The organism is Gordonia sp. p3-SID1431, from assembly GCF_025143765.1.
In the GTDB taxonomy this organism is placed as follows: domain Bacteria; phylum Actinomycetota; class Actinomycetes; order Mycobacteriales; family Mycobacteriaceae; genus Gordonia; species Gordonia hongkongensis.
Map to the genome: position 1 here is coordinate 1 of NZ_JAMBDT010000038.1, position 43,866 is coordinate 43,866.

Annotated in this window: 46 protein-coding genes and 1 pseudogene; 12 read left to right on the forward strand and 35 right to left on the reverse strand. The window is 68.1% G+C overall.

What is annotated here, in order from left to right:
* Both secA and hpf read right to left on the reverse strand, forming a co-directional pair.
* The gene (gene secA / locus M4D77_RS11630) at nucleotides 1-2,829 is read right to left on the reverse strand and encodes a preprotein translocase subunit SecA (protein ID WP_259936255.1); all 2,829 of its coding nucleotides are present in this window, start codon (nucleotides 2,827-2,829) and stop codon (nucleotides 1-3) included.
* A 152-nt stretch (nucleotides 2,830-2,981) separates the two neighbouring features.
* Nucleotides 2,982-3,803 carry a ribosome hibernation-promoting factor, HPF/YfiA family gene (gene hpf, locus M4D77_RS11635; RefSeq protein ID WP_058251942.1) on the reverse strand — a complete coding sequence of 274 codons (822 nt, stop codon included), beginning with the start codon at nucleotides 3,801-3,803 and terminating at the stop codon, nucleotides 2,982-2,984.
* 395 nt (nucleotides 3,804-4,198) lie between these two features.
* Between hpf and M4D77_RS11640 the strand changes: the two genes are divergently transcribed.
* Nucleotides 4,199-4,828, forward strand: coding sequence for a ComF family protein (locus M4D77_RS11640; RefSeq protein WP_259936268.1), 630 nt, complete (start codon nucleotides 4,199-4,201; stop codon nucleotides 4,826-4,828).
* A gap of 17 nt (nucleotides 4,829-4,845) precedes the next feature.
* Here M4D77_RS11640 and lpqB read toward each other — a convergent pair whose 3' ends face one another.
* Genes lpqB through mtrA form a run of 3 tightly spaced genes read right to left on the reverse strand, consistent with a single transcriptional unit; the run spans nucleotide 4,846 to nucleotide 8,947 of the window.
* Nucleotides 4,846-6,594, reverse strand: a complete 1,749-nt coding sequence (gene lpqB, locus M4D77_RS11645; RefSeq protein WP_259936256.1) for an MtrAB system accessory lipoprotein LpqB — start codon at nucleotides 6,592-6,594, stop codon at nucleotides 4,846-4,848.
* A complete protein-coding gene (mtrB, locus tag M4D77_RS11650; protein WP_058251944.1) occupies nucleotides 6,591-8,264 on the reverse strand; it encodes an MtrAB system histidine kinase MtrB in 1,674 nt (557 codons plus the stop codon). Before mtrB ends, lpqB begins: the two co-directional genes overlap by 4 nt.
* Nucleotides 8,261-8,947 carry an MtrAB system response regulator MtrA gene (gene mtrA, locus M4D77_RS11655; RefSeq protein ID WP_091344371.1) on the reverse strand — a complete coding sequence of 229 codons (687 nt, stop codon included), beginning with the start codon at nucleotides 8,945-8,947 and terminating at the stop codon, nucleotides 8,261-8,263. Before mtrA ends, mtrB begins: the two co-directional genes overlap by 4 nt.
* Before the next feature lie 88 nt (nucleotides 8,948-9,035).
* Between mtrA and M4D77_RS11660 the strand changes: the two genes are divergently transcribed.
* Nucleotides 9,036-9,689: a dTMP kinase gene (locus tag M4D77_RS11660; protein WP_065631845.1), complete on the forward strand. Its 654-nt coding sequence runs from the start codon at nucleotides 9,036-9,038 to the stop codon at nucleotides 9,687-9,689.
* Between the two features lie 379 nt (nucleotides 9,690-10,068).
* Nucleotides 10,069-10,584 carry a hypothetical protein gene (locus tag M4D77_RS11665; RefSeq protein WP_139104678.1) on the forward strand — a complete coding sequence of 172 codons (516 nt, stop codon included), beginning with the start codon at nucleotides 10,069-10,071 and terminating at the stop codon, nucleotides 10,582-10,584.
* Between the two features lie 29 nt (nucleotides 10,585-10,613).
* Here M4D77_RS11665 and ahcY read toward each other — a convergent pair whose 3' ends face one another.
* The 12 genes from ahcY to M4D77_RS11725 all read right to left on the reverse strand — a co-directional run bounded on the left by ahcY (nucleotide 10,614) and on the right by M4D77_RS11725 (nucleotide 19,592).
* Nucleotides 10,614-12,083, reverse strand: a complete 1,470-nt coding sequence (gene ahcY / locus M4D77_RS11670) for an adenosylhomocysteinase (RefSeq protein ID WP_159371312.1) — start codon at nucleotides 12,081-12,083, stop codon at nucleotides 10,614-10,616.
* Between the two features lie 109 nt (nucleotides 12,084-12,192).
* On the reverse strand, nucleotides 12,193-12,372 hold the full coding sequence (locus tag M4D77_RS11675) for a methionine/alanine import family NSS transporter small subunit (protein WP_065631842.1): 180 nt from the start codon (nucleotides 12,370-12,372) through the stop codon (nucleotides 12,193-12,195).
* Complete coding sequence (locus M4D77_RS11680; RefSeq protein ID WP_065631841.1) at nucleotides 12,369-13,946, reverse strand: sodium-dependent transporter; 1,578 nt, start codon at nucleotides 13,944-13,946, stop codon at nucleotides 12,369-12,371. Before M4D77_RS11680 ends, M4D77_RS11675 begins: the two co-directional genes overlap by 4 nt.
* A 188-nt stretch (nucleotides 13,947-14,134) precedes the next feature.
* Nucleotides 14,135-14,437: a WXG100 family type VII secretion target gene (locus M4D77_RS11685; protein ID WP_058251950.1), complete on the reverse strand. Its 303-nt coding sequence runs from the start codon at nucleotides 14,435-14,437 to the stop codon at nucleotides 14,135-14,137.
* Between the two features lie 46 nt (nucleotides 14,438-14,483).
* Nucleotides 14,484-14,807, reverse strand: a complete 324-nt coding sequence (locus tag M4D77_RS11690; RefSeq protein ID WP_259936257.1) for a WXG100 family type VII secretion target — start codon at nucleotides 14,805-14,807, stop codon at nucleotides 14,484-14,486.
* A gap of 118 nt (nucleotides 14,808-14,925) precedes the next feature.
* A complete protein-coding gene (locus M4D77_RS11695) occupies nucleotides 14,926-15,747 on the reverse strand; it encodes an ESX secretion-associated protein EspG (protein ID WP_259936258.1) in 822 nt (273 codons plus the stop codon).
* Nucleotides 15,744-16,799, reverse strand: coding sequence for a PPE domain-containing protein (locus M4D77_RS11700; RefSeq protein ID WP_065631838.1), 1,056 nt, complete (start codon nucleotides 16,797-16,799; stop codon nucleotides 15,744-15,746). The genes M4D77_RS11695 and M4D77_RS11700 overlap by 4 nt, the downstream gene beginning before the upstream one ends.
* A gap of 77 nt (nucleotides 16,800-16,876) precedes the next feature.
* Nucleotides 16,877-17,188, reverse strand: a complete 312-nt coding sequence (locus M4D77_RS11705) for a PE family protein (protein ID WP_065631837.1) — start codon at nucleotides 17,186-17,188, stop codon at nucleotides 16,877-16,879.
* The gene (locus M4D77_RS11710) at nucleotides 17,185-18,477 is read right to left on the reverse strand and encodes a hypothetical protein (RefSeq protein WP_254661297.1); all 1,293 of its coding nucleotides are present in this window, start codon (nucleotides 18,475-18,477) and stop codon (nucleotides 17,185-17,187) included. Before M4D77_RS11710 ends, M4D77_RS11705 begins: the two co-directional genes overlap by 4 nt.
* A 47-nt stretch (nucleotides 18,478-18,524) precedes the next feature.
* On the reverse strand, nucleotides 18,525-18,833 hold the full coding sequence (locus M4D77_RS11715) for a type VII secretion target (protein ID WP_058251955.1): 309 nt from the start codon (nucleotides 18,831-18,833) through the stop codon (nucleotides 18,525-18,527).
* Nucleotides 18,834-18,891: 58 nt separating this feature from the next.
* Entirely contained in the window at nucleotides 18,892-19,203 is a 312-nt protein-coding gene (locus M4D77_RS11720) for a YbaB/EbfC family nucleoid-associated protein (protein ID WP_078113319.1), read from the reverse strand.
* A gap of 8 nt (nucleotides 19,204-19,211) precedes the next feature.
* Nucleotides 19,212-19,592, reverse strand: a complete 381-nt coding sequence (locus M4D77_RS11725; RefSeq protein ID WP_065631835.1) for a hypothetical protein — start codon at nucleotides 19,590-19,592, stop codon at nucleotides 19,212-19,214.
* A 373-nt stretch (nucleotides 19,593-19,965) separates the two neighbouring features.
* Between M4D77_RS11725 and M4D77_RS11730 the strand changes: the two genes are divergently transcribed.
* On the forward strand, nucleotides 19,966-21,612 hold the full coding sequence (locus M4D77_RS11730; protein ID WP_259936259.1) for a MinD/ParA family protein: 1,647 nt from the start codon (nucleotides 19,966-19,968) through the stop codon (nucleotides 21,610-21,612).
* Between the two features lie 321 nt (nucleotides 21,613-21,933).
* On the opposite strand, the gene M4D77_RS11735 is transcribed toward M4D77_RS11730, so the two are convergent.
* Complete coding sequence (locus M4D77_RS11735; RefSeq protein ID WP_065631897.1) at nucleotides 21,934-22,560, reverse strand: DedA family protein; 627 nt, start codon at nucleotides 22,558-22,560, stop codon at nucleotides 21,934-21,936.
* Nucleotides 22,561-22,801: 241 nt separating this feature from the next.
* On the opposite strand from M4D77_RS11735, the gene M4D77_RS11740 reads away from it, so the two are divergent.
* The 3 genes from M4D77_RS11740 to M4D77_RS11750 are packed head-to-tail and all read left to right on the forward strand — an operon-like array spanning nucleotide 22,802 to nucleotide 25,162.
* Complete coding sequence (locus M4D77_RS11740; protein ID WP_065631833.1) at nucleotides 22,802-23,878, forward strand: alpha/beta fold hydrolase; 1,077 nt, start codon at nucleotides 22,802-22,804, stop codon at nucleotides 23,876-23,878.
* Nucleotides 23,879-23,912: 34 nt separating this feature from the next.
* Nucleotides 23,913-24,437 (forward strand): hypothetical protein, encoded by a 525-nt coding sequence (locus M4D77_RS11745; RefSeq protein WP_065631832.1) that lies wholly within the window; start codon nucleotides 23,913-23,915, stop codon nucleotides 24,435-24,437.
* Nucleotides 24,438-24,496: 59 nt separating this feature from the next.
* Nucleotides 24,497-25,162 carry a TM2 domain-containing protein gene (locus M4D77_RS11750; protein WP_259936261.1) on the forward strand — a complete coding sequence of 222 codons (666 nt, stop codon included), beginning with the start codon at nucleotides 24,497-24,499 and terminating at the stop codon, nucleotides 25,160-25,162.
* 89 nt (nucleotides 25,163-25,251) lie between these two features.
* Here the strand turns inward: M4D77_RS11750 and truA are convergent, their stop codons facing one another.
* The 8 genes from truA to infA form a co-directional block, all read right to left on the reverse strand.
* Entirely contained in the window at nucleotides 25,252-26,190 is a 939-nt protein-coding gene (gene truA / locus M4D77_RS11755) for a tRNA pseudouridine(38-40) synthase TruA (RefSeq protein ID WP_083207441.1), read from the reverse strand.
* Nucleotides 26,147-26,767: a 50S ribosomal protein L17 gene (gene rplQ, locus M4D77_RS11760; RefSeq protein ID WP_065631830.1), complete on the reverse strand. Its 621-nt coding sequence runs from the start codon at nucleotides 26,765-26,767 to the stop codon at nucleotides 26,147-26,149. The genes truA and rplQ overlap by 44 nt, the downstream gene beginning before the upstream one ends.
* An 81-nt stretch (nucleotides 26,768-26,848) precedes the next feature.
* Nucleotides 26,849-27,901 carry a DNA-directed RNA polymerase subunit alpha gene (locus tag M4D77_RS11765; RefSeq protein WP_058251963.1) on the reverse strand — a complete coding sequence of 351 codons (1,053 nt, stop codon included), beginning with the start codon at nucleotides 27,899-27,901 and terminating at the stop codon, nucleotides 26,849-26,851.
* A 79-nt stretch (nucleotides 27,902-27,980) separates the two neighbouring features.
* Complete coding sequence (gene rpsD, locus M4D77_RS11770) at nucleotides 27,981-28,586, reverse strand: 30S ribosomal protein S4 (RefSeq protein WP_058251964.1); 606 nt, start codon at nucleotides 28,584-28,586, stop codon at nucleotides 27,981-27,983.
* A 24-nt stretch (nucleotides 28,587-28,610) separates the two neighbouring features.
* On the reverse strand, nucleotides 28,611-29,018 hold the full coding sequence (rpsK, locus tag M4D77_RS11775; protein WP_004023536.1) for a 30S ribosomal protein S11: 408 nt from the start codon (nucleotides 29,016-29,018) through the stop codon (nucleotides 28,611-28,613).
* On the reverse strand, nucleotides 29,018-29,386 hold the full coding sequence (gene rpsM, locus M4D77_RS11780) for a 30S ribosomal protein S13 (protein ID WP_004023537.1): 369 nt from the start codon (nucleotides 29,384-29,386) through the stop codon (nucleotides 29,018-29,020). The genes rpsK and rpsM overlap by 1 nt, the downstream gene beginning before the upstream one ends.
* Before the next feature lie 210 nt (nucleotides 29,387-29,596).
* The gene (gene rpmJ / locus M4D77_RS11785) at nucleotides 29,597-29,710 is read right to left on the reverse strand and encodes a 50S ribosomal protein L36 (RefSeq protein ID WP_005207978.1); all 114 of its coding nucleotides are present in this window, start codon (nucleotides 29,708-29,710) and stop codon (nucleotides 29,597-29,599) included.
* Nucleotides 29,711-29,827: 117 nt separating this feature from the next.
* Nucleotides 29,828-30,049 carry a translation initiation factor IF-1 gene (gene infA / locus M4D77_RS11790; protein WP_004023539.1) on the reverse strand — a complete coding sequence of 74 codons (222 nt, stop codon included), beginning with the start codon at nucleotides 30,047-30,049 and terminating at the stop codon, nucleotides 29,828-29,830.
* 184 nt (nucleotides 30,050-30,233) lie between these two features.
* Between infA and M4D77_RS11795 the strand changes: the two genes are divergently transcribed.
* Genes M4D77_RS11795 through fdhD form a run of 5 tightly spaced genes read left to right on the forward strand, consistent with a single transcriptional unit; the run spans nucleotide 30,234 to nucleotide 33,204 of the window.
* Entirely contained in the window at nucleotides 30,234-30,641 is a 408-nt protein-coding gene (locus M4D77_RS11795; RefSeq protein ID WP_259936263.1) for an iron chaperone, read from the forward strand.
* 27 nt (nucleotides 30,642-30,668) lie between these two features.
* Nucleotides 30,669-31,061 carry a phage holin family protein gene (locus M4D77_RS11800; RefSeq protein WP_058251965.1) on the forward strand — a complete coding sequence of 131 codons (393 nt, stop codon included), beginning with the start codon at nucleotides 30,669-30,671 and terminating at the stop codon, nucleotides 31,059-31,061.
* Entirely contained in the window at nucleotides 31,058-31,807 is a 750-nt protein-coding gene (locus M4D77_RS11805; protein ID WP_259936264.1) for an SIMPL domain-containing protein, read from the forward strand. The genes M4D77_RS11800 and M4D77_RS11805 overlap by 4 nt, the downstream gene beginning before the upstream one ends.
* A 40-nt stretch (nucleotides 31,808-31,847) precedes the next feature.
* Nucleotides 31,848-32,297 (forward strand): D-aminoacyl-tRNA deacylase, encoded by a 450-nt coding sequence (dtd, locus tag M4D77_RS11810; protein ID WP_065631828.1) that lies wholly within the window; start codon nucleotides 31,848-31,850, stop codon nucleotides 32,295-32,297.
* A 40-nt stretch (nucleotides 32,298-32,337) separates the two neighbouring features.
* Nucleotides 32,338-33,204 carry a formate dehydrogenase accessory sulfurtransferase FdhD gene (fdhD, locus tag M4D77_RS11815; protein WP_065631895.1) on the forward strand — a complete coding sequence of 289 codons (867 nt, stop codon included), beginning with the start codon at nucleotides 32,338-32,340 and terminating at the stop codon, nucleotides 33,202-33,204.
* Here the strand turns inward: fdhD and M4D77_RS11820 are convergent.
* The 9 genes and pseudogenes from M4D77_RS11820 to M4D77_RS11860 all read right to left on the reverse strand — a co-directional run.
* Nucleotides 33,176-34,306 (reverse strand): ABC transporter ATP-binding protein, encoded by a 1,131-nt coding sequence (locus tag M4D77_RS11820; protein WP_259936265.1) that lies wholly within the window; start codon nucleotides 34,304-34,306, stop codon nucleotides 33,176-33,178. The genes fdhD and M4D77_RS11820 overlap by 29 nt on opposite strands.
* Before the next feature lie 49 nt (nucleotides 34,307-34,355).
* Entirely contained in the window at nucleotides 34,356-35,669 is a 1,314-nt protein-coding gene (locus M4D77_RS11825) for an ABC transporter substrate-binding protein (protein WP_259936266.1), read from the reverse strand.
* A gap of 105 nt (nucleotides 35,670-35,774) precedes the next feature.
* Nucleotides 35,775-36,611 (reverse strand): carbohydrate ABC transporter permease, encoded by an 837-nt coding sequence (locus M4D77_RS11830; RefSeq protein ID WP_068969967.1) that lies wholly within the window; start codon nucleotides 36,609-36,611, stop codon nucleotides 35,775-35,777.
* Between the two features lie 116 nt (nucleotides 36,612-36,727).
* A complete protein-coding gene (locus tag M4D77_RS11835; protein ID WP_189340023.1) occupies nucleotides 36,728-37,642 on the reverse strand; it encodes a carbohydrate ABC transporter permease in 915 nt (304 codons plus the stop codon).
* Nucleotides 37,643-37,730: 88 nt separating this feature from the next.
* Complete coding sequence (locus M4D77_RS11840) at nucleotides 37,731-39,818, reverse strand: bifunctional lysylphosphatidylglycerol flippase/synthetase MprF (RefSeq protein ID WP_259936267.1); 2,088 nt, start codon at nucleotides 39,816-39,818, stop codon at nucleotides 37,731-37,733.
* A 136-nt stretch (nucleotides 39,819-39,954) separates the two neighbouring features.
* Nucleotides 39,955-40,752 carry a type I methionyl aminopeptidase gene (gene map / locus M4D77_RS11845; protein WP_068969970.1) on the reverse strand — a complete coding sequence of 266 codons (798 nt, stop codon included), beginning with the start codon at nucleotides 40,750-40,752 and terminating at the stop codon, nucleotides 39,955-39,957.
* A 53-nt stretch (nucleotides 40,753-40,805) separates the two neighbouring features.
* Nucleotides 40,806-41,360 (reverse strand): adenylate kinase, encoded by a 555-nt coding sequence (locus M4D77_RS11850; protein ID WP_004023564.1) that lies wholly within the window; start codon nucleotides 41,358-41,360, stop codon nucleotides 40,806-40,808.
* A complete protein-coding gene (gene secY, locus M4D77_RS11855; protein WP_058251974.1) occupies nucleotides 41,357-42,685 on the reverse strand; it encodes a preprotein translocase subunit SecY in 1,329 nt (442 codons plus the stop codon). The genes M4D77_RS11850 and secY overlap by 4 nt, the downstream gene beginning before the upstream one ends.
* A 221-nt stretch (nucleotides 42,686-42,906) precedes the next feature.
* Nucleotides 42,907-43,866: pseudogene (locus M4D77_RS11860) on the reverse strand (hypothetical protein); the annotation flags it as partial.

A 43,866-nucleotide genomic window follows, 5' to 3' on the forward strand; every position in this document is an offset into this window, starting at 1 on the left:
TCAGCGGCGCTGCTTCTTGGCCTTCGGCGGCTTCGGCCGGGACCCCTTGGTGATGGCGCGGGCCGCGGCGCGGCGCTCGCGACGGCTGGCGGATTCCGCGGCGCCCGAGAGCTCCTCCTCCTCGGAGTGCACGACCGTACCGCCGCCCTCGCCCGGGCCCGAGTACGTGACCGCCGCGTCCGCCGACTGAGTCGGGGCCCGCAGGGCGGCCGGGGCCTGAGCACCGGAGTCGGCGGCCGGAGCGGGAGCGGGCACCGGTGCCGGGGCACCCGCGCCCACGGCCGCGCGCAGGTCGGCAGCACTCGGGAGCGGTTGCTCGGCCGCCGGCTGCTGTGTCTGCACCTGCGCGTTGAACAGGATGCTCAGCGTCTCTTCCTTCAAGCCCTCGAGCATGCCGTGGAACATGTCGAAGCCCTCGCGCTGGTACTCGACGACCGGGTCACGCTGTGCCATCGAACGCAGGTGGATGCCCTCGCGCAGGTAGTCCATCTCGTACAGGTGGTCGCGCCACTTGCGGTCGAGCACGCTCAGCAACACGCTCCGTTCGAGCTGTCGCATCGCGCCCTCGCCGGCGATCGCGTCGATCTGCTTCTCACGGGTGTCGTACGCGGCGCGCGCGTCGGCGACGAGCTTCTCGCGCAGCTCGTCGGCCGAGATGTCATCGCGCTCACCGTATTCGGACTCACCGACGACATCCTTCGGATCGAGCTCGATCGGGTACAGCGCACGCAGTGCGGTCCACAGCTCGTCGAGATCCCAGTCCTCGGCGTAACCCTCGGCGGTCGCACCGTCGACGTAGGCCCCGACGACGTCGTCGACCATCTGCTTGACCTGCTCGTGGTGATCCTCGCCCTCGAGGATGGTGCGGCGCTCGGCGTAGATGACCTTGCGCTGCTCGTTCATCACCTCGTCGTACTTGAGCACGTTCTTGCGCATCTCGAAGTTCTGCTGCTCGACCTGCGTCTGCGCGCTGCGGATCGCCTTGGTCACCATCTTCGCCTCGATGGGGACGTCGTCGGGCAGCCGGTTCATGATCGCCTCGAGCGCACCGCCGTTGAATCGACGCATGAGCTCGTCGGCGACCGACAGGTAGAACCGCGACTCACCCGGGTCGCCCTGGCGGCCGGAACGGCCGCGCAGCTGGTTGTCGATACGGCGTGACTCGTGGCGTTCGGTGCCCAGCACGTACAGACCGCCGGCCGCGCGGACCTCCTCGGCCTCCTTCGCGGCGTCGGTGCGGGCGACCTCGATGGCCTCGTCCCACGCGGCCTCGTACTCGTCGGGGGTCTGCACCGGGTCGAGACCGGCCTTGCGAAGCCGGGTGTCGGCGATGATGTCGGGGTTGCCGCCGAGCACGACGTCGGTACCGCGACCGGCCATGTTGGTGGCCACGGTGACCGCGCCGAGCCGACCCGCCTCGGCGATGATCTGCGCTTCCTGCTCGTGGAACTTCGCGTTCAGGACGCTGTGCGGGATCTCGCGCTTCTTGAGCTGGCGGGAGAGGTATTCCGAACGCTCGACGCTGGTCGTACCGATCAGGACAGGCTGACCCGTCGCATGGCGCTCGGTGACGTCGTCGACGACCGCGGCGAACTTCGCCTCCTCGGTCTTGTAGATCAGGTCACCCTGGTCCTTGCGGATCATCGGCTTGTTGGTCGGGATCGGCAGCACCCCGAGCTTGTAGATCTGGTCGAACTCGGCGGCCTCGGTCTCGGCGGTACCGGTCATCCCGGACAGCTTCTCGTAGAGGCGGAAGTAGTTCTGCAGCGTGATCGTGGCGAGCGTTTGGTTCTCGGCCTTGATCTCGACGCCCTCTTTCGCCTCGATGGCCTGGTGCAGGCCCTCGTTGAAGCGACGCCCGTCGAGCACGCGGCCGGTGAACTCGTCGACGATCATGACGTTGCCGTTGCGGACGATGTAGTCCTTGTCGCGCTGGAACAGCTCCTTGACCTTGATCGCGTTGTTCAGGTAGCTGACCAGGGGCGAGTTGGCGGCCTCGTAGAGGTTGTCGATGCCGAGGCGGTCCTCGACGAACTCGACGCCGGCCTCGTGGACACCGACGGTCTTCTTCTTGATGTCGACCTCGTAGTGCACGTCGCGCTCGAGCAGCGGGGCGATCCGCGCGAACTCGGTGTACCACTTGCTCGACCCCTCGGCGGGGCCGGAGATGATCAACGGGGTACGGGCCTCGTCGACGAGGATCGAGTCGACCTCGTCGACGATCGCGTACGAGTGGCCGCGCTGGACGAGGTCCTCGAGCGAGTGCGCCATGTTGTCGCGCAGGTAGTCGAAGCCGAATTCGTTGTTCGTGCCGTAGGTGATGTCGGCGGCGTAGGCCTCGCGCCGCGCGGCCGAGCTCATGCCGGTGAGGATGACGGCGGTGTCGAGACCGAGGAACCGGTGCACGCGGCCCATCCACTCGGAGTCGCGCTTGGCCAGGTAGTCGTTGACGGTGACCACGTGCACGCCGTCGCCGGAGAGCGCGTTGAGGTAGGCCGGGAGCACACAGGTGAGCGTCTTGCCCTCACCGGTCTTCATCTCGGCGATGTTCCCGTAGTGCAGCGCCGCCCCGCCCATGATCTGCACGTGGAAGTGCTTCTGGTCGAGCACTCGCCACGCCGCCTCGCGGGCAACCGCGAAGGCCTCGGGCAGCAGCTCGTCGAGCGACGCCCCGTCGGCGATGCGCTCTTTGAACTCGTCTGTCTTGGCACGCAACTCGGCGTCGGTCAACGCCTCGACGTCATCGGACAGCGTCTCGACGTGCGATGCGATCGCATCGAGTCGCTTGACCATGCGGCCTTCGCCGACACGCAACAGCTTGTTCAGCACCGTGGATCGAGTCCCTCACCTGTAGAAAACACACGGAATCCGGCCCGCGCGAACGCACAGACCGGATCCCATGGTACCGAGGTGAGCTGAGCAGACCCTGATCGGATCGTCGGACATCGACCGGATGACCGCCTGCGGGGCCCGCTCGGGCGTCAGGTCAACCTGATGAGCCCGTAGTCGAAGGCGTGCCGGCGATAGACGACGGACGCCTTGTCGGTCTCCTTGTCGTGGAACAGGAAGAAGTCGTGGCCGACCAGTTCCATCTCGTAGAGCGCGTCGTCGACGGTCATCGGCACGGCCGTGTGCTCCTTCACGCGGACGATCTGACCGGGTGTGTATTCCTCCACGCCGTCGTCCCACTGTTCGGCGGAGTCGGCCGCCGTCGAGTTCGGATCACCGACGAAACCGTCCACGGAGAGCTGGTTGTCGCGGAGGGGCGGCGCACCGATCTCGGTGGCTTCGGCGACCGAGAGCGGCCGACGGTTGCCGTGATGGACACGGCGGCGGTCCTTGACGCGGCGCAGCCGGGACTCGACCTTGTCGAGCGCGTGTTCGAGGGCGGCGTAGAAGTTCTCGCCGCAGGCCTGCGCCCGGACGATCGGCCCCTTGCCCGTCGCGGTGATCTCCACCTGTTGACAGACCTTGGACTGTCTCCGGTTGCGCTCGTGGTTCAGCTCGACGTCGAATCGGTAGATGGTCGGATCGAATCGCTCGAGACGAGCGAGTTTGTCGCCGACGTAGATGCGGTAGTGGTCGGGGATCTCGACGTTGCGGCCGCTGAACACGACCTTCGCGGTGGGTTCGGCCGGCTCGTCGGCGTCCACCGTTCCCGGTGGGCGGACAAAGGCGAACTCCGGATCGTAGGAATCGTTCTCGGTTGATCGGCGGTCGGGCGCGGGACCCTCCTCCACGGTCGGCCGTGGGTCGGCGGTCTTCGGTTCGCGCTGGCCTTTGCGGTGGATGACTGTGGACATTCAACTACCTCCTGAATTGTCCCGAAGCCGGTTGAATCGCCGTGATCTGTCGTCGCACTGGCGATTCGAACGGCACCGAGGATGTGTCCATGTCAGCTGACAGCTGACACTCAAAGACAGGGGCATCACCTCCCGGCAAAAGCGGTCGTGGCCGGCACACCTCGACGGCCTCCGGCAACCTGCTGTACCCCCGACCGTAGCCGCAAGTTCCGGTGTCGGCCACGTTTTGCGGCGCGGCGTCGGCATGTCGGGACGAACGGGCACGAGATCCTCCCGCGAGCACCCGTGCCCCGGTTGTGCACACCCTCGCCCACCGCCCCGCACACCTGTGCGAGGTGCACTACCGTCGGCGCGTGACGTGGCGCCGGGAGGTCTTCGAGGCGGGAGCCGATCTGATGTTCCCGATGGTCTGCGGCGGGTGCGGTCGCCCAGGTACCCGGTGGTGCCGACGGTGCGAGCGCGCGTTGTCCGACGCCCCGATCGCGGCCCACCCTCGGGTCGCGCCCGGCGTCCCGGTCTGGGCGCTGGGCCGGTACCGCGGTCCGCATCGGCAGGCGATCATCGCGCTCAAGGAACACGACCGTCGCGATCTTGCCGGGCCCCTCGGCACCGCTCTCGCGCTCGGTGTCCGCGTCCTGGCCCGGTGGGGTGAGCTCCCCGACGCCGAACGGATGCTGCTGATCCCGGCACCGACCCGCCGGATGACGGCGCGGCGACGCGGCGGGGACCCCGTCACGGCGGTGGCGGCGAACGCGGCGCCCGCACTGGGCCGACGGGTACGGGTCGCACCGCTGCTGGTGACCTCGGCGACGGCACGGGACTCTGCCGGACTCGACGCCCGGGCCCGCGCCCGGAATCTGCGCGGGGCCGTCCGGCTGCGCTCCGGCGCCGTCCCGACCCCCGGGGCGAGCGCGATCCTGGTCGACGACGTGCTGACGACCGGCGCGACCGTGACCGAATCAGTGCGCGTGCTGGCCGAGAACGGCGTCGACGTCGCGGCGGTCGTCGTGCTCTCGGCTGCCTGACGGTAGCGGCTCGGATTTCAGGGCAGGACCGGGATCGCGCCCTCGATCATCGCCGGCTCGACCTCGGTCCAGTACTGGTCGGGTTGGCCGTTGCTGCTGCCGAGTCGCAGCACACCGCGCTGATCGCCCACGTAGATCGTCGAGGCGTTGGCGACGACCGCCCGCACCGGCGGTGACACGTTGCCGCTCAGCAGGCCAACCGCCGGGGTGCCGTCGATCGACAGTTGCACGACCGGCGACTCGGGTGCCTCGCGCGCGATCATCAGCGTCGTCGGCGACGCCCAGTCCACCGAGACCGCGCGGTTGCCGATGTTGTAGGCCGCGATCCGCGGGCTGGTCAGCGAGACCTGGCCCTCGGTGTTGGTCGACAGCACCGCGAAGACGATCTGTCCGCCGACGACCAGTGCGGTGCGCACACCGTCCGGGGCCACCTGCATCTCGGTGATCGCGCCTCGCGCGACCGTCGGGATCGCCGAAGCCTCGACGGGCACGGTGGCGGTACCGTCGTCGTCGCGTTGCCATTGGATCGGTTTGCCGTCGACGACGACCCACACGGTGTTCTCGTCGGAGCCGAACGACGGCCGGGTGATCGACGACCCGCCGACGATCGGTCCGACGTCCCCGCCGTAGTCGCCGATCGCCAGTTCGAGCCTGCGCTCGGGTCCGGACAGACTCCGGACCGCGGCCACCCGCGCCCCGTTGTCGGAGATGGTCGCCGACCGCAGATCGCGCGCCGACCCGAGCGGCCCCTGCACCGGCACGGTCGCGGTGTCGGTCACCGCCCGCAACGCGCCGCCCGTGACGATGTTGAGCCCGACATCGGTGGTCGGCACAGAGTTCGGATCGAAGGCCCGCACGTCGGTGGTCTGCCATCCGGAGGCGCGTTCGGCCGCCAGCGGCGCGCCGTCGGCGTCGATGACGTAGGGCCCGGATATGTCGGCGCCGTCGAGCGTCCAGATGATCTGCGCCGCCAGCAGATTGCGATCCCGCGCGGGGGCGCTCCCGATGCCGTCGAGATCCACACGTACGCCGCCCCCGGCGAGGCCGACGACCGGACCCCGCAGTGCGGCTCCGTTGGGGAAGCCGCTGTCCACTGCCGCCGCGAGGTCCGACGCGGGTCCCGCGATCAACCGGTTCACCAGCACGGTCGGGTCGGTCGCCTGTCCCGCGTAGAGCCAGCGCGGGTCGGGGACGAGCCGGCGCCCGGTGCGGTCGCTGTAGTACAGCGAGACCGGCCGGTAGGTGCTGTCGAACTGGTCCCGGTCGATCATCGTGCCGTTCGGCAGGGGCCCGTCGATGCGCCACTGGTCTCCCGAGCGGGTGAGGCTGATGCTGGTCTCGACCCGTCCCGAGGCCGGCAGCAGCTGACCGTCGGACTTGAGGGTCCCGACGTTGTCGCCGATGAGCCGCATCCGCACCGAGTCCTCGTTGCGTTGGTCGACGAAGGTGTTGATCTCGTCGACGATCAGCGCGTCGCCGCGGTCGTCCCACTGCTGCGAGGCGACCGAGGTCAGGAAGGCGCGCGCCGACCGATGCGCCGAGTCGGGATCGACGGTGGACTTCAGGAAGGCCCGCACCAGGGCCTCGGGATCCATGTCGGCCTGGGGCACCGGGACGGCGTTGGTCGCGCCCTCCCGTTCGAACGATTTGATCGGCTGGGGAGACGAGTCGTTGGGGATCGCCCCGCACGCGGTGACCAGCAGCAGCGCCGCGATGCCGAGCGCCAGCGCCAGGACGGCGCGGCCGGACCGGGATGACCGCATCATTCGGCACCCGCTCCCGGGCCCGCGGCGCGCCCACCCGTCCTGGGCGCGGATGTGCGCTGCAGGGTGCCCACCGACTTCAGGGGCAGCGGCGAACCGAGGACCTTGTGCCCGCGCACGAGCGGCAACGTCAACCGGAAGCACGCGCCCTTGCCCGGTTCACCCCACGCCTCGAGGCGCCCCTGGTGCAGGCGGGCGTCCTCGATGCTGATGGCCAGGCCGAGGCCGGTACCGCCCGAGCGCCGGAATCGCGACGGGTCGGATCGCCAGAACCGGTTGAACACCAGCTTCTCCTCCCCCGGCCGCAGTCCGATGCCCTGATCGCGCACGGTGATGGCCACCGCGTCACCATCCGAACGCATGGTGAGCGTCACCGGTTTCCGTTCGCCGTGATCGATGGCGTTGGCGAGCAGGTTCCGCAGGATGCGTTCGACGCGACGCGGATCGATCTCGGCCAGGACGGGTTCGGCCGGGAGATCGAGGACGAGCTCGGTGCCGGTCTCCTCCGCGAGGTGACCGACGGTGGCCAGGGCACCGTCGATCGGGATGGCCATGTCCATCCGCTCGGCGGCCAGCTCGGCCATGCCGGCGTCGTGACGCGAGATCTCCAGGAGCTCGTTGAGCAACGTCTCGAAGCGGTCGAGTTCCTTGTCCAGCAGTTCCACCGACCGCTTGCGGACCGGGTCGAGATCCTCGCGGCCCTCGTAGAGCACGTCGGAGGCCATCCGCACGGTGGTCAGCGGTGTACGCAGTTCGTGGCTGACGTCGGAGGTGAACTGCCGCTGCAGTCCGCCGAACTCCTCGAGATGGGTGATCTGCTTGGACAGGCTCTCGGCCATGTCGTTGAAGGACATCGCGAGCCGGGCCATGTCGTCCTCACCGCGGACCGGCATTCGCTCCTTCAGTCGGCCGTCGGCGAACCGCACCGCGATCCGCGACGCCGACCGCACCGGGATGACGACCTGACGCGACACGAGCCACGCGATCGCGGCCAGCAGACCGAGTAGCACGATGCTGCCCGTCAGCAGCGTGCCGCGGACGAGGTCGAGCGTGTTCTGTTCCGCGGTCAACGGGAACACCAGGTACAACTCGAGGCCGGGCACCGAGGCGTTCGTGGGACTGCCGACGATCAGCGCCGGCGCCCGACCCCCCGTCCCGTCGGGGACCTGGGTGTACTGGTAGGCCACCTGACCGCCGCGGACCATGTCCCGCAGGTTCGACGGCACCTCGGCCGTCGGCCCGACGCCGCTCGCGACCCCGTTGTCGGAGCCGCCCGGTACCAGCAGGACGGTGTCGAAGGCACCGACGGCACCCGACGCCTGCCCGGTGTCGGCGTCCCGGTCGGTGAGCAGGGACCGCGTCTGACGCAAACGGTTCTGGACGGACATGTTGCCCGCGCCGCTCGACAGATCGCGCTCCACCGAGATGCGGGCGCGATCGATCTCCTCGGTCGCCGCCGCCAGCTTGACGTCGAGCAACCGGTCGGTGATCTGGGTGACGAGGACGAAGCCGAGAATGAGGAGAACGACGACCGACAGCACCAACGTGGACACCACGACCCGCAACTGCAGCGAGCGCCGCCAGATGTGCCCGAAGGCACGTCCGACAGCGCCGGCGGTGCGGGTGAAGCGTCCGAGAGTGCTGTTGACCCGTCGTCGAGATCGACCGATCACGGCGGGCCGGCCTTGTAGCCGACCCCCCTCACCGTCAGGACGACCTCGGGATTCTCCGGGTCGGTTTCGACCTTGGCGCGTAACCGCTGGACATGCACGTTGACGAGTCTAGTGTCCGCCGGGTGCCGGTATCCCCACACCTGTTCGAGGAGGACATCGCGGGTGAACACCTGACGGGGCTTGCGCGCGAGCGCGACGAGCAGGTCGAACTCGAGCGGGGTCAGCGAGATCGGCACGCCATCGCGGGTGACCTTGTGGGCGGGCACGTCGATCTCCACCGGGCCGATCGACAGCAGCTCGGCCGGTTCCTCGTCGGTCCGGCGCAGGCGCGCACGCACCCGGGCGACCAGCTCCTTCGGCTTGAACGGTTTGACCATGTAGTCATCGGCGCCGGATTCCAGGCCCAGCACCACATCGACGGTGTCGGACTTCGCCGTCAGCATCACGATGGGCACACCCGAATCGGCACGCAGCACACGGCAGACGTCGATGCCGTTCATGCCGGGCAGCATGAGGTCGAGAAGCACCAGATCGGGACGGATCTCCCGGACCGCGGTCAGAGCCTGTGTGCCGTCGCCCACCACGAAGGGCTCGAAACCCTCGCCGCGCAACACGATCGTCAGCATCTCGGCGAGTGCGGCGTCGTCGTCGACGACGAGGATGCGGGGCTTCATGTTGTCAATGGTGACATCACCGTGATGAAACCGTGGTGATCGACGCGCCGGGACGGACGTTCTGACCCGTTTGGTCCCACCACCTAGACTCCCCGGCGTGGGTCAATTGATAGCCGTGGAAGGACTCGACGGCGCCGGCAAGAACACCTTGGTCACCGGTCTGATCGACCGATGGTCAGCGGCCGGACTCCGGGTCGCGACGTTCACCTTCCCCCGCTACGGCCGGTCGGCGACCGCCGACATCGCGGCCGAAGCGCTCCACGGTTCGCACGGTGACCTACGCGACAGCGTGTACGCGATGGCACTGCTGTTCGCGCTCGACCGGGCCGGAGCGGTCGAGGACATCCACGCCGCCACCGAAGCCCACGACATCGTGATCCTGGACCGCTATGTCGCGTCCAACGCCGCCTACAACGCCGCACGTCTGGAGCAGGGCGCCGGCGGTGAGATGGTGCGGTGGGTCGTCGACCTGGAGTTCGGCCGATTCGACATGCCGGTCCCCGATCGCCATGTCCTGCTCGGGGTGTCACCGGAGGTCGCGATGCAGCGTGCGGCATCGCGCGCCGACCAGGACGCGGCGCGAGCCCGGGACGCCTACGAACGCGACGACGCCCTGCAGCGCCGGGTCGACGCCGTCTACCGCGAACTCGCCGAGGACGCCTGGATGTCGCCCTGGCACCTGTTCGACGGTGAGGATGTCGCAGGCCTGGCCGACGAGCTCCGTACCGACCGGACAGCACCGACCGAATGACGCGTCCGATGACCTCGCGGCGCCCTTTCGATAGCCTGGGACCACCGATTCTGAAGGGCGTTTCATGACCTATCAGCCACCGCCACCAGGTGGTGGACCGCCGCCGTACGGTCCCCCGGGCCCCGGCCGGCCGGGCCCGGGTCCTCACGGTTCGGGCCCGCCGGGTCCCGGCAGGCAGGGCCCCGGTCAACAGGGTCCCGGTCAGCAGTACGGCCCGGGTCGGCAACCAGTACCCGGTCCGCAACGCCCGGCGGGATACGGCCCTCCGCCCGCCCCGTACGGCCGCCCCCCGTTCGCCCCGGGACAGTACGGTCCCTCCGGGCCCGGGACCCCCGGCTTCGGGGGTCCGCCCGGCCCGCCGCCGCGTGGCAACACCGGGGTGATCGTCGCCTGGGTGCTCGGCGGCGTCGCGGTCGTCGCGGTGATCGCCCTGGTCCTCACGGTGGTGGTGACCAGATCGTCGTCGGACGACACGGTGGTCGCCGGTTCGTCGAGCGCGACGTCGGGCCCGACCTCCGCCTCCGACGACCCGTCGCCGAGCGAGAGCGGGTCGGAGCCGGGATCGACCGACTACACCGCCCTCTCCGAGATCCGGGCGGCGTTGCTCGCCTACATCACCGCCCGCAACGAGCGCGACGTCGCGCGCATGCGCGCCGCGGTCTGCACCCAGTCCCGCGACCGGATCACCGGCGTACCCCCTGCCGACGGCGGAGACATCGTTCTCGACGGCTTCCTCGACACGGTCTTCGACGGGAACGTCGCCCAGTCCGAGGTCGTGTCCCACCTCGAGAAGGGCACGGAGAGAACGGCATCGGAGAAGTCGAACGAGCGCTTCCTCAAGGAGGAGGGTTCGTGGATCTACTGCCCCGACGCCGAACCCGACATCGGAACCTGACTTCGGGAACCCGGCTTTCGAACCCCCGGTCAGTAGCGGTAGTGCTCGGGCTTGTACGGCCCCTCGACATCGACGTTGATGTACTCGGCCTGCTCCTTGGTGAGCTTGGTGAGCTTGCCGCCGAGCGCCTCCACGTGGATGCGGGCCACCTTCTCGTCGAGGTGCTTGGGCAGGCGGTAGACCTCGTTGTCGTACTCGTCGTTCTTCGTCCAGAGTTCGATCTGCGCGATGACCTGGTTCGAGAAGCTGTTGCTCATGACGAACGAGGGGTGACCGGTCGCGTTGCCGAGGTTGAGCAGACGGCCTTCGGAGAGCACGATGATCGACTTGCCGTTCTCGAAGATCCACTGGTCGACCTGCGGCTTGACGGTGATGCGCTTGGCACCCGACCGCTCGAGGCCGGCCATGTCGATCTCGTTGTCGAAGTGGCCGATGTTGCCCAGGATCGCCTGGTGCTTCATCGCCCGCATGTGCTCGAGGGTGATGATGCCTAGGTTGCCGGTCGAGGTGATGACGATGTCGGCGTTGCCGATCGCGTCCTCGACGGTGACGACGTCGAAGCCGTCCATCAGCGCCTGCAGCGCGTTGATCGGGTCGATCTCGGTGACCTGGACGCGGGCGCCCTGGCCGGCCAGCGACTCCGCGCATCCCTTGCCCACGTCGCCGTAGCCGCAGATCAGCACCTTCTTGCCGCCGATGAGGACATCGGTGCCGCGGTTGATGCCGTCGATCAGCGAGTGGCGGGTCCCGTACTTGTTGTCGAACTTCGACTTGGTGACCGAGTCGTTGACGTTGATCGCCGGGAACGCGAGGTCGCCGGCGGCGGCGAACTGGTACAGCCGCAGCACACCGGTGGTGGTCTCCTCGGTGACGCCCTGGACCGACTCGGCGATCGCGGTCCACTTGCCCTTGTCCGTCTCGAACCGGTTGCGCAGCAGTTCGAGGAACACCTTGTACTCGGCGGGGTGATCGTCCTCCGCGGGCGGGACCACGCCGGCCTTCTCGAACTCGGCGCCGCGGAGCACCAGCATCGTGGCGTCGCCACCGTCGTCAAGGATCATGTTGGCCGGTTCACCGGGCCAGGTGAGCATCTCCTCGGCCGCCCACCAGTACTCCTCCAGGGTCTCGCCCTTCCAGGCGAAGACCGGCACACCCTTCGGCTCGTCCGGCGTGCCGTTGGGCCCGACGACGATCGCCGCGGCCGCGTGATCCTGGGTGGAGAAGATGTTGCACGACGCCCATCGCACCTCGGCGCCGAGCGCGGTGAGGGTCTCGATGAGGACCGCGGTCTGCACGGTCATGTGCAGCGAGCCGGAGATACGAGCTCCCTTGAGCGGCAACACGTCCGCGTATTCGCGTCGAAGCGCCATGAGTCCGGGCATCTCGTGCTCGGCGAGCTCGATCTCCTTGCGGCCGAAGTCCGCGAGGGACAGGTCGGCCACCTTGTAGTCGATTCCGTTGCGGCTGTCGGCCTTCAGCTCGTCCTGAGCAGTCGTCACTTGATCCCCTTGTCGTTCGCGTCGGGCGCCCGTCGATGCGGGCGCGAATGCGTTCGATCCAGGCTAACCGAACGACCGGGCGGTTCCGAGGGGCAGGTGCTCCGGGGCCTCAGGTGTCGCGCGAGGGGTGGGGCCGGGCCGCGCGGTCGGCGTCCTCCCGGACCATGTCCGGATCCTCTGCCAAGTCCTCCACCTCGGGCCGACGACGAAGGAACACGATGCTCGCGACGAGCCCACCCCACACGATGGTGATCGACACGATGAGCATGACGATGGCGATACCGCTCATCGGACGGTCTCCTTCGTGGACGGGCCGGAAGTGCGGCCGGTGTCGGCCAGCGGTGGCCACGGTAGGAAGTCCGGTTGATCCCGGCCCTTCCAGGACGGCAGGGTGAGCAGCACCGCAGCCACGACGACCAGCGCGATCGTGCCCCAGCCGAAGACGCCGAGGTACCACGTCGGGTATCCCTCGTATCCCTCGTCGATGACCGACCACACCTTCTGCACCAGCATGATCGTGAGGAAGATCGGCGCCACGACCCCGACGAGCGCCAGCCAGATCTTGCCGACCTTGAACGTCGAGACGGCGTTCAGGTGCTGGCGCAGCATGTCTCCGCGGCGGAGCACCCAGATGAGGATGACCGTCATCATGATCGCCGACGCGACGACGCCGACGTTGTTGGCGAACATGTCCACCGTGTCGAGGGCGATCAGGCCCGAGGTCGTGGAGAACAGGGCGATCGAGATCAGGCCACAGATGCCGGAGACGCCGACCGCCGCCTTGGTGCGGCTGATGCCCCACTTGTCCTGGAGCGCACCGGACACACCGATCATCAGCGAGATGAGCGAGGTGAAGCCCGCGATCACGAGCGAGCCGAAGAACAAGGCCCCGAAGAACGCGGCGCCCGGCATCTCCGAGATGACTGCCGGGAACGTGACGAAGGACAGGATCGGACCGGTCAGGCCCTCGAGATCCGAGACGGCCACCTGCTGCTGGTAGGCCAGGAATCCGAGCGCCGAGAACACGCCGATGCCGGCGAGGATCTCGAACGAGGAGTTGGCGAACGCGACGACCAGACCCGAGCTGGTCATGTTGGCCCTGCGTCGCTGGAACGACGCATAGGCGATCATGATGCCGAACGCGATCGACAACGAGAAGAAGATCTGGCTGTAGGCCGCGATCCACACGTCGAGGTCCTTCAGAGCGGCCCACTGCGGGGTGAAGAGGGCGTTAAGCCCGTCGGCGGCGCCGGGCAGGGTGATCGCCCGGATCACCAGACCGGTGAACCCGATGAACAGCAACGGGATGAACACGATGTTGACCTTCTCGATGCCGTTCGCGACACCGAGCGCCAGGACGGCCAGCACCGCGAGCCACACGATGACCAGGGGCAGTGCGACGCCGCCGACGATGGTCGTCGAGACACCCGGATCACCGACCTGGAGGTAGTCCTGCGTGAAGAAGGTAGCCGGGTCGTCGCCCCAGCTCTGGTTGAACGAGAAGACGAAGTAACTGGCCGCCCACGCGATGACCGCCGCGTAGTAGACGCCGATGACGAACAGCAGACCGGTCTGGAACCAGCCGAGCGTCTCGACCGGCTTCTTGATGCGCCGGAACGACAAGGGTGCGGTGCCGCGGAAGCGGTGCCCGACCGCGTAGTCCAGGAACAGCACGGGAATGCCCGCGGTCAGCAGGGCGACCAGATACGGGATGAGGAACGCGCCACCGCCGCTCTCGTACGCGACGCCCGGGAAGCGCCAGATGTTGCCGAGGCCCACTGCGGAACCGATTGCGGCGAAGATGAAGCCGGAGTTCCGGGTGAACTGCTCCCGACCACCTCCGACGGTCTTGGCAGATGCCACCGCTTACCTCCTCGTCGAGATCTGCGCCCTCGGGGCACGGGTGCCGCGAGGTCTGTAGACGTCGACGCTATCGCACGAAGCGGGACTCCCGCGGGCGTTGGCAGACGGCGCGCCCGAACGCGAACGGGGACCCCGGCGCACGGCCGTGGGGTCCCCGTCCTGACGTCGGGCTACGTATCGGTCGGCGGTCAGACGAGACCGCGGAAACCCGTTCCGATCGCTGCGTCGGTGTCCTGCATGACGCGGCTGGCGTTGCTGACACCCTGCTCCAGCGCGGTCAGCGAGTCACGGGACTGGGTGAAGATCCGATCGAAGGCACCCTGCGCGTCGACGTAGGCGGCCTTGGCCTGCTGGGAGTTCCAGTTCCCGTCAAGGGCGGCGACCTGCGCCTTGAGCTGCGAGTTCAGGTCCTCGAGCCGGGTGAAGGCAGCCCGGAGGCCGCCGCTGAGATCGCCGAGAGCGGCGAAGTCGTAATTGATGGAGCCGTTCATGGTGGGTTCCTTTCGCAGAACGTGAGGTTCGGGATGCGGACCGGTGTCAGACGCTGGTGTTGAGTCCGCGCGCGGCAGCCGCGTCCTGGTCCTCGTAGCCGGCGAAGCCGTTGGTGAGCTGGGTCTTGATCTGCTCCAGCAGCTGGTTCATGGTCAGCGCGGCCTTGTTCCAGTCGGTGTGCGTGCCGTCGAACGCGACACCGGCCGAGCCCTGCCACGTGGGTATGGCGTTTCCGGCGTGCTGGGCAATCTGGTTGATGACAGTCTTCATGTCCTCGACGAGACTGCCGACCTTGGCTGCGGTGGCCTGTCCGTCCGCGACGTTCACGGTGACGCCGGCGCCGCCGCCTGCTCCGGGCAAGTTCAGCATGAGTGCTCCTCCTGTGTAACGGCACCGTTTGGCGATGCCCCCGTTGGTATCCGTGACACAGATACCCCTGACAGTTGATTCCCGCGGCGGTCTGTTCCGCGGAATCCCCCGATGCGGATCATGGCATCCATTTCCCGTCGGGCAGGGTCTCTATCAACAGGCTGACCGCCTGTGCGATTCGATGACCCGTTCCCGGCGAGAAGGTGGTCCACACCCGACCGTCCGGGGACTTGCTGGGACTGGACACGATTCGACCCCGTTCGGTGTCGAAAATCGCGACAGCTCCAGAAGATTGAGCGAATCGTCCGTCCTCGTTCATCGAGGCGACGACCTCGGTGCGGGTCCGGCACGACGCGAACCCTGCCGAGACGACGACGGCATCGGCCGGTGCGGCGCCGAGCGCGTGCAGGGCGTCGGTCGTCTCGGTGCCGGCCCGACAACGGCCGAGCCGGTCGACGACCTCGTCGGACGGAGCCGAGAAGGCCGTGAATTCAGCTGGCGCCGCACCGGATTCGAGAGCGTCGAACTGAGCCCGCACGACCGCGGCAAGAGCCTCGACGTCGGCGACATCGACGACCGTGACGTCGACGCGACGGCCCGTCCGCGTCACGAGTACGTGGTCGTGGCCGTTGCGCGCCACACAAATTCGGCGAACCGCGTCGTCAATGTAGGAGCGGATCTCGATCTCACGCTGCGGTTGCGCCAGCACCCGTAGCACCGTCGACGCCCACGGTGTGGGCTCACCGTGCTCGACGAGTTCGAGCGCCGCGATCACCGCGTCGGGGTCGGCCTGGGCTGATTCGGTGCCGGCGCCGGACTCCACGGCGGCGTTCTCGAGATCGAGGACGACCGGCCAGGTCTGGACTCCGAAACGTTCGCCGAGCCGGCACAGGACTGCGGCGTCGAACGTCATCCCGGCGTCGTGCGTGATCGGCATCATCGGCGTTCACCCGGATTGCCGAGCATCAGCGTCTCCGACAGATAGCGCGGATCGACGTCGGGACTACCATGCCCGTCTGGCGCCGAGACATAATGCGCAGCAGGGCGATCTGACGTGGCCAGCTCGGCCCAGGTCGACTGTTCCGTGGATTCGGTCGCCACCGAGGACGGAGGGTCGGACGAGTCCAGTTCGGCGGCATCGGCGCCGACGGTGCGGACGACCGAACCGCGGTCCGCCGTGGCGACACCCGGAGCCACCGGCGGCGGTACGCCGGGGCCGATGCCGGGGGCCGACGTCCCCGGACCGCCGCCGGACGTCGCGGCGGCGACCTGCGATGGTCCGCTCGCGACGATCGTCGGTGCGTACTTCAGCTTCTCGGGCGGCGGCAGGAACACTCCCCCGATGCCCGCGGGCATCGCCGCACCCAGAGGCGCGGCCGGCGCCGGGGTCGGAGGTGGCGCGGCCGCGCGGGCCGCCGCCGCCTGCTCGGCAGCGAGCGCGTCACCGGACACGAGTCCCGGTGCGGGTTTCGCCGATTCCCACGGCGCGGCAACAGGTTCGGTGGCATTCTCGTACGTCTGCATCACACGGGCAGCCCGCATTCGCTGGTGCGCGACCGCACGCTCGGCCTGGGCGGCCGCACCGGCGATGATCGGTGCGACCGCGGTGGCGGTGGTTGCGATCTCGTGCAGTTTCTCGACGACGTCGACCTCGGCGAGGTCGGGCATGTTCAACCGCGCGACCGTGATCGCCGCGGCCTGGGCTTCGGCGCGTGTGGCATTCTCGGCCGCCTCGGTCGCGACTTCGGCGAACCACGGGGCCAGCCGGGTCAGCTTCTCGAAAGCCGCACTGGTGTGGGCGGACTGCCAATGTGCCCCCAGGCGTGCCAGCACGGCGGCGTACTCGACACCGGCTTCCCCGACCTCCGCGGCGAGAGCGGCCCAGGCCAGGCCAGCTTCCGCCAGCGGCGCGGGCCCGGGACCGGCGCCGAGGTCGGCGGCGAGCTGTTCGGTCGGGCGGGTGTCCCAGTTGACTCCGGTGAAGCCGATCACGAGCGCCTCCCTTCGATGCCGGCGGATTGTGGATGTGTGAGCGGAATGATGTTGCTACGCAGGCGGTTCGCGCTCTGCTACAGCGCCACCCGGAAGGCGTCCGACGCCTCGGCATCGCCCTCGATGAAGCCGGCGGCCTGCGCGCGGAGTACGGCGGCGATCTTCCGCATCTCCAGAACTCCCGTCGCCGCGTCGGTTTCGAACTTCTCGGCCACCGTCGTGAAACTCTCGGCAGCTGCGGTCGAGACCTCATCGCGACCCTGCGCGGCCACGGGCAACGCCCGACCGGCGGCGGTGAGCGCGTGCTCCAGGCGATCGGCGATCCGGTCGAGGTCGCTTGCCGCCGAGACCAGTTCGGCGGGTTCGACGCGGAGTTGCGAGTTGCTCATACTTCCTCGTTTCGTTTCGGACCGGGCACGCCCAGTCGCAGTTCGATGTCCGGGCTGGGATCGGGTTCTGCGGCTTCCTCATGGCCGATGACCGCTGGCGCGACCTCGGGCGACTCACCGACCACGCGACGGCCGTTGTCCTCGGTGACGAGATAGTCGGGTACCGAGTGCTGGTCGTCCGCGGCGCCCGCGCCCCGCGCGCCCGCGGCACCCATCGGGGCACCGCCCATCGGTGCGCCACCCATCGGCATCGCGGCAGGCGCCGTCACAGGCCTGGCGGTCGTCGATGCACCGAGCGCGGGTTCGCCGAGGTTAAAGTTCGTCGGGACGGTCGGCCGCGAAGCGCCCAGCGGCGTCGCTATTCCGCCCACGCCTGCGATGCCACCGCCACCGCCTCCTCCCCCGCCACCACCACCGCCGCCCGCGCCCTTCGACTTCGGCGACAGCGCAGCCGGGACGACGGCGGGAGAACCGTGTTCGACATTCAGCATCTTGCTGATCGGTTGCATCAGCGAGGTGGGCAGTTCGGTGGCCGTCGACATCGCCGGCGACACGACGTCGAGGATCGAACTGGCCAGCGTGAACGGCGATTGTCCCGCGCCCGCGGTGGGTGCACCGGTGACGGCGACCGGGGCACCGTTCACGGCCATCGCCGTCGTCGGGCCGAGTAGTTCGGCCCGGGTCACCGCGACCGCGGCGGTCGCCTGCGACAGTCCGACGGAGGCGAACCCGGCCGCAGCTGCGAAGCCTGCGCCGACCGCCGGTCCCATCATCATCGGTACCGCGAAGCCGGTGATCTTCGCGACCGTCGCCGCGATGATCCCCTGCACGACTGCGAGTCCCTTTGCCACGATCGCGGCCGCCGTCTTGGTATCCAACGAGATCCCCGACCCCTGCGTGGCCAGAGCCGAACTGTTCGCCCCCGCCTCGGCGGTCTTGGCGCCGGCGCTCACCGCGCCCTGCCCTGCCCACAGCTGGTCGGCGAGTTTGAGTGCGCTCTGCCCCATCGTCATCGACGTCTCGAGCACCTTGGTGAGGCTCTCGAAGATGACGGTCGGGTCGAAGCCGCCACCCGAGAGGTCACCGGTGCCGAAACCGCCCAGCAGGTCGGTCATCGGTTTGATGAACATGTCCAGGTTCGGTGGCTGCAGCGGTGGCAGTCCCGGCATCGGCGGCAACGGGGGCAGCACCGGCAGCGGAGGCAGACCCAGTCCGCCCAGGACGTCGGCGACCGTGCGGTCGAGGATAGGGCCGAGCGGGGTCGCCTCGATCATCTCCTGCACCGTCATGTGATTCAGGGCAGGCACATCCGGGATGCCCGGTAGCGGTGGAACCGTCACAGCACCGAACGGATGGCTGCGGCACTGGCGGCATCGGTGCCCTCGAACTCGGCGAGACCCGCCGCAGTCGACGCCGCGGTGGCGGCATGGACGGCCGCGAGCTGCCCCACCGACATGAGGTGACTGGCCTGCGCAGCGATGAACGCGGCGAGGAACTCCTGCCCGATGAGCCCGAAGACGGGGACCATCGCCGCGGTGTTGGCCGCGGCGTCGATCGACCCGGCGGTGCCGACGGCGGTCGCCATCGCGGCGTTCGTGGCGGCGAAGCCCTCGAGCACCTCCGGCGTCACCTTGACGTTCGTCATTCTCGAACCCCCTCGTGGGTGTCAGTCTGATGGATCGGTGTCATGTCGGCCGGGTCCGTCATTCGGCCGGACGAGCGGCCAGCATGTCGCCGAACGACTCGTTGAACTCCTCGGTCACCGCGGCGATCCGGGCGTAGACCTTCTGTGCGGCCAGCGCGGCGGTCGTCACGACCTGGTCGGCCAGCCGGCTCGCGCCGAGTTCGTTGGCGCCGTACGCGAATTCGAGGTCGATGAGCGCGCCTTTGCCGTCCACCTCGGCGGTGACCAGCCCGTCGGACGACGTCTCCCGGACCGAGATCGCGCGTAGCTTCTCCTGAAACCCGTGCAGGCCGTCGAGCTGCCGTTGCGCGCGCGCCTCGAGTTCGTCCATCCCCCAGGTCATCGCTGCAACCACGACGCGGGCGCGTCGGCTTCCTCGTCGTCGCGCCATTCGGCTCGTGCGAGATCGTCCGGGCGGGGCAACTGCATCTCCTGCACGAGGTCTCGGTCGATGCCGGCGGCGAGCAGGTTCTCGCGGAGCCGGATACCGGCGGACATCGCCGCCTGCTGACAGAGTCGGAGGATGTCGCTGGCGAGCAGAGCCGGATCCTTGTCGAGTTCGGACGCCTCGATACGAACCGCCACCGGAAGACCTTGCGCGGTGGTCCGGACGCCGAGCCCGCCCGACCGTGACCGCGCGGTCACGAACTCGTGCAACACCGCCCACGGGTCGTCGGGATCACCGTCGACGAGATCCCGAGGATCGTCGGAGTAGGTCATGGAAAGCTGCACCCCCTTCACGCCGAATATGACGCAGCCGGGGCCCCTTCCGGTTCCATCGAATTTTCGTTCGACGGAACCAGACCTCCCACATACGGATCCGTGAGGAACCGCGCACCCCGCTGCGCACATGTGTTGAGTGCCTGCATAGTGCCATACTCGGTTCGGCCCCACCACACCAGAGATGCACTATGCCGAACGCGTGTCCTCGAGACGGCCCTGTGGACGTCGTCCGGACCAGGTCGAGGACCTTGGGTAGACTGCCGCAGGACGCAGCCGGGGTCGATCGACAAAACGGGGTGGATCGCTGCACGCCTCGCCGAACTCGCCGCAACGCGATCGGCGCCCGGCCGCTTGACCAGAGGATTCCCCGATGACGTACGAGAACCCGACGAGACCGGACGGAACCGGGCCCGGCAGCCCTGATGCCGACGCCCCGGCGCCGCCGCCCTGGCTGCAGTTCGCTCCGCCGACCGCCGCTCCACAACAGCCGCCGGCTGCAGCACCCGCGGCGCCCGCACCCCGGGGACCGTCCGCACGCCCGGACAGCGCATCACCGGCCCGCGAGACGATGCCCCCGCGGCCGGACTTCGAAAACCGGTCCGCGCCACCGCCCGACCATCCCGCCGCCGTCCGTCCGCCCGCCGACCATGCCGGCGCCGCCGACCGCCCCGGGCCCACGCCCGCCGGTCCGCATCCTCACGACGGGCCCGCTCCGCCGGAGTCGCGTCCCGAGATCTCACCGGCCGAGAACCCGGTCGCTCCCCCGTGGCCGCCGCAGGCCCCTCCCGTCCCGGGGCCGGACCACTTCGGACCCCACAACCTCGGACCCGGGCACGTCACCGGCCCGGCACCGTCATCCGGAATGCCGCCGCACCCCGCCTCGCCGCAGATCGTGCCGCCCGCCCCGCCGGCTCCCCAGTCCGCTCCCGCGTGGTCCGCCCAGCCGGGGATGCCACCGACTCCGGTCGCCGGCCATCAACCTCCGCCGTACGCGGGCCCCGCTCCGATGGGCCCCGGTCCCGCCCCCGCCTTTCCCGGGCAGCCGATGCAGCACGGGTACGGGCCACCGTCGGGAGGCCCCTCGCTCGACGAGGTGGCCCTCATCCGAAAGGCCCGTCGCGCACCGAGTCGCGGCTGGCGTCGTGCGGTGCACACGCTGTCGGCCGGCGCGATCAATCCCGGTGAGTCGCAGGGCGACATCGAATATCAGCAGCTGCTCGAACGGGTGAACCGGCCGGTCCGGGGCGACTATCGGATCGCCGTGCTGTCGCTGAAGGGCGGAGTCGGCAAGACGACGACCACCGTCGGCCTCGGCTCGACGTTCGCCTCCCTGCGGGGCGACCGCGTCATCGCCGTCGATGCCAATCCCGACCTCGGTACGCTCGCACAGCGCATTCCGCAGCAGACCCGGTCGACCGTCCGCGACCTGCTCGCCGATGAGAACGTCTACCGCTACTCAGACGTCCGGGCCCACACGTCGCAGGCGCCGAGTCGCCTCGAAGTCCTTGCCTCCGAACGAGATCCGGCGATGGCCGAGGCGTTCAACGAGGAGGAATACCGCGGCGTCATCACCGTGCTGCAGCGCTTCTACAACATCATCATCACCGACTGCGGCACCGGTCTGAGCCACTCGGCGATGAACGGGGTCCTCGACCTCGCGAACACGATCATCCTCGTCAGTTCCCCGGCTCTCGACGGCGCCCGCAGCGCCGGCGCGACCCTGGACTGGCTGGAGGCGCACGGTTTCGGACACCTCGTCTCGCGCGCCGTGGTCGTCCTGAGTTCGTCGCGACCCGGGTCGTCGACCATCGACACCGACCAGCTGGGTCAGCACTTCCTCACGCGGTGCCGCGCCGTGCACAAGATCCCGTTCGACGACCACCTCGCCGAAGGCGCGGACGTCGACCTCGAACTGATGTCGAAGCCGACGAAGCGATCGTTCGTCGAACTCGCGGCGACCATCGCCGACGATTTCTCAGGTGGCCCCGGACAACGGGAGGAGCCGTTCCTCCGCTGACCGACCCCTGATTCCGGGGGGCGGCCGACGGGACCTGGTGAGACGCGGGGCCGACCCTTCGTGACGCGCCCTCCGCAGGCTCCGGGCGCTCCTCAGGGACCGGTGGTTGGTCGCGCCTTTCCGCAGGCTCCGGGCGCTCCTCAGGGACCGGTGGTTGGTCGCGCCTTTCCGCAGGCTCCGGGCGCTCCTCAGGGAGCGGCGGTTGGTCGCGCCTTTCCGCGAGCTCCGGGCGCTCCTCAGGGGAGCAGAGGGAGGGCGTCGCTTGCACCCCTCAGACCAGCGATTTTGTTGTTCTTTCGGATCAGGGACCGGCGGTTCGCCTCAAGGCGTCTCGGCGCGCCGATCCCGGCGCGCGATCCGCCAGCGCCGACCGAAGTGGATGAACGTCGGTATGACGATCGTGCACACGGAGGCGATGATGAAGATCTCGATGTTGTCGCGGATGACCGGGATGTTGCCGAGGAAGTAGCCGAGCAGGATGATCCCGGCCGCCCAGGTGAAACTGCCGAGCACACTGAACAGGGTGAACGTCCGATGTGGCATGCCGCTGAAGCCGGCGACCAGCGGGGTCAGGGTGCGGACGATCCCGATGAACCGGCCGAAGAACACGGTGAGCGGCCCGAAGCGGTCGAAGTAGTGGTTCGTCTTGGCGAGATACTCGGGTCCGATGGTGCGCATCAGTTTGCCCTCGACCACCCCGCGCCCCACACGGCGGCCGATGAAGTAGCCGCACTGGTCGCCGATGATCGCCGCCAGCGGCACAGCCAGGCACAACAGCCACAGCGGTGCGAAGGGATCGGGTTGCGCAGCGAACACGCCGGCGGTGAAGAGCACCGAGTCGCCGGGAAAGATGAACCCGACCAGGATGCCGGTCTCCACGAAGATCAGCACGCAGAGTCCGATGAGGCCACCGGTGGCCACGAAGGACTCGATGTCGAAGGGGTTCATCGAATCCAACACTAGTGGCGCAGCGACCCGCCGGGGCCCGGTGACCGTCGCGACGTGGCAAAGCGTCGGCAACCATTCAGATCCCGGCAACCCAGGTCCGGCCGGCACCCCGGCACCCGACGCGCACGACGACCGGTGATGCGGTTTACTCGACGACTAGCGGGACAACGCCCGTTGCCATCCACCGCTCCGTCGCGAGGACGCGACCGACACCGCCCGAGCGACACCGAGGGGAGAGACAGTGCCCACCAAGCACCGGGATCCGTCCCCGACCACGACGTCCGGTCCGACGCTGCGTCCGGTCTCCGACACCGACGTCCGCATCGAGTACCACACCATCCACGGCTACCGGCGCGCCTACCGGATCGCCGGCAGCGGTCCGGCGCTGCTGCTCATCCACGGCATCGGTGACAACTCGTCGACGTGGGACGAGGTCATCCCGATCCTCGCGCAGCACTACACCGTCATCGCACCCGACCTGCTCGGCCACGGGGAATCGGACAAGCCACGCGCCGACTACTCGGTGCCGGCCTTCGCCAACGGCATGCGCGACCTCCTCGTCGTCCTGGGGATCAGCAAGGTGACGGTCGTCGGCCACTCCCTGGGCGGCGGCGTCGCGATGCAGTTCTGCTATCAGTTCCCGCGCTTCGTCGAGCGCCTGGTGCTGGTCGCGGCCGGCGGGGTCACCCGCGACGTCAACCCCGCCCTGCGGTTGTTCTCGCTGCCCGTCGTCCCGCAGGTGCTGTCGGTACTCCGCGTCCCCGGCGTGATCCCTGGTCTCACGACGCTCGCGAAAGCGATCGTCGCCGCGCCGGTGCCGCCCCTGTTCCCGTCCTCGGCCACGCCCGAACATCTACTGGCCGACCACGAGGACCTCATGCGGGTCCTCGGTGGGCTCGCCGACCCCACCGCGTCGGCCGCCTTCCTCCGCACCCTGCGCGCCGTCGTCGACTGGCGCGGCCAGTCCGTCACGATGCTCGACCGCTGCTACCTCACCGAACGCCTGCCGGTCCTGCTCGTGTGGGGCGACCGGGACATCGTGATCCCCCATCACCACGGCGAACTGGCGCACTCGGCGATCCCACACTCGGAGTTCGAGACCTTCTCCGGCTCAGGACATTTCCCGTTCCACGACGACCCCGAACGGTTCTGCCGGATCGTCATCGACTTCATCGCGCGCCACGCGCCGGTGGAATTCGATCCGCTCAACTGGCGGCATCTGATGTCCGAGGGCGCCCATCCGGAGCAGTTCGTCGGCGACGACGAGACCGTCGACGAGGTGCTCGAGGCCTTCGGAGACGAGCGCAACGCCACCTGACCCGAAACACACACTCGTATGCCACCATTGCGGGATGACGTACCCGGGGAATGGCAATGACGGCACCCGTCCGTTGCCGCATCAGCCGAACGCCTACGACTCCAGTCCCGGCTTCGTGCCCGCTCCCGCCCAATTCCCGGGCCCCGGCATGGGTTACGCGCCGCCCGGGCCGTTCTTCGACGCGGGTGCCGCAGCATTACCCGAGCCGCCGCTCGTGGTCATCGGTGACATCACGTGCACACAGCACTACGTGATCACGCCGTCGGGCACGTTCCCGCTCGCGGGTTCGCAGTGGGAGGTCACCGACATGTCCGTGTCCTCCGAACAGATGTCGCAGACGGGCCTGGTGCTGGCGCTGGTCGGGTTCTTTCTGATCTGCTTTCTGAGTCTGCTGTTCTTGCTGATGAAAGAACGGCGCACAACGGGCTTCATCCAGGTACGGGTCCGGGGCGCGGGCGGCGCGATGCACGTCACCAACATCCCCGCCACGTCGCCCTGGACGATGAGCGATGTGTCCGGTCGCGTGTACTACGCACGCGAACTGGCCACCGTCGCCTGAGCCGCCCGCACGTTCGAGATGAGCACGCCGCTCCATCCAGTCACGAGGAGGACCACCCGATGACCACACCAGACAACCCGGGCGACAAGCCCCACGACCCGTTCGTCAAGCAGCCACCGGCCGACGCCTCGCCGTCGTACGGCACCGACCCCGGCCAGCAGCCGGGGGGTTCGGAGTTCGGCACCGCGGGGACCTCGCAGCCCGGCGTCGGCAATCCCCAGTACGGCGACCAGCAGTACGGGAGCCAGCGGTACGGCGACCAGCAATACGGCGACCAGCAGTACGGGGCACCCCAGCAGTACGGCGACCAGCAGTACGGGGACCAGCAGTTCGGGGCACCGCAGCAGTACGGCGCACCCCAGCAGTACGGAGCCCCGCAGGGCGGGTATCCCGCGGCGCCCGGTTACGGCTACGGCGGCGCTCCCGACCCCACTGCTCCCTACGGCCGCGACCCGGCCACCGGCGAACCGCTGTCCGACAAGTCGAAGCTGGTTGCCGGCCTGCTGCAGATCTTCCTGGGCAGCCTGGGCGTCGGCCGCTTCTACATCGGCGACAACACCACCGGCGCGATTCAACTCGGCCTGACGATCCTCGGCTACATCACCGCGATCTTCCTGATCGGGTTCGTCATCATCTTCGGTGTCGCCATCTGGGCGCTGGTCGACGGCATCATGATGCTGACCGGCAGTGTTCGGGACAAGAACGGCCTCAAGCTGGGCAACTGACCGCTGCGCTCGAGGAGGCCCCGGGGATCGGTCCCCGGGGCCTCCTTGTGTCACAACAACTCCGGGGTCGCCGTCGAGACGGCGGGTGGTCACCCACCGCAGCAACCGGTCGACCCGCGCACGTCGCGGGTCACCGTGTTGCGTGCGGCGAGTTCGTCGTCGGCGGGATAGTCGACGCCGACCAGGCACAGACCCCGGGCCTCGGCGACGGGTACCTGGCTACTGCGTTCCCGCTCCTCGAGAAGCCCACGGCACCAGTCGATGTCGCGCCTGCCGTCGCCCACACTCGCGACCGCGCCGACCAGCGACCGCACCATCGACCAGCAGAACGCGTCCGCGCTCACCTCGCCGACGAGGACTCCTTCGGCGTCCCGAGTCCAAGAGAACCGCTGCAATTCCCGGATCGTGGTCGCACCCTCCCGCCGACGGCAGAACGCCGCGAAGTCGTTCAGGCCGAGCAACTCCGACGATGCCGCGTTCAACGCGTCGACGTCGAGCGGCCGACGCCATGTCGCGGTCGTCCGCGCGACCACCGGTTCGGCACCCCACCGTGCATCGGTCAACCGGTAGCGGTAATGCCGGCGCAGCGCCGAGAACCGAGCGTCGAACTCCTCCGGGACGACGCGCACGGCCGTCACCCGGACGTCATCGGGACACATCTTCGCGAGACGCCCGACGAGCGTCGCGGGGTCGCCGGCGATCGATCGGGTCTCCAGCACCGACCGCGGAACCGCGGCGTGTGCGACCTGCCCGGTCGCATGCACACCGGCGTCGGTGCGCCCCGCCACGGTCAGCCGCACCGGCACCCGTAGGACCGTCGACAACCTCGTCTCGAGTTCCTCGCACACGCTGCGCTGGCCGACCTGCCGTGCCCATCCGGCGAAGTCGGTGCCGTCGTACGAGATGTCGAAGCGGAGACGACAGAACCCGCCGGCACCGGAATCGGCGCCGACGGGTTCGGTCTGCGGTTCTCGACTCAGTCGACTACTTCTTCTCACCGTCGACGTCGGCTCCGGCTGCCTCGGCATCGGGAGCGGTCGCGGCGGTGGACTCGTCGTCGACGGCCTCGGCGACAGCTTCGGCGTTGGCGACCTCGGCATCGGTGGCGTCGGCCTCGACGGCCTCCACCACGTTCGCGTCAGCCGAATCGGTATCAGCGACAACCTCTTCGGTGGCGTCGAGCTTGTCCTCGGCGGCCTTCTTGGAGGCGGCGACGCGGGTCGCGCGGCTGGCCTCGCTCGACGCGGTGGACTCGCGCACCAGCTCGATCACGGCCATGGGGGCGTTGTCGCCCTTGCGCGGCAGCGTCTTGATGATGCGCGTGTAGCCACCGGGACGATCGGCGAAGAACGGGCCGATCTCGTCGAACAACGTGTGCACGACGTCCTTGTCACGGATGTCCTTCAGCACCTCACGGCGGTTGGCCAGCTTGCCGGCCTTGGCGTGGGTGATGATCTTCTCCGCGTACGGACGCAGGCGCTTGGCCTTGGCTTCCGTGGTGGTGATGCGGCCGTGCTCGAAGAGCGAGGTGGCGAGATTCGCCAGCATCGCCTTCTGGTGGCTGGCCGACCCGCCGAGGCGGGCACCCTTGGTGGGCTTGGGCATTGTCTTCTCCTAGGAGGACCCCGCATCACTCGATGCGGAAGTCAGGGTTGGGCAGTGACAGCTACCGCCGCGTCGTAGCGACTACAGCTGCTCGGTCTCCGCGAAATCCTCACCGGAATCGGCGTCGAAGGACGCGTCTTCCGACCACGTGCCGGTGGCCGGGTCGTAACCCGCGACCTGCGACGGATCGAAGCTGGCCGGGCTGTCCTTGAGGGACAGGCCGAGCGCGTGCAGCTTGACCTTGACCTCGTCGATCGACTTCTGACCGAAGTTGCGGATGTCGAGCAGATCCGACTCGGTCCGTGCAACCAGCTCGCCGACGGTGTGCACACCCTCGCGCTTGAGGCAGTTGTAGGAACGAACGGTCAGCTCGAGATCCTCGATCGGCAGGCTGAACGACGCGATGTGGTCGGCCTCGGCCGGCGACGGCCCGATCTCGATGCCCTCGGCCTCGACGTTGAGCTCCCGGGCGAGGCCGAACAGCTCCACCAGGGTCTTGCCCGCCGATGCCAGCGCGTCACGCGCACTGATCGAGTTCTTGGTCTCCACATCGAGCACCAGTCGATCGAAGTCGGTGCGCTGTTCGACACGGGTGGCCTCGACCTTGTAGGTCACCTTGAGCACCGGCGAGTAGATCGAGTCGACCGGGATGCGGCCGATCTCGGCACCCGACGCCTTGTTCTGCACGGCCGGGACGTATCCGCGGCCCCGCTCGACGACGAGCTCGATCTCGAGCTTGCCCTTGTCGTTCAGGGTGGCGATGTGCAGATCGGGGTTGTGCACGGTGACACCGGCCGGGGGCACGATGTCGGCACCGGTGACGGTGCCCGGACCCTGCTTGCGCACGTACATGGTGACCGGCTCGTCCTCGTCCGAGCTGACCACGAGGCCCTTGAGGTTCAGGATGATGTCGGTGACATCCTCCTTGACCCCGGCCACGGTGGTGAACTCGTGGAGGACACCGTCGATGCGGATGCTGGTGATGGCTGCACCCGGGATCGAGCTGAGCAGCGTACGACGCAGCGAGTTGCCGAGGGTGTAGCCGAAGCCCGGCTCGAGCGGCTCGATGACGAACTTCGAGCGGTTCTCGGCGAGGACTTCCTCGGTGAGGGTGGGTCGCTGTGAGATGAGCATTCTGTGGATCTCTCCTTTGGCCGCCCGCTATATGACGGCCTCGAGGGGTGTACCGAACAGCTGTTGCTGTCGGGCGGTGTTACTTCGAGTAGAACTCGACGATGAGCTGCTCGGTCAGCGGGACATCGATCTGGGCACGCTCGGGCACGCTGTGCACGAGAACACGCAGGGTCGACGGCACGACCTGGAGCCAACCCGGAACCGGACGATCGCCGACGAGCTCCTTGGCGATCTGGAACGGGACGGTCTGCAGCGACTTCGGGCGGACATCGATGATGTCGTACTGGCTGACGCGGTAGCTGGGCACGTCGACCTTCACACCGTTGACGGTGAAGTGGCCGTGGCTGACCAGCTGGCGGGCCTGGCGACGGGTACGCGCGATGCCGGAGCGGTAGATCACGTTGTCGAGACGGGTCTCGAGGATCTTCAGCAGTTCGTCACCGGTCTTGCCGGTGCGACGGTTCGCCTCTTCGTAGTAGCGACGGAACTGCTTCTCCAGGACGCCATAGGTGAAGCGCGCCTTCTGCTTCTCCTGCAGCTGGAGCAGGTACTCGCTCTCCTTGATCCGCGAACGGCCGTGCTGGCCGGGCGGGTAGGGGCGACGCTCGAAGGCAGCGTCTCCACCGATCAGGTCGACGCGAAGACGACGAGACTTCTTGGTTGCGGGGCCGGTATAACGAGCCATGTTTCTCTGTTCCTCCCTTTCCCGCTAGACCCGACGCCGCTTGGGCGGACGGCAACCGTTGTGCGGCTGCGGGGTGACATCGGAAATGGTGCCGACCTCGAGGCCGGCTGCCTGCAGGGAGCGGATGGCGGTCTCGCGACCCGAACCCGGTCCCTTGACGAACACGTCGACCTTCTTGACGCCGTGCTCCTGGGCCTTGCGCGCAGCGTTCTCGGCCGCGAGCTGAGCCGCGAACGGGGTGCTCTTGCGCGAGCCCTTGAAACCGACGTGGCCCGACGACGCCCAGCTGATGATGTTGCCGCTGGGATCGCTGATCGACACGATGGTGTTGTTGAACGTCGACTTGATGTGTGCGTGGCCGTGCGGGACGTTCTTCTTATCGCGACGGCGGGTGCCCTTCTTGGGGCCTGCGCTACGTGACTTCGGAGGCATTACTTCTTCTTCCCGGCGATGGTCTTCTTCGGGCCCTTGCGAGTGCGGGCATTGGTCTTGGTGCGCTGTCCACGAACGGGCAGGCCACGACGGTGGCGCAGACCCTGGTAGCAGCCGATCTCGATCTTGCGACGGATGTCGGCCTGCACCTCGCGACGGAGGTCACCCTCGACCTTCACCGAGGCTTCGATGTACTCACGCAGCTTCGAGACGTCTGCGTCGGTGAGATCCTTCGCTCGGAGGTCAGGGCTCAGGCCCGTTCCCTCGAGGATCTCCTTGGAGGTGGTGCGCCCAACTCCGTAGATGTAGGTCAGTGCGATCTCCAGCCGCTTCTCGCGGGGGAGATCCACACCAGCAACACGTGCCATGTGGCGGATTTCCTTTTCGATTTTCAGAGGTCTGCTCCCAGTCCGTCCCGCGAGCTGGTGCCGAACCGTGTGTCCGGCCTCGTGGGCTCCGGCCTCTGATCCGGAGGTAGGCGGTGACGCGTCTGTCGCCGCTGGTGTTGGGAGGTCCTTGTGTATTGAGTTGTCGATCTTCAGTTGTTCTGACTCAAGCGACCCGGAGGGTGCGCGTGATCAGCCCTGACGCTGCTTGTGACGCAGGTTCTCGCAGATCACCATGACCCGACCGTTACGACGGATCACCTTGCACTTCTCGCAGATCGGCTTGACGCTCGGCTGAACCTTCACGTCAATCTCTCCTGCTCGGCTCGCCCGCGCGCACGCCGAAACGGCCGTACACGTGGGTGTCGGTCTCCTCCCGAACGGATGTCCGGGAAGTCTGTCCCCGGCGACGCCGGGAAAGTCCTACTTGTAGCGGTACACGATTCGCCCACGAGCCAGGTCGTAGGGCGAGAGTTCCACGACGACCCGGTCCTCGGGCAGGATGCGGATGTAGTGCTGCCGCATCTTGCCGCTGATGTGGGCGAGAACCTTGTGTCCGTTCTCCAGCTCAATACGAAACATCGCATTGGGCAGGGGTTCGATCACTCGACCCTCGACCTCGATGGCCCCGTCTTTCTTCGCCATGTCCTCCGCGATCCTGGCCGTGACCACGACATCCGGGCGACGTCGCGGCCCATTGGCCGGGTTGAATCAGTGTTTGTCCGTTAGGGTGTGGGCACCGGTCCGCGAGGACCTGCACCCGGTGTGCGCCGACCGGACCCACGTGCTGACACGCCGAGGCCCGGCGCGCGATGCGCACCGACGGTCCATGCTACGCGAACAGGCAGGCCAGGCCAAATGCGTGCGCGGCGTCGCAAGGAGGTCCAAGCGGATGGGGACGGTCGACGACTATCTCGACGGGCTCGACCCGGACGACCGCGCGGTCATCTCCCGGTTCTATGACGTCTCCCGCGACACGGTCCCCGGCACCGCGCAGGGCAAGGGCTACGGGATGCCGGCCCTGACGTATCGCGGTAGCCCGCTCCTGTCGGTGATCCGCACCAAGAAGCACATCGGGCTGTACCCGTTCAGCCCCGACGCGGTCGACGCCGGGCGGCCGTTCCTCGCGGGATTCGACGTCCAGAAGGGCACCGTACGTTTCCAGCCCGACGCCCCTCCGTCAGACGACGCGATCCGCGCCATGATGACGTTCCGTCGCGATCAGATCGATGGTTGAGGCGAGGGGTGCTGGCACAATGTCGCCATGCTTGCCTTCCTCGTCCGCACCGTGCTGACCGCGGTGGCCCTGTGGGTCGCGACGCTGATCGTGCCGGGCATCGACTTCGTGGGCGGTTCGACGACCGCCGAGAAGGTCGGTATCGCCCTGGTGGTCGCCGTGATCTTCGGCGTCCTGAACGCGATCATCAAGCCGATCGTGCAGATCATCGCGATCCCCTTCTACATCCTCACGCTCGGTCTGATCCACATCGTCATCAACGCATTGATGCTGGAGCTCACCGCGTGGATCACCAGAAACACCACGCACTGGGGGCTCGAGGTCGACGACTTCTTCTGGTCGGCGATCTTCGGCGCCATCGTCGTGTCGGTTGTCGGGTGGCTGCTGGCCCTGCTGATGCGCGACCCGGTCGACCGATGACGAGAACACGCGGCGCCGACACACGGCGCCCCGCACTCCGGACGACGTCGGTCCTCGCGGCGCTCGCCGCCGTGGTCCTGGTGGTGGCCGGGTGCGGCAGCGACACCGGCGGGGAGCCACGGTCGGTGACCGTCGTCGGGTCGGGCCAGGTCAGCGGCACCCCGGACACCCTGCGCGCCGACATCGGCGTGGAGGCGACCGCGTCCGATGTGACGACCGCGCTGAACGATACGAGCGCCAAGGTCACCGCGGTCACCGACGCGGTCGTCGCGGCCGGAGTGGAGCGCAAGGACGTCGCCACGCAGCAGGTGTCGGTGAACCCGCAGTATTCGAGTCCGGCACCCGGCGGTTCGAGCCAGATCAGCGGATACACCGCGACCAACACCATCCGCGTGACCATCCGCGACATCTCGACGGCGTCGACCGTGCTGAGCGCCGCCGCGACCGCCGGTGGGGACAACACGCGCATCAACAACGTCGCCTTCGCCATCGACGACGACTCGGAACTCCTCGAGAAGGCGCGCGAAGCCGCGTTCACCGACGCCCGGGGCCGCGCGCAGCAGTACGCCGGTCTCGCCGGCGACTCACTCGGCGACGTGCTGACCATCAAGGAGAGCACCAGCGGCCAGGAACAGCCGGTCTCGCCCGGTACCTTCGAACGCGACGTGGCGGCCGCGCCCGTACCGGTCGAGCCCGGCCAGCAGGAACTCACCTTCACCGTCACGGTCACGTTCGCGCTCGACTGAACACCCCGTCCGTGCACCGCACCCGGAGATCGGAGGACCGATGCGCGCCGTGCTCCAGCGCGTCAGCCGAGCGAGTGTGAGCGTCGACGGCGAGGTCGTCGGCGAGCTCGACATCCCGCCCGGCGGCGCGGGTCTCGTCGCGCTCGTCGGTGTCACACACGACGACACCACCGACCACGCGGTCCGGCTCGCCGACAAGATCTGGCGCCTGCGGATCTTCGACGGCGGGGACGGTCCCGAACGCGCGGCCGCCGACCTCGACGCCCCGATCCTGGTGATCAGCCAGTTCACGCTCTATGCCAACACCGCGAAGGGCCGGCGCCCGTCGTGGAATGCCGCCGCGCCCGGGCCCGTCGCCGAACCGCTGGTCGACGCGGTGGTCGACGCGCTCCGGGCCGCCGGCGCCACCGTGGCCACCGGCCGTTTCGGGGCGCACATGGAAGTCGGTCTCGTCAACGACGGCCCGGTCACCCTGGTGCTCGACGTCTGAGACCGCAGCCACGAACAGTCGCAGGACTACCGTGGTGCCGGTGGGACGAATCACCGCACGCCGCCGCGTCACCCGTATCCGACGCGATGCGGAACCGACGCAGCGCGCGGACACCCTGGCCGTCGAGGAGCCGCTCGAGATCCGGGTCGGCGGGCGCACACTCGCGGTCACCATGCGCACTCCCGGCCACGACTTCGAACTGGTCGCCGGCTACCTGGTCTCCGAAGGTGTGGTGACCACCGGCGCGGATTACTCGACGGCCCGTTACTGCGCAGGCACCGACGCGCAGGGCGCCAACACCTACAACGTCATCGACGCGACGCTCGCCCCGCATGTGCCGCCACCCGGTTCCGAGATGGTCCGCGCCAACCCCGTCACGAGTGCATGCGGCATCTGCGGCAAGGACAGCATCGCCGCGGTCCACACCGCGTCGGTCCATGATCCCGCCGCCGACACCATGACCGTGGCCGCCGGGACGGTCCTGGACCTCCCCGACCGGTTGCGCGCCGAACAGAGCGTCTTCGACAAGACCGGTGGCCTGCACGCCGCCGCGCTGTTCGACGCGGATGGTCGCATGCTCGCCGTCCGGGAGGACGTCGGTCGGCACAACGCCGTGGACAAGGTGATCGGGTGGGCGGTTCTCGCCGACCGACTACCCCTGTCGGGCACCGTCCTCCAGGTCTCCGGCCGCGCGAGCTTCGAACTCGTCCAGAAAGCCGCGATGGCGGGAATCTCGATGCTGTGCGCGGTCTCCGCGCCGTCGTCACTGGCGGCCGACGCCGCCGACGACCTCGGCATCACGCTCGTCGGCTTCTCTCGCGGCGAGTCGATGGTGATCTACAGCCGTCCCGATCGGATCTCCCTGTCCGAGGCCGCGATCACCGAAGAGGTTTCGGTCCCGCGCTGAGGTCGTGACGACGCGGATCGTCGAGGGCGACCCCGCTGATCGGATCGAACCAGTACGTCTCGTCGACCTCCGGGGTCAGCCCGATCACGTCACCGACCTCGATCGTCCGGCGATGATCGACACGGATGACGATGCGACTCCCGCGCAGCCGGACGTCCGCGCTGCAGTAGACGAACTGTTCGGCCCCCAGCTCCTCGACGAGATCGACCGTTGCAGTGAGGTTCCCGGCCTGCGGTGCAGCCGACACCTGCCACGACTCGGCACGCAGACCGACGACGACGTCGCCCGCGGACGCCGACGACAGCACCGACGGCGGAACCCGGACCTCGGCGCCACCGAGGCGTACGATGCCCGCGTCCACCCGGGCGTCGATCAGACACATCTGCGGCGAGCCCATGAACGACGCCACGAACAGGTTCGCGGGCCGCGAGTAGATCTCACGCGGACTCCCGACCTGTTGCAGCACACCGTGGTCGAGTACGGCGACCCGGTGCCCCATGGTCATCGCCTCGACCTGGTCGTGGGTCACATAGAGCGTCGTGATGCCGAGTTCCCGCTGCATGGCCGCGATCTGGGCACGCGTGCTCACCCGCAACTTGGCGTCGAGGTTCGACAGCGGCTCATCCATGCAGAAGACCTTGGGACGCCGCACGATCGCCCGCCCCATCGCCACCCGCTGCCGTTGCCCGCCGGACAGCTTCGCCGGCTTGCGACCGAGAAGCGGGGTGAGCTCGAGCATCTCGGCCACCTCACCGACCCGGGCCGCGGTGTCGGACTTGCTCATCCCGGCATTGCGGAGCGCGAAGCCCATGTTGTCGGCGACCGTCATGTTCGGGTACAGGGCGTAGTTCTGGAAGACCATCGCCACGTCCCTGGCCTTCGGCGCCATCCCGACGACGTCGACGTCGTCGATCAGGATCGCACCGGATTCGACCGACTCCAGACCCGCGACCATCCGCAGGCTCGTGGACTTGCCGCATCCCGACGGTCCCACGAGCACCATGAACTCGCCGTCGTAGACGGCCAGGTCGAGCGAGTCGACGGCGGGTTTCTGGCCGTCGGCGAAGCGCCGGGTCGCGCCGTCGAAGGTCACCGATGCCACGACCGGCCCCCTCGTCGCCGGCCCACGACCGGCCCCGCCACGTCGCCCGTCATGACGGGAGCTTCGGCGCGATCTGCGCCTCGTAGATCTGCGCGATCTGGCGCTGGGTGTCGGCGAGGGTCGCGGCGACATCGGCGTTCTGCAGGCCGATGCGCTCGTAACCGGTGCCGATGATCTTGTCGCCGCCGGGGACGAAGACCCGCGCGTTGTTCTGCGGTTGTGTCCGCGGAAGCTGCTCGATGGCGGTGGCGAAGTTCGGGTTCTTCTCCAGGAACGCGACCATCGACGGGTCGTCCTGCGCGGATTTGCGCACCGGCATGTAGCCGACATTCTGCGAGAAGTAGGCGGTGTTCTCGGTGTTGGTGATGAACTCGATGAACTTCAGCGCGTTGACCTTGCGCTCGTCGGACAGTTTGGCCGGGACCGCGAGACCGGCACCGCCCGTCGGGCAACCCGAGACCCCCTGCGGCGCGGGCAGGAAGGCAGTACCGAAGTCGAAGGCGGCGTTCTCCGTGATGCCCGACAGATCGCCGGTCGAGGCGATGGTCGAGGCGATGATGCCGGCGCTGAAGTCGCCGGCGATGTCGTTGGAGATCTTCGCGTACCGCTTCGTGTTGATCGAGTCGCTCAGATATTGCGCGGCCGCAACGGTCTTCGGATCGGTGAACTTCAGCTCCCAGTCGTTCGAGTAGGCGCCGCCGAATGTCCAGGTCGGCCCCTGGAAGGTCCATCCGAGGTAGTCGGTCGCGTTGCCCCAGCCGTGCGCGCGCTTGTCGCCGCCGACCACGGTCTGGATCCGCGGGCCCCAGTCGTCGAACTCGTCCCAGGTCTGCGGGCCGCGGTCGGGCAGGCCGGCCCGGCGCCACACGTCTTTGTTGTAGTAGAACAGCGGAGTCGACCGCGCGTACGGCAACGCCCACGTCTGGTTGTTCCACTTGTAGTCGCCGACAAGCGAATCGACGTAGTCGGCGGTGTTCACGTTCGCACGGCCGAAGAGGTCGTCGAGGGGGCTGATCGCGCCGATGAGCGCGAAGTTGAACCACCAGACGTCGGACAGGATCATGATGTCGGGCACGGCGCCGCCGGACAGCGCGGCGTTGAACTTCTGCGCCGCCTCCTCGTAGTTCTTGCCGGCGTCGACGAGCTGCACGGTGATGCCCGGGTTGGCCGCCTCGAATCGAGAGATGAGTTCTCGTTCGACCTCGATGGATTTGCCGGGGTGATTCGACCAGAAGCTCAGCTTCGAGGCGTCGCCCGACGACGAGCCGCCGTCACCCGAGGTTCCGGCGCAAGCGGCCACCAGAGCACCGGCCGCGGCCGTCGCGGACGCGGTGAGGAACCCGCGCCGGGACATGTTCATCATCTGTCGTCTCCTGTCGATCGTTTGTGTGTCAGTCGTTCTCGTGCATGGTGTTCTCGTGCTGGGCGTTCTCGTGCCAGGTGTTCTGGCTGGTGGGGTGCCGGCCGGTCAGCCCTTGACGGCCCCGGAGGTCAGACCCTTGATCATGTGCCGTTGCAAGGCCAGGAAGAGGACGAGCATCGGCAGCATCGCGAGCACGGTCGCCGCCATGACCGGGCCCCAGTTGGTGAGACCGTCGCTGTTCTGCAGGAGGGTCAATCCCACGGGCAGCGTGGCAACCGAGGCGTCGTCGGCCATCAGGAACGGCCACAGGTACTCGTTCCACTCGTTGACGAGGGTGATCGTCGCGAAGGCGACCATCGTCGGGATCGACAGCGGCAGCACCACTCTGGTGAGCAGGCGGAAGTGACCTGCCCCGTCCATCCGCGCCGCCTCGATGATCTCGGGCGGGATGGACAGGAAGTGATTGCGCATCAGGAAGGTCCCGAATGCGACACCGGCGAGCGGCAGGATGATGCCGATGAAGGTGTTCCGCAGTCCCAGTTGGGCCACCAGGGCGTAGTTGGTGATGACGGTGATCTGGTTGGGCACCATGAGCGCGGCGATGATGACGACGAACACGATGTTCTTGCCCGGGAAGCGCAGGAACACCAGCCCGTACGCGCTCAGCACGCCCAGCACGAACTTGGCCACGCCGAGGATCGAGGTCACGATGACCGAGTTGCGCAGGTAACTCCAGAACGGTACCGACGTCGTGGCCTCGACGTAGTTCTCGGGACGCCACGTCGACGGCCACCACACGGCCGGTTGCACGTAGATCTCGGTGCGATCCTTGATCGACGCCAACAGGATCCATACCAGGGGCAGCGCGATGATCACCAGCACCACCGCCATCGCCGCGTACCCGCACGCATCCGCCAGTCGTCGGCGGGTGGCCGGCGTCATCGCCTCACCGCCGGGGCGCCGTCGCTTCTGCCCGGGACCCGCCGGCGGACGTCCGGACTCCTCTGTGTGGCCCGGCTCGGCAACCCGTCTGGACGCCGGACTCGTGGTGACGGGCCTCATCGCGCTCCCCTGTCCATCATGCGCACCTGGATCACCGTGATGGCCAGCAGGACGACGAACATGACGGTCGCGACGGTGGCGCCGTAGCCGGCACGGAAGTTGACGAAACTCTCCTCGTAGACCTGGTAGACCATCGTGGTGGTGCCATTGCCCAACGGGCCGCCCCGGGTCATCACGTTGATGATGTCGAACACCTGTAACGAGTTGAGCAGCACGGTGATCGACAGGAAGAAGGTCGTGGGCCGCAGTTGCGGCAACAGCACCTTGCGAAAGTAGGTCCACCAGCCGGCTCCGTCGATCGCGGCCGCTTCGTCCAGGTCGGTCCGTTTACCCTGCAGCGCAGCCAGATAGATGACGAAGGCGTAGCCGAGGTTCTTCCAGATGTAGGTCACCGTGATCATGAACAGTGCCCACGACGGCTGCTGGTAGAAGTCAGGTGCAGAGCCCAGTCCGAGGCGCACCATCACGTCGTTGACGAGGCCGAAACTGGGGTCGAAGACGAACTGAAAAGCGATGCCGACCGCCGCCCCGGACAGTACGAACGGAGCAAAAGCTGCCGACCGCACCAGATTTCGGCCGGGCAGTTTACGGTCGAGCAACAGTGCGAGCGCCAGGCCGATGACCATGCTGCCGACGACAGCGGCAACCGTGAAGATGACGGTGTTGGCGACGATCACCCGGGTATCGGCACGGGTGAACCATTCGAGGTAGTTGTCGATCCCGACGAACGTCGCTCCCGCCTCGGCGATGTTCCAGTCGTAGAACGACATCCGGATGTTCTCGACGAGCGGTCGATACGTGAAGACGCCGAGGAGGACGAGATTCGGCACGACGAGCAGGAGGAACAACCCGTAGCTTCGCCAGGGACGCCGCCCCGTTGCGGGCAGCACATGTTCGTCGACCGATGACACTGGCGAAGTCTCGCCGTAGGAGACGACCGGATGGTGAACTCAGGCGGCGATTCCCGTGAACGATGCCTTCACAGCCGGGGCGGGCGGGTCAGTCCCCTCGTGACGCAGCCAGCCGGACCAGCTGACCGGTCGTGGCATCCGGCAGGTACGCCCTGGAGATGGCCACACCGATACGCGGCAGGTCGGATTCGTCCCGGAAGGCCAGATACACCGGCTCGTAGCGGGGATTGAACTTCTTCTTGAAGGTGTGCAGTGAGCGGAATCCGTAGTAGGGCTCGAGCGCGGCACCCAGCGTGTCGAGCAGTTTGTCGAGCGGCTCGGCGTCGAAGTCGCCCGTTCGCGCCAGCGGCGCGCCGGACAGCGAGATGAACTGCGCTCCCTCGTCTTTGAAGGCGACTGCCGACGACGCGATGAGATACTCGACGACCGGCCCGAACCCGTCCGTACGGCGTCGCATGATGTCGAGCGTCCATCCCGCGACGTCGCCACCCGGCGCGTACACCGGTAGCCACGAGAGCACGCCATGCACGTTGCCCGTCGGATCCACCGCGAGTGCCACCCGGACCGCGGGGTCCATCGCCTCCTCGACACTGCCCAGGGTGAACCCCATCTCGGGAAGGCCCTTGTCCCCCACCCACTCTTCCGAGATCGCGCGCACCTGGGTCTTGACGGCGAACGACTCGTCGGCCAGCGAGACCATTCGCATCGAGATGTCCTGCTTGGTGGCCTTGTTCATCGCCGATCGCACGTGCTGCCAGGGCTTGCCCTTGAACTCCAGACCCGGCAGGTCGACGATCGTGTCCTCGGCGATCTGCACACTGAGCCATCCGCGTCCGGTGACGATCTCCGAGGTCGCCGAGCCGATCGAGAACCAGCACGGAGTCGCGCCGGCGCTCTCCGCGAGGTCGACGAAGGCGTCGACGGCGTCGGCCAACCGCTCGGGTGCGCACACCGGGTCGGCCAGGGCCACCATGGTCCCGACGTGCTTTCGGTAGGTCACGACGGACTGGTCGTCGAGATCGCCCGCAGCGCCGGTGAACTGGTAGCTGTTGCCCGGCCAGGTCGTCATCCACGACATCGTGCCGCCGCCGTGCACCCGAAGCAGTTCCTTGACGCGGCCGACCGGATCGTCGTCCGAACCGGACGCACCGACCTGACGCACGCGCCACGGCACCGCGAACGCGAACCGGCCGGGGATCAGGATGGCCAGGACCAGCACCCAGAGCAACGTGGTTCCGAGCGTCACGGCGCCCTCGGACGACACGTCGGTGAAGACCACCAGGATCACCGCCAGGAGGGTCGCGATGACGTTGAGCGCACCGAGGACGACGGCCACCCACCACGCCCACCGCTTACCCCGCCGGAGTTGATCGGCGATGAGCACGTTGACGACGAGGCCGATGAGCATCGTGAACACCGAGTCGTCCCCGGCGTCGGTCGGCCCGAGCGGTCCGCTGCCCGGGAACAGGAACACCAGGAGGTTCGCGCCCGCGATGACCAGCAGGGCAGCGCAACCCAGCATGCGGACCTCACGCCGGGTACGCGGCACCCAACCGTGTTCGTTGGTGGCGAAGAACTTCTCCCCCACGATCAGCATGATGATCGCGGCGAGGACGTACTCGACCGAGGCGAGGGTCCCCTCGAACAGGAACGCGACCGAGACGATGGCGCCCAACAGGACCCGCACACGTAACCGCCAGGGCGATCGCACGGTCGCCGAGGCCACCGCGACCGCCGAGACCACCAACGCCCCCACCCCGGTGGCGCGCGACTCCGCGAGTTGCTCCGCCCACCGCCACGACGTGACCTCGGAGGAGAGCAACCACAGCAGCAACACCGTCAGCAGGGATGCGATCAGGTGGCCGCCCACACCGACCAGAACGGCCCTCACGGTGCCCAACTGCCATTCGGCCCAACCCATTCCGACGACGACCGCGACCAGCGCCAGCAGGTACAGCCAGGGCCCGGGTTCGACGAACGCGGAGCTGACCGGCGTCCACCACTTGCCCTCCCGAAGGGCGGGAAGCCCGAAGGCCACCTCGTGATACCACGACTTGTCGTTCGCCCTACCCCACAGCGATCCGGTCGTCGCGCCGACGATCAGCAGGGCCGCCGCGAGGGCGACGGTGAACGGAAGCCGCCGCACGACGGTGAGCCAGGAGACGTCGGAATGCATGGTCAACGGTACGACGACACGACCCGCCGCACACGGTCATCTGGTTGATCGGTCACGCGCCGGACGCTGGAACCCACCATTCGCACAGTGCGCGATTCGTATCGGTTCCCGTTACGAATCCCGCACTGGCGTGGAGTCAGACCGGGCGCGGGGTGAGGATGCGGGGTCCGTCGGCGGTCACCGCGACGGTGTGTTCCCAATGGGCGGAACGCGACCCGTCGTCGGTGACGACTGTCCAGTCGTCGTCGAGGACGGTGGTGTCCGTGGTGCCCAGCGTCAGCATCGGCTCGATGGCCAGGGTGGAGCCGATCACGAGCGCCGGCCCCTTGCCGGGTTCACCCTCGTTCGCCAGGAACGGTTCCATGTGCATCTCGCGGCCGATGCCGTGGCCGCCGTAACCGTCGACGATGCCGAAGGGCCGGCCGAACTTCTTCTCCGCGGCGCGCGTACCGAGTTCGATGGCGTGAGAGATGTCGGTGAGGCGAGCGCCGTCGACCATGGCCGCGATCCCCGCCTCCATCGACAGCCGCGTCGCCTCCGAGAGTTCCTCGTCGGCGGTGGACAGTTCCCCGACCCCGAAGGTCCAGGCCGAGTCCCCGTGCCAGCCGTCGAGGATGGCGCCGCAATCGATCGACACCAGATCGCCGTCGGCGAGAACGACGTCCGCGGACGGGATGCCGTGGACGACCACGTCGTTCACCGAGCTGCAGATGGATCCGGGAAAGCCGTGGTAGCCCTTGAACGAGGGCACCGCCCCGGCCCCCCGGATCACGGATTCGGCGACCTCGTCGAGATCGAGGGTGCTTACCCCCGGCTTCGCCGCATCGCGCACGGCGACGAGCGCGGCCCCGACAACCGCGCCCGCCGCGGCCATGGCATCGAGCTCGCCCGCACTGCGGAAGGGGACGACGCGCTTGCGCTTACGAAAACCCATGCCCTACAGCGATTCCTCGGTTGTCAAAGACTGTGCGGTCAGAACGCAGCGGGTCAGGAGACGCCGGCGCCGAGCGCGCTCAGGACGCGCTGGTGGACGCCCTGGATGTCACCGACCGCGTCGATCGTCTTGACCTGGTCGCCGTAGTACGCGAGCAGCGGCGCGGTCTCCCGGGTGTAGACGTCCATCCGGTTGCGGATGACCTCTTCGGTGTCGTCGGCGCGGCCACGCGCCAGCATGCGCTCCACGACGACGTCGGTGTCGACGACGAACGAGAGCACGGCGTCGAGCGAGGCGTCGAGATTCGCCAGGATGTCGTTCAGCGCGTCGGCCTGCTCGGTCGAGCGCGGGAAACCGTCGAGGATGAAACCCTTCGACGCATCCGGCTCGCCGACGCGGGCGCGGACCATGTCCACCGTGATCTCGGACGGGACGAGGTTGCCGGCGTCGAGGTACTTCTTGGCCTCCACACCCACGGCGGTGCCCTGGGAGATGTTGGCGCGGAAGAGGTCACCGGTCGAGATGTGGGGGATCCCGAGTGCTTCGCTCAAAAGCTCCGCCTGGGTGCCTTTACCTGCTCCGGGCGGGCCGAGAATGACAAGTCTCACTTCAAGAATCCTTCGTACTTGCGTTGCATCAACTGACTGTTGATCTGCTTCATCGTGTCCAGACCCACGCCGACCATGATCAGTACGGCCGTACCACCGAACGGCAGGTTCTGGACGTTGCCGCTGTTACCGATCTCGAGGAACAGGTTCGGGAGTACCGCGATGATACCGAGGTAGATCGAGCCCGGCAGAGTGATGCGACTGAGCACATACCCGAGGTATTCGGCCGTGGGCGCTCCCGGACGGATGCCCGGGATGAATCCACCGTACTTCTTCATCTCGTCGGCGCGCTCCTCCGGATTGAACGTCACCGCCACGTAGAAGTACGTGAAGAAGATGATCATCAGGAAGTAGACGGCGATGTAGACGCCGTTGCTCGGGTCGGTCAGGTACCTGGTGACGTATTCCTGCCAGGTCGACTGCGTCCCATCGGGATTGCGCGTGAGTTCGACGATCAGCTGTGGCAGATACAGCAGCGACGAGGCGAAGATCACCGGGATGACGCCGGCCTGGTTGACCTTCAGCGGCAGGTAGGTCGACGACCCGCCGTACATCTTGCGGCCCACCATGCGCTTGGCGTACTGCACCGGGATGCGGCGCTGACCCTGCTCGATGAACACTACGCCGGCGACGATGATCAGCGCGGCGACACAGACCAGGGCGAAGACGAGTCCGCCGCGGCTGTTGAGAATGGTGCGACCTTCGGCGGGGATACGCGCGGCGATACCGGCGAAGATCAGCAGCGACATGCCGTTGCCGATGCCGCGCTCGGTGATGAGCTCACCGAACCACATGACGACACAGGCGCCGGCGGTCATGACGAGCACGATGATCGAGAGACCGAAGATGCTCTGGTCGTTGAGGACTTCGCCGCTCTGCGCACAGGACTGCGGAAGGAGCTGGCCACGATCGGCGAGGGCCACGATGCCCGTCGATTGCAGGAGTGCGAGGGCCACGGCCAGGTAGCGCGTGTACTGCGTCATCTTGGCCTGGCCGGCCTGGCCCTCCTTGCGGAGTTGCTCGAAGCGCGGGATGACCACGGTCAGCAGCTGCACGATGATGGCCGCCGTGATGTACGGCATGATGCCGATCGCGAACACCGACAGCTGCAGCAGCGCGCCGCCGGAGAACAGGTTGATCAGGGAGTAGACCGAGCTCGACTCACCGGACGAGACCTCGTCGAGACACGCCTGCACGGCCTGGTAGTCGACACCCGGCGACGGGACGGTCGCTCCCAGCCGATACAGGATGATGATGCCGAGAACGAAGAGGATCTTCTTCCTCAGATCCGGCGTCCGAATGGCCGCGAAGAGGGGGGAAAGCACTAACTCCTCCTAGTAACGACCACGCGAGGTCTACGTTCCGGGTCGGTGCGACCCGACCCCCGTGTGCTCGGCAATCGACGATGATCTTTCGGGATGCGGCAGTCTTTGGGCGTGTCCGGCAGGACAACCTCTGAGACTCTAACAGTCACACCGAAACGCCCCGGTCGGGGGGGGGGGGGGGGGGGCCCCGCCCCCGGGGCGGGTTTGCCGACGTGACCCGGTCAGTCGGCGTCGGGTCCGGCGTCCGGGGTGTTGACGCCGATCCCGGTGTCCGTGTCGCCACCGAGGCCACCGGTCAGGCCGCCGGTCAATCCGCCGGTGAGGCCGGCGGTCGTGTCGGCCACGCCGCCGACGGTCGAGTCGACCGCGCCGCCGACGGTGGTGTCGACCGCACCGCCGAGTTCGGCGCCGGTGTCGGTCACGCCGCCCAGGTCCAGGCCGCCGTCCGCGCCGGCACCGCCGCCGGCGTCGACGCCACCACCGACCACCGCGCCGCCGGTCAGACCACCGGTCACCCCACCGACGATGTCGGTGGTCGTGTCGAGGGTGCCGCCGACCCCGGTCTCGAGTGAGCCCGCGGCGTCGCCGACCACGTCCACTGCGCCGCCGGCCGTGCCGGAGATCGCGGTGGTCAGTTCGGAGGTGACCTCCGCGGGCAGCTCGGTGTCGAGCGCACCGCCCAGGCCGAGGTCGCCGCCCAGACCGAGATCCCCACCGAGGCCTCCGCCCACGCCTGCGCCGGCGCCGAGAGCACCGTCGAGAACCGGACCGGCGGTGGCGCCCAGATCGGCCTCGCCGCTCCCGGCGCCCAGGCCGGCGAGTCCGGTCTCGAGGGTCCCCTCCAGGCCGCCCTGCAGAGTGCTGTCCAGCCCGGCGACCAGGTCCGTGCCGGTCTCGGCGACGGTGCCCAGGCCGGCCAGTGTGCCCGCGCCCAGGTTGCCGGTGAGGCTGTCGACAACTGTGCCGCCGAGGGTTTCGGTGACCAGGAGCGGTCCGCCCACGGTGATGGTGCCCTCGGGGGAGAGGATGAGGCTCGGGTTGACGATCGCCTCGAGTTCGCCGGTCAGTGCCCCGCCCAGGCCACCCGTCGCCTCCAGGGTCGAGTCCAGGGTCGCGACGAGGCCGTCGGTGGCCGACAGATCCACGTCGAGTGCGGAGCTGAGAACGGTGCTGAGGGCTGC

Excerpts from the sequence above, each read along its gene's own strand:
- rpsK (WP_004023536.1), bottom strand. The coding sequence starts at position 29,018 with ATGCCTCCGAAGTCACGTAGCGCAGGCCCCAAGAAGGGCACCCGCCGT.
- M4D77_RS11805 (WP_259936264.1), top strand. The coding sequence starts at position 31,058 with ATGACGAGAACACGCGGCGCCGACACACGGCGCCCCGCACTCCGGACG.
- M4D77_RS11830 (WP_068969967.1), bottom strand. The coding sequence starts at position 36,611 with ATGACGCCGGCCACCCGCCGACGACTGGCGGATGCGTGCGGGTACGCG.
- dtd (WP_065631828.1), top strand. The coding sequence starts at position 31,848 with ATGCGCGCCGTGCTCCAGCGCGTCAGCCGAGCGAGTGTGAGCGTCGAC.
- M4D77_RS11705 (WP_065631837.1), bottom strand. The coding sequence starts at position 17,188 with ATGAGCAACTCGCAACTCCGCGTCGAACCCGCCGAACTGGTCTCGGCG.
- M4D77_RS11765 (WP_058251963.1), bottom strand. The coding sequence starts at position 27,901 with ATGCTCATCTCACAGCGACCCACCCTCACCGAGGAAGTCCTCGCCGAG.
- map (WP_068969970.1), bottom strand. The coding sequence starts at position 40,752 with ATGGGTTTTCGTAAGCGCAAGCGCGTCGTCCCCTTCCGCAGTGCGGGC.
- M4D77_RS11745 (WP_065631832.1), top strand. The coding sequence starts at position 23,913 with ATGACGTACCCGGGGAATGGCAATGACGGCACCCGTCCGTTGCCGCAT.
- M4D77_RS11690 (WP_259936257.1), bottom strand. The coding sequence starts at position 14,807 with ATGCTGAACTTGCCCGGAGCAGGCGGCGGCGCCGGCGTCACCGTGAAC.
- rpsM (WP_004023537.1), bottom strand. The coding sequence starts at position 29,386 with ATGGCACGTGTTGCTGGTGTGGATCTCCCCCGCGAGAAGCGGCTGGAG.
- M4D77_RS11800 (WP_058251965.1), top strand. The coding sequence starts at position 30,669 with ATGCTTGCCTTCCTCGTCCGCACCGTGCTGACCGCGGTGGCCCTGTGG.
- M4D77_RS11730 (WP_259936259.1), top strand. The coding sequence starts at position 19,966 with ATGACGTACGAGAACCCGACGAGACCGGACGGAACCGGGCCCGGCAGC.
- infA (WP_004023539.1), bottom strand. The coding sequence starts at position 30,049 with ATGGCGAAGAAAGACGGGGCCATCGAGGTCGAGGGTCGAGTGATCGAA.
- M4D77_RS11720 (WP_078113319.1), bottom strand. The coding sequence starts at position 19,203 with ATGGACGAACTCGAGGCGCGCGCGCAACGGCAGCTCGACGGCCTGCAC.
- hpf (WP_058251942.1), bottom strand. The coding sequence starts at position 3,803 with ATGTCCACAGTCATCCACCGCAAAGGCCAGCGCGAACCGAAGACCGCC.
- M4D77_RS11750 (WP_259936261.1), top strand. The coding sequence starts at position 24,497 with ATGACCACACCAGACAACCCGGGCGACAAGCCCCACGACCCGTTCGTC.
- rpsD (WP_058251964.1), bottom strand. The coding sequence starts at position 28,586 with ATGGCTCGTTATACCGGCCCCGCAACCAAGAAGTCTCGTCGTCTTCGC.
- M4D77_RS11675 (WP_065631842.1), bottom strand. The coding sequence starts at position 12,372 with ATGAGCGGTATCGCCATCGTCATGCTCATCGTGTCGATCACCATCGTG.
- truA (WP_083207441.1), bottom strand. The coding sequence starts at position 26,190 with ATGCCGAGGCAGCCGGAGCCGACGTCGACGGTGAGAAGAAGTAGTCGA.
- M4D77_RS11715 (WP_058251955.1), bottom strand. The coding sequence starts at position 18,833 with ATGACGAACGTCAAGGTGACGCCGGAGGTGCTCGAGGGCTTCGCCGCC.
- M4D77_RS11685 (WP_058251950.1), bottom strand. The coding sequence starts at position 14,437 with ATGAACGGCTCCATCAATTACGACTTCGCCGCTCTCGGCGATCTCAGC.
- M4D77_RS11735 (WP_065631897.1), bottom strand. The coding sequence starts at position 22,560 with ATGAACCCCTTCGACATCGAGTCCTTCGTGGCCACCGGTGGCCTCATC.
- rplQ (WP_065631830.1), bottom strand. The coding sequence starts at position 26,767 with ATGCCCAAGCCCACCAAGGGTGCCCGCCTCGGCGGGTCGGCCAGCCAC.
- M4D77_RS11725 (WP_065631835.1), bottom strand. The coding sequence starts at position 19,592 with ATGACCTACTCCGACGATCCTCGGGATCTCGTCGACGGTGATCCCGAC.
- M4D77_RS11640 (WP_259936268.1), top strand. The coding sequence starts at position 4,199 with ATGTTCCCGATGGTCTGCGGCGGGTGCGGTCGCCCAGGTACCCGGTGG.
- M4D77_RS11795 (WP_259936263.1), top strand. The coding sequence starts at position 30,234 with ATGCTACGCGAACAGGCAGGCCAGGCCAAATGCGTGCGCGGCGTCGCA.
- M4D77_RS11695 (WP_259936258.1), bottom strand. The coding sequence starts at position 15,747 with ATGATGCCGATCACGCACGACGCCGGGATGACGTTCGACGCCGCAGTC.
- M4D77_RS11710 (WP_254661297.1), bottom strand. The coding sequence starts at position 18,477 with ATGACGGTGCAGGAGATGATCGAGGCGACCCCGCTCGGCCCTATCCTC.
- M4D77_RS11825 (WP_259936266.1), bottom strand. The coding sequence starts at position 35,669 with ATGATGAACATGTCCCGGCGCGGGTTCCTCACCGCGTCCGCGACGGCC.
- lpqB (WP_259936256.1), bottom strand. The coding sequence starts at position 6,594 with ATGATGCGGTCATCCCGGTCCGGCCGCGCCGTCCTGGCGCTGGCGCTC.
- M4D77_RS11840 (WP_259936267.1), bottom strand. The coding sequence starts at position 39,818 with ATGCATTCCGACGTCTCCTGGCTCACCGTCGTGCGGCGGCTTCCGTTC.